The organism is Helicobacter sp. MIT 03-1614 (assembly GCF_000762925.2).
Lineage (GTDB): Bacteria > Campylobacterota > Campylobacteria > Campylobacterales > Helicobacteraceae > Helicobacter_C > Helicobacter_C hepaticus.
This window is the reverse complement of record NZ_JRMS02000005.1, coordinates 114,784-159,461: the sequence shown is the minus strand read 5'-3', so window position 1 is coordinate 159,461 and position 44,678 is coordinate 114,784. Positions and strand designations below refer to the sequence as shown.

51 protein-coding genes (1 of these 51 running past the window's edge) are annotated in these 44,678 nt (G+C 36.2%); 29 read left to right on the top strand and 22 right to left on the bottom strand.

Translation table 11 applies throughout. From position 1 onward, the window contains the following. The 17 genes from LS66_RS05085 to rpsO all read left to right on the top strand — a co-directional run. On the top strand, nt 1–455 hold a 455-nt coding region (locus LS66_RS05085), incomplete at its 5' end, for an ankyrin repeat domain-containing protein (RefSeq protein WP_371414325.1). 67 nt (nt 456–522) lie between these two features. Further along, nucleotides 523–990, top strand: coding sequence for a hypothetical protein (locus tag LS66_RS05080; protein WP_034366647.1), 468 nt, complete (start codon nt 523–525; stop codon nt 988–990). Further along, a complete protein-coding gene (locus tag LS66_RS05075) occupies nt 987–1,727 on the top strand; it encodes a hypothetical protein (RefSeq protein ID WP_034366649.1) in 741 nt (246 codons plus the stop codon). Before LS66_RS05080 ends, LS66_RS05075 begins: the two co-directional genes overlap by 4 nt. Further along, nucleotides 1,720–1,902: a hypothetical protein gene (locus tag LS66_RS05070; protein ID WP_034366651.1), complete on the top strand. Its 183-nt coding sequence runs from the start codon at nt 1,720–1,722 to the stop codon at nt 1,900–1,902. Before LS66_RS05075 ends, LS66_RS05070 begins: the two co-directional genes overlap by 8 nt. 12 nt (nt 1,903–1,914) lie before the next feature. After that, nucleotides 1,915–2,565 carry a PoNe immunity protein domain-containing protein gene (locus LS66_RS05065; RefSeq protein WP_034366653.1) on the top strand — a complete coding sequence of 217 codons (651 nt, stop codon included), beginning with the start codon at nt 1,915–1,917 and terminating at the stop codon, nt 2,563–2,565. A 52-nt stretch (nt 2,566–2,617) separates the two neighbouring features. Continuing rightward, nucleotides 2,618–3,199: a hypothetical protein gene (locus LS66_RS05060; RefSeq protein WP_034366654.1), complete on the top strand. Its 582-nt coding sequence runs from the start codon at nt 2,618–2,620 to the stop codon at nt 3,197–3,199. A gap of 224 nt (nt 3,200–3,423) precedes the next feature. After that, a complete protein-coding gene (locus tag LS66_RS05055) occupies nt 3,424–4,113 on the top strand; it encodes a hypothetical protein (protein ID WP_034366655.1) in 690 nt (229 codons plus the stop codon). Nucleotides 4,114–4,131: 18 nt separating this feature from the next. After that, a complete protein-coding gene (locus LS66_RS10275; RefSeq protein ID WP_236096978.1) occupies nt 4,132–4,269 on the top strand; it encodes a hypothetical protein in 138 nt (45 codons plus the stop codon). Between the two features lie 40 nt (nt 4,270–4,309). Beyond that, the gene (locus LS66_RS05050) at nt 4,310–4,723 is read left to right on the top strand and encodes a hypothetical protein (protein WP_034366656.1); all 414 of its coding nucleotides are present in this window, start codon (nt 4,310–4,312) and stop codon (nt 4,721–4,723) included. Beyond that, nucleotides 4,720–5,280 carry a hypothetical protein gene (locus LS66_RS05045; protein ID WP_011115392.1) on the top strand — a complete coding sequence of 187 codons (561 nt, stop codon included), beginning with the start codon at nt 4,720–4,722 and terminating at the stop codon, nt 5,278–5,280. Before LS66_RS05050 ends, LS66_RS05045 begins: the two co-directional genes overlap by 4 nt. Nucleotides 5,281–5,372: 92 nt before the next feature. Further along, nucleotides 5,373–5,933 carry a pyruvate flavodoxin oxidoreductase subunit gamma gene (locus LS66_RS05040; protein WP_034366657.1) on the top strand — a complete coding sequence of 187 codons (561 nt, stop codon included), beginning with the start codon at nt 5,373–5,375 and terminating at the stop codon, nt 5,931–5,933. Between the two features lie 19 nt (nt 5,934–5,952). After that, nucleotides 5,953–6,363: a 4Fe-4S dicluster domain-containing protein gene (locus tag LS66_RS05035; RefSeq protein WP_011115390.1), complete on the top strand. Its 411-nt coding sequence runs from the start codon at nt 5,953–5,955 to the stop codon at nt 6,361–6,363. Nucleotides 6,364–6,374: 11 nt separating this feature from the next. Continuing rightward, nucleotides 6,375–7,595 carry a 2-oxoacid:ferredoxin oxidoreductase subunit alpha gene (locus tag LS66_RS05030; protein ID WP_011115389.1) on the top strand — a complete coding sequence of 407 codons (1,221 nt, stop codon included), beginning with the start codon at nt 6,375–6,377 and terminating at the stop codon, nt 7,593–7,595. Nucleotides 7,596–7,605: 10 nt separating this feature from the next. After that, nucleotides 7,606–8,553 carry a thiamine pyrophosphate-dependent enzyme gene (locus LS66_RS05025; protein WP_011115388.1) on the top strand — a complete coding sequence of 316 codons (948 nt, stop codon included), beginning with the start codon at nt 7,606–7,608 and terminating at the stop codon, nt 8,551–8,553. A 123-nt stretch (nt 8,554–8,676) separates the two neighbouring features. Beyond that, nucleotides 8,677–10,548 carry an RNA polymerase sigma factor RpoD gene (gene rpoD / locus LS66_RS05020; protein WP_011115387.1) on the top strand — a complete coding sequence of 624 codons (1,872 nt, stop codon included), beginning with the start codon at nt 8,677–8,679 and terminating at the stop codon, nt 10,546–10,548. 54 nt (nt 10,549–10,602) lie between these two features. Next, a complete protein-coding gene (locus LS66_RS05015; RefSeq protein WP_034366659.1) occupies nt 10,603–11,454 on the top strand; it encodes a hypothetical protein in 852 nt (283 codons plus the stop codon). Nucleotides 11,455–11,526: 72 nt separating this feature from the next. Beyond that, complete coding sequence (rpsO, locus tag LS66_RS05010) at nt 11,527–11,799, top strand: 30S ribosomal protein S15 (protein ID WP_011115383.1); 273 nt, start codon at nt 11,527–11,529, stop codon at nt 11,797–11,799. A gap of 1 nt (nt 11,800) precedes the next feature. Here rpsO and LS66_RS05005 read toward each other — a convergent pair whose 3' ends face one another. The 20 genes from LS66_RS05005 to LS66_RS04910 all read right to left on the bottom strand — a co-directional run bounded on the left by LS66_RS05005 (nt 11,801) and on the right by LS66_RS04910 (nt 32,127). Further along, entirely contained in the window at nt 11,801–12,673 is an 873-nt protein-coding gene (locus LS66_RS05005) for a DUF268 domain-containing protein (protein WP_236096977.1), read from the bottom strand. A gap of 33 nt (nt 12,674–12,706) precedes the next feature. After that, entirely contained in the window at nt 12,707–14,770 is a 2,064-nt protein-coding gene (locus tag LS66_RS05000; RefSeq protein ID WP_034366661.1) for a hypothetical protein, read from the bottom strand. A 102-nt stretch (nt 14,771–14,872) separates the two neighbouring features. Beyond that, entirely contained in the window at nt 14,873–15,127 is a 255-nt protein-coding gene (gene rpsR, locus LS66_RS04995; RefSeq protein WP_011115380.1) for a 30S ribosomal protein S18, read from the bottom strand. Between the two features lie 18 nt (nt 15,128–15,145). After that, nucleotides 15,146–15,658 (bottom strand): single-stranded DNA-binding protein, encoded by a 513-nt coding sequence (locus LS66_RS04990; protein WP_034366664.1) that lies wholly within the window; start codon nt 15,656–15,658, stop codon nt 15,146–15,148. Nucleotides 15,659–15,675: 17 nt separating this feature from the next. Next, complete coding sequence (rpsF, locus tag LS66_RS04985; protein ID WP_034366666.1) at nt 15,676–16,089, bottom strand: 30S ribosomal protein S6; 414 nt, start codon at nt 16,087–16,089, stop codon at nt 15,676–15,678. 94 nt (nt 16,090–16,183) lie between these two features. Beyond that, entirely contained in the window at nt 16,184–17,194 is a 1,011-nt protein-coding gene (holA, locus tag LS66_RS04980; RefSeq protein ID WP_034366668.1) for a DNA polymerase III subunit delta, read from the bottom strand. Nucleotides 17,195–17,388: 194 nt separating this feature from the next. Then, the gene (locus tag LS66_RS04975) at nt 17,389–17,586 is read right to left on the bottom strand and encodes a hypothetical protein (protein WP_034366670.1); all 198 of its coding nucleotides are present in this window, start codon (nt 17,584–17,586) and stop codon (nt 17,389–17,391) included. Nucleotides 17,587–17,685: 99 nt separating this feature from the next. Next, nucleotides 17,686–19,626 carry a ribonuclease R family protein gene (locus tag LS66_RS04970; protein ID WP_034366673.1) on the bottom strand — a complete coding sequence of 647 codons (1,941 nt, stop codon included), beginning with the start codon at nt 19,624–19,626 and terminating at the stop codon, nt 17,686–17,688. 7 nt (nt 19,627–19,633) lie between these two features. Further along, nucleotides 19,634–20,320 (bottom strand): metallophosphoesterase, encoded by a 687-nt coding sequence (locus tag LS66_RS04965; RefSeq protein WP_236096976.1) that lies wholly within the window; start codon nt 20,318–20,320, stop codon nt 19,634–19,636. A 7-nt stretch (nt 20,321–20,327) separates the two neighbouring features. Then, the gene (locus tag LS66_RS04960; protein WP_034366679.1) at nt 20,328–22,382 is read right to left on the bottom strand and encodes a M99 family carboxypeptidase catalytic domain-containing protein; all 2,055 of its coding nucleotides are present in this window, start codon (nt 22,380–22,382) and stop codon (nt 20,328–20,330) included. After that, nucleotides 22,382–23,278, bottom strand: coding sequence for a glycine--tRNA ligase subunit alpha (glyQ, locus tag LS66_RS04955; RefSeq protein WP_034366683.1), 897 nt, complete (start codon nt 23,276–23,278; stop codon nt 22,382–22,384). The genes LS66_RS04960 and glyQ overlap by 1 nt, the downstream gene beginning before the upstream one ends. 8 nt (nt 23,279–23,286) lie before the next feature. Then, on the bottom strand, nt 23,287–24,207 hold the full coding sequence (locus LS66_RS04950; RefSeq protein ID WP_034366686.1) for a DUF89 domain-containing protein: 921 nt from the start codon (nt 24,205–24,207) through the stop codon (nt 23,287–23,289). Beyond that, on the bottom strand, nt 24,204–24,686 hold the full coding sequence (locus LS66_RS04945) for a DUF3972 domain-containing protein (RefSeq protein ID WP_011115371.1): 483 nt from the start codon (nt 24,684–24,686) through the stop codon (nt 24,204–24,206). Before LS66_RS04945 ends, LS66_RS04950 begins: the two co-directional genes overlap by 4 nt. 9 nt (nt 24,687–24,695) lie before the next feature. Continuing rightward, complete coding sequence (gene purE, locus LS66_RS04940) at nt 24,696–25,190, bottom strand: 5-(carboxyamino)imidazole ribonucleotide mutase (RefSeq protein WP_011115370.1); 495 nt, start codon at nt 25,188–25,190, stop codon at nt 24,696–24,698. Between the two features lie 84 nt (nt 25,191–25,274). Continuing rightward, the gene (thrC, locus tag LS66_RS04935; protein WP_034366689.1) at nt 25,275–26,819 is read right to left on the bottom strand and encodes a threonine synthase; all 1,545 of its coding nucleotides are present in this window, start codon (nt 26,817–26,819) and stop codon (nt 25,275–25,277) included. Between the two features lie 112 nt (nt 26,820–26,931). Continuing rightward, a complete protein-coding gene (locus tag LS66_RS04930; protein WP_034366691.1) occupies nt 26,932–27,567 on the bottom strand; it encodes an outer membrane beta-barrel protein in 636 nt (211 codons plus the stop codon). Nucleotides 27,568–27,725: 158 nt separating this feature from the next. Further along, nucleotides 27,726–28,835, bottom strand: a complete 1,110-nt coding sequence (gene dxr, locus LS66_RS04925; RefSeq protein WP_034365978.1) for a 1-deoxy-D-xylulose-5-phosphate reductoisomerase — start codon at nt 28,833–28,835, stop codon at nt 27,726–27,728. A gap of 3 nt (nt 28,836–28,838) precedes the next feature. Next, nucleotides 28,839–29,693, bottom strand: coding sequence for a CDP-archaeol synthase (locus LS66_RS04920; protein WP_011115365.1), 855 nt, complete (start codon nt 29,691–29,693; stop codon nt 28,839–28,841). A 106-nt stretch (nt 29,694–29,799) separates the two neighbouring features. Further along, a complete protein-coding gene (locus tag LS66_RS04915; RefSeq protein ID WP_034365981.1) occupies nt 29,800–31,110 on the bottom strand; it encodes an outer membrane family protein in 1,311 nt (436 codons plus the stop codon). 123 nt (nt 31,111–31,233) lie between these two features. Then, on the bottom strand, nt 31,234–32,127 hold the full coding sequence (locus tag LS66_RS04910; RefSeq protein WP_011115363.1) for an aspartate carbamoyltransferase catalytic subunit: 894 nt from the start codon (nt 32,125–32,127) through the stop codon (nt 31,234–31,236). Between the two features lie 168 nt (nt 32,128–32,295). Between LS66_RS04910 and LS66_RS04905 the strand changes: the two genes are divergently transcribed. Genes LS66_RS04905 through LS66_RS04895 form a run of 3 tightly spaced genes read left to right on the top strand, consistent with a single transcriptional unit; the run spans nt 32,296 to nt 34,374 of the window. Then, nucleotides 32,296–32,811 carry a hypothetical protein gene (locus LS66_RS04905; RefSeq protein WP_034365984.1) on the top strand — a complete coding sequence of 172 codons (516 nt, stop codon included), beginning with the start codon at nt 32,296–32,298 and terminating at the stop codon, nt 32,809–32,811. An 8-nt stretch (nt 32,812–32,819) separates the two neighbouring features. Beyond that, on the top strand, nt 32,820–33,545 hold the full coding sequence (locus LS66_RS04900) for a TlyA family RNA methyltransferase (protein ID WP_034365987.1): 726 nt from the start codon (nt 32,820–32,822) through the stop codon (nt 33,543–33,545). Next, nucleotides 33,514–34,374 carry a bifunctional riboflavin kinase/FAD synthetase gene (locus LS66_RS04895; RefSeq protein WP_034365989.1) on the top strand — a complete coding sequence of 287 codons (861 nt, stop codon included), beginning with the start codon at nt 33,514–33,516 and terminating at the stop codon, nt 34,372–34,374. Before LS66_RS04900 ends, LS66_RS04895 begins: the two co-directional genes overlap by 32 nt. A 1-nt stretch (nt 34,375) precedes the next feature. On the opposite strand, the gene cysS is transcribed toward LS66_RS04895, so the two are convergent. Beyond that, a complete protein-coding gene (gene cysS / locus LS66_RS04890; protein ID WP_201273657.1) occupies nt 34,376–35,839 on the bottom strand; it encodes a cysteine--tRNA ligase in 1,464 nt (487 codons plus the stop codon). Next, on the bottom strand, nt 35,839–37,323 hold the full coding sequence (murJ, locus tag LS66_RS04885; protein WP_034365994.1) for a murein biosynthesis integral membrane protein MurJ: 1,485 nt from the start codon (nt 37,321–37,323) through the stop codon (nt 35,839–35,841). Before murJ ends, cysS begins: the two co-directional genes overlap by 1 nt. Nucleotides 37,324–37,398: 75 nt before the next feature. Between murJ and LS66_RS04880 the strand changes: the two genes are divergently transcribed. The 9 genes in view from LS66_RS04880 to panB are tightly spaced (at most 58 nt apart) and all read left to right on the top strand, a layout consistent with a single transcriptional unit that may run on beyond the window. After that, nucleotides 37,399–39,255: a hypothetical protein gene (locus LS66_RS04880; protein WP_034365996.1), complete on the top strand. Its 1,857-nt coding sequence runs from the start codon at nt 37,399–37,401 to the stop codon at nt 39,253–39,255. A gap of 55 nt (nt 39,256–39,310) precedes the next feature. Beyond that, a complete protein-coding gene (ruvA, locus tag LS66_RS04875) occupies nt 39,311–39,901 on the top strand; it encodes a Holliday junction branch migration protein RuvA (protein WP_034365999.1) in 591 nt (196 codons plus the stop codon). A 27-nt stretch (nt 39,902–39,928) separates the two neighbouring features. After that, entirely contained in the window at nt 39,929–41,527 is a 1,599-nt protein-coding gene (locus LS66_RS04870) for a methyl-accepting chemotaxis protein (RefSeq protein ID WP_034366003.1), read from the top strand. Between the two features lie 33 nt (nt 41,528–41,560). Beyond that, nucleotides 41,561–42,019, top strand: a complete 459-nt coding sequence (locus LS66_RS04865; protein ID WP_138091917.1) for a hypothetical protein — start codon at nt 41,561–41,563, stop codon at nt 42,017–42,019. A gap of 58 nt (nt 42,020–42,077) precedes the next feature. After that, nucleotides 42,078–42,398, top strand: a complete 321-nt coding sequence (locus LS66_RS04860; protein ID WP_034366009.1) for a hypothetical protein — start codon at nt 42,078–42,080, stop codon at nt 42,396–42,398. A 2-nt stretch (nt 42,399–42,400) separates the two neighbouring features. Next, nucleotides 42,401–43,279: a prolipoprotein diacylglyceryl transferase gene (gene lgt / locus LS66_RS04855; RefSeq protein WP_034366012.1), complete on the top strand. Its 879-nt coding sequence runs from the start codon at nt 42,401–42,403 to the stop codon at nt 43,277–43,279. Further along, nucleotides 43,276–43,632 (top strand): multidrug efflux SMR transporter, encoded by a 357-nt coding sequence (locus LS66_RS04850; RefSeq protein WP_034366015.1) that lies wholly within the window; start codon nt 43,276–43,278, stop codon nt 43,630–43,632. The genes lgt and LS66_RS04850 overlap by 4 nt, the downstream gene beginning before the upstream one ends. After that, on the top strand, nt 43,633–43,953 hold the full coding sequence (locus tag LS66_RS04845; protein WP_011115350.1) for a multidrug efflux SMR transporter: 321 nt from the start codon (nt 43,633–43,635) through the stop codon (nt 43,951–43,953). 26 nt (nt 43,954–43,979) lie between these two features. Next, on the top strand, nt 43,980–44,678 hold the 5' portion of the coding sequence (gene panB, locus LS66_RS04840; RefSeq protein ID WP_034366019.1) for a 3-methyl-2-oxobutanoate hydroxymethyltransferase. Its footprint extends 96 nt past the window's final position; only the first 699 of its 795 coding nucleotides appear in the window; its start codon is at nt 43,980–43,982; the stop codon falls past the right edge of the window.

Genomic DNA, 44,678 nt, shown 5'->3' with positions numbered 1-44,678 from the left:
ATGGCTGGACTTGTATGCATTGGTGGGCTAGGCGTAATGATTATAAATCAATTGAAATTGCGGTTACCAAAGCAGGAGCAAATGTAGATGTGTTAGACAGATCTGGAAAAACACCTTTGTTCCATTCGGTAAAAGAATCTTCAGCCTACAAAGCCACCCAGATGTTAATAGAGCTTGGGGCAAATGTGAATTATTATAATGGAGCTTTCACTCCCTTAGATGTAGCACAAGGAGCTAGAAACAAAAAGCTTCTAAAAGACGCAGGGGCTAAGAGTGCTGATAGGGATTTGAGGTATATTGTAGAGGAGGTATTGTTGGCATTTGGGGTAGATTGTGCAAATCGAAAGAGTTTTGACGAAAATTATCATAAATTAACAGACGAACAACGCGCAGAAAAAGATAAACTCATCAATCAAAGAATTGCTGAGATGATGAGCAAGAAAAAGGCTAAGTAATGGCTGAAGAATCTCTTACATTTAATGATGTGAAATTTCATATCAAAGAATTTCAAAAGGAAACACAATGAAAAATGAAAATGCAGATTCTAAAGAATCTTTACAAGCACTTTTGCAAAAGTATAAAAGTGGGAGTAGTGAGGAGCTAGAAGCAGGATTAGCGAGTTTAAACACCGATGAGCAAAAAGCATTCATCAAAGAAGTTTTATGCCTTGAGAATGAAAACTGGGATAATGGCACACTAAAAAGCGATGAAAAATTCAATGTCATTTTTCCGCCACATTTTAAGGCGGTTATGGCTTATGAAAAAGCGCATTTTAATGGTGCAATACTTTCTGATTTCATCGAGGCATTAGAAGAATGGCTAGAGCAAGAGGAAATGGAGCTTTATGACGACCCTGCTGATTTTGAGGGCGGGGATTATTATAGCGGAGATGATAGTGAGTGCGATGAGGACTATACCATAGATGATTGGGTAGCAGACCAAACAGGACATTTAAGGGACTTTATTGATTCTTTGAAAGATTTTAAATGATAAAACATACACCGCCAACCAACTCCATTTCTATTTTTTCTCTAAACAATCTTTTAGCAATGAAATCCCATAAATCCTTAACTTACAATAGATTTAGGGCTTATTTGAGGGTTAAGCTTAAAAACAGACACTTTAGTAAAAAGAGACTTATCTTTGCTATTTTGTTTTACTTTCTCTGCTCTCTCACTATCTTTTTGCTTCCTTTAGATATTTTAACCAAGTATCCTTATTTAAAACACTTCACAGACTTTATGGACTTTATCCCTGCTATTAAACTAATGGAGAGTAAAACTTACGCTCCTGAACTTTGTAAGTTTTATGCTTCGTATATGTTTGTGGTGGGTGCGGGAGTGTTTGCAGTAATTCTTAGAGATTTTTTTGTATATTGTGCAAATGGTATGTTGCGCCCTTATTCACAAAAAGGTGTAGAGACTCTTGGAGGTATGAAGAAAATGATAGGGCAGCCGATAAAATACAGCATTATAATGGTCGGTAACTATGCCTTGATATTGTCTGTTACCTATGGCTTTCTTAATGGCGGAATGATTGGTTATACTAGGAGAGGACATTGGAATACTTATTTTATAGATGATTACTTTGAGATGATTTTCTATATTGATTATTGGCAAAGTCTAATAATAGGCGGTCTATTATTAGGCATTTGTTTTTTTATAGTTTTGACAGACACCATATTTTACAGGCGATTTTTTACCAAAATAAGAACAAACAATGAATGATGAATGGGTTAAGAATAGACTTAATAAGGCTGTGGGTAAGGAACAAGCAGAAGAGATAAAGCAATTTCTTGATAGCAATGATAAAAGGGTCAGAAAAGATTTATTTCATATGGATGAAGGAGGTAATATAACCATTAAAGAGCTAGATAAAGATGCCAAGATAAAAAACGATTAAAGGAGATAAAAAATGGTAAGGGATCCCAAAAGAAGTAAAGAAGAGTTGGACGAGAATATAAAGGAATTTGAGGAAGAAATTAAAAAGACTATGGAGTTGCTCTCATCAAAACAAAATTTAAATAAATATTTAGTGTATTTTTCTTTAGATGGAGATAGATTAGAAAAAGCTTTAGCAAAATATGCGCGTGGAGATGATATAGCGGAGGTCAAAAAAGAGCTAGAAATTGCAGTGCTAGGGCGACAAGAACATCGTTTGGAAACAGGATTTGATATTACTTTGTATGGAGAAAATATTGAGGAGTTTTGTGTAAGGATATTGTTAGATATGGATACTTTTTGTTTGCTAAAGCTTATAGAGGAAGATGAGGCAAAGAGAAGGGATATTTACAATAGAGATTGGTTTTTGCATTTTATAGGCTCGAAGGGTAAAAATCTAAATTTAGAGCGAAAATGTGCTTCTTTTGTCAAAGAACACGAACTGATTAAAGAGTTTGTAGCGAGTAAGGACATTAACTTTTTGCATCAATATATGAAAAAACACACAAGATTAAGAGACCCTATAAATACTTGGAATCTTCAAGGTGCTGCTGTGGTAAAAATAATGAATTTAGATAAAGATGAATTTAAAGACTATAAATACTTTCCCTATGATTTGATATAGAATCTTATCTGTTGCATTAAGGTTTAAAAAATACATTTTAAAAGGAAAAACAATGACAAGAGAACAAGCAGAATTGATTATTAAGGAAGAGGGGTTAATAGAAGCAGAATGGAATAAGTATGGTGAAGCGGGTGGGGAGTATTATTTCATCATTTGGTTTAATCCTAACAATAATAAATATGAAACTATTTACATTGGAGAGCGAGGGGGCGTTGAAGATGAATATGCCTTTGATTATGAAAGAGAAGCAATAGATAAAATGCTACAAATGAATTATTGGCAGAAAAAACATATGTATGGAGACATCAAAGGATATTTAACAAAAGAACTTGCTTTACAAGTCATCAAAGATGAGAATTTAGAAGTCATTTGGTATGATGAGGCTTTGAAGCCTTTGAGTGCTGGAATTAAGCACGATAAACAAAGAGATAAATACATTTCTTTTATCACAAATTCTAAGGCAGAGCTGATAGAGTGGAGGAATATTGAGTTTAATGGTGATGAGGAATTTGAGGGGAAAATATATAATGATGAGTATCTAGCCCTTTACGCCCTTATCAATCGTGCAAGAATGATAAAGCAAGGAAAGATTAGCTTTAGCAGCATATCAAAGAAAGAAATGTTAAGGCATTAGAATCTAGATCCTTTGGCTATTACCTTAAGATATGACAGGGAAAAGGGTTGGATTCTTCACTTTCGTTCAGAGTGACAAGATAGATTATAGATTCTAAATATATAAAAAATCATACAAACATAAAAGATATAAGCCACCCTTTATATTTATGTTCAAATCTTATAATAGAGAAGGTAGTCTTTATCAATAATTTTAGATTTAATAATGGGAGTAAAACACTTTAAATGTCTCAACAAGAATTCTTAGATGAAATTGTTATAAATTTTTGCAAAAAGCTAGACAAATTTTCAGCACAATATGGCTTAAAAACAGAGGAATTTATAACTTTTGGTGTTTTTGATAATTTACTTTTTACTTTTGAACATTATTTAGAACAAGAGGAAGATTGCATAAGTCTTGATGTTTCTTTTAGGGTGAAATCCATAAAAAGTGATGAGATTCTATGTGCTAGCCTAGAGATTGATGAGCCTGATTTGGACTTTAAAATCTTAAATGAATATGGTGTTAGATCTTTTCCTTATTCTTTTAAAAGTATGGAATTTTCCAATATGCAAGAATTGCAAGAATTTGCTTTAGATGATATGCCTAGTGATTCTTATCATAATTTTTTGAGTGCCTACAAGGAGAGCATAGAATCTCTTTTGGAAGCCTTTAAAATCGATACACCTAGCACGATACAAGGACTTTATGATTTTATTTATAAATATGAAAATAATAAAGATGTGTTTTGGAAAGATAGAACCCTAATGCAAATTTTACTTCTTATAGAATTAAATCAAAAAGAACAAGCACTTAAGATTTTAAAAAATGACCCAAGAACTAATGAAGAACGTAAGATTTCTATAGAATATGATAATGGGGAAGTAGAAATATTTGATATTTTGATTTATTCTTTGGAGAATGATATTATATGAATATCTCAAGCCAAAAAGATGTATTTAGACTACGATTGCAATACTTTTTATATGGCAAGGTCTGATGAGCAGATTTTGAATTATCTTAATGATGAGGAATTAAGGCAAGATTTGCAAAGCTTTGTGGAATCCTATGGCGAGGCAAAAGGCGAATAAATCACGGGAATTTTGGGAATCCTCTAAAAGGAGAAAGAAAATGAAGTTTAAGAATATAAAACACGGAATCCCCTTTCAAAGAGAGTTTGAGTTAGAGGGTGAAAATATTGACTTGCGCAATGATTTTTACTTGCATAAAATTAAAAACAGCGCAAAGACTTTGGAGCTGTTTTTCAAATCAAATAAAACAAATATATGCGATGTAAAAATGACTTTTTGGGATTGTGAGTTATTACATTTATGCGCGTATTGTGAGGATTTAGGGAAATGTCAAGCTCATTTTATAGATTTAGTAAGGACGAATTGGGACAATATGACAGGCTATATTGAAAAAGATGATGAAATGCTCCTTAGCCTATATTTTGATGAGGATTTGGAATCCATTACTTTGTATTGCAAGAGCTTTGAAATAGTTTTTGTGCAAGAAAATGCCCAGTCAAAGGAAAAACAATGACAAGAGAACAAGCGGAGCTAATCATCAAAGAGGAGCAGTTAATTTATACAGATTGGTATCCTTCTTATAAGCACGTAGGAGAATTTCATCTTACTATGTGGTTTGATTCTAAAAGTAATAAATTCGAGGTGCTTTACATTGGAGAACGAGGCTGTGTCGAGCGTGAATATGCCTTTGATTATGAAAGAGAAGCAATCGATAAAATGCTGCAAATGAATTATTGGCGTAAATATTATGATAATGAAATAGACTTGAGCGGTGATGATAGAAAAGAACTCGCTTTACAAGTCATCAAAGAGGAACGTTTGCAAGTCATTTGGGACAATGAGGCTTTGAAGCCCTTATGTGCGGGTATTAAGCACGATAAACAAAGAGATAAATATATTTCTTTTATCACAGATTCTAAAGCAGAAGTGATAGAGTGGAGGAGTATTGAGTTTGAGGGAGATAGATATAGTGAAACTTTTGAAGAAGTATTTAGTGATGAGGATACAGCCCTCTATGCGCTTATTAATCGTGCTAGAATGATAAAACAAGGAAAGATAATTTTGTGTTAAGGTATCTTTATCAAGATTGTTTCAAAATGATACTAATTTAAGCAAATTCTCGTTAAAATCACATTTAAATCTATTGAAAGAAAGGAGATACAATGCTTGAGATACGATGGCATTCTCGTGCTGGGCAGGGTGCTGTAACAGGTGCAAAAGGACTTGCTGATGTAATTGCAGGCACAGGCAAGGAAGTGCAAGCTTTTGCGTTTTATGGATCGGCAAAGCGTGGTGCTTCAATGACAGCTTATAATAGGATAGATTCAGAACCCATTCTTAACCACGAGAAATTTATGAATCCAGATTATATTTTGGTTATTGATCCGGGATTGGTTTTTATTACAAATATTTGTTTATATGACAAACCTTCTACAAAATATATCATTACAACGCGTTTGAGCAAAGAAGAGCTGATTGCAAAAAAACCTGAGCTTGCAAGCAAAGAGATTTATACACTTGATTGTATTCAAATCTCTATTGATGCGATTGGTAAATCTGTCCCAAATGCACCTATGCTTGGGGCGTTAATGAAGGTTTCAGGTATGCTTGAAATTGATTTCTTTTTAGAATCTTTTTCTAAAGTGCTTGGTAAAAAGCTTCCTCCTCAAGTTATTGAGGCAAATAAGGTGGCAATTAGACGAGCCTATGAGGAAGTCAAATAATAAAGCAAAGGAGAGATTTATGGATAAATTAAAAGATTGGGACAAATTTGAAATCGGCTCTGTGCTTTTTCCTTTCAAAAAGGGTGTAGATGGCAGAAAGGAGCTTTATAAATATGAAAGGACTTATAGTGGAGATAGTTCTTTTACAGATAGTGTGGCTCATTGGCGTGTAGAGAAGCCTGTGCATAATAGTGAAATTTGTATTAATTGCTTTAATTGTTGGGTATTTTGTCCTGATGCGGCAATCCTTACAAGAGATGAGAAACTTGCAGGAGTAGATTATGTGCATTGTAAAGGTTGTGGAGTGTGTGTAGATGTATGTCCTACAAATCCTAAGTCATTGCTTATGTTTAGCGACCATAAAGCGAATGAAGAAGCACTTAAAGAGTGGCCAGCTAAAGAATCTAAAAAACCACAGAACAATGCGTAGAGGAGGAAATAATGGCTAAAACAATGGAATTACGAACGATTGAGGTGTGGGACGGGAATATGGCAGCCTCTCAAGCACTGCGTCAAGCACAAATTGATGTGGTAGCAGCTTATCCTATTACACCTTCAACTCCGATTGTGCAAAATTATGGAAGTTTTGTGAGTAATGGTTATATTGATGGTGAGTTTGTTATGGTGGAATCTGAACACGCTGCTATGAGTGCGTGTGTAGGTGCAGCTGCAGCTGGAGGGAGAGTAGCAACTGCGACAAGCTCTCAAGGTTTTGCTCTTATGGTAGAGGTGCTTTATCAGGCTTCTGGTATGCGCTTACCTATTGTTTTAAATCTTGTCAATCGTGCGCTTGCTGCGCCGCTTAATGTCAATGGTGACCATTCTGATATGTATCTTAGCCGCGATACAGGTTGGATAAATCTTGCTACCTATAATCCCCAAGAAGCATATGATTTTAATCTTATGGCATTTAAGATTGCAGAAGATAAACGCGTGAGAGTGCCCGTAATTGTGAATCAAGATGGTTTTATTTGCTCTCATACAGCCCAATCAGTGCGTCCATTTACTGATGAAGAGGCATATAAGTTTATTGGCGATTATATCCCACATAATCCTATGCTTGATTTTGCTAATCCTATCACTTATGGAGCGCAGACAGAGGAAGATTGGCATTTTGAGCATAAGGCACAATTACATAAGGGCATTATGGATTCGGCTGCAGTGATAGAGGAAGTATTTGAATCGTTTGCAAAAGTGTCAGGACGCAAATATAATCTTGTTGAGACCTATATGTGTGAAGATGCGGAGGTAGCAATTGTTGCACTTGGCACAAGTGTAGAATCTGCTCGCGTGGCAGCTAAAAAAGTGCGTGAGGAAAAGGGAATTAAAGCAGGAGTGCTTTCAATCCGCACTTTGCGTCCTTTTCCTTTTAAGCAAATAGGAGAAGCACTCAAATCTCTTAAGGCTGTAGCGTGTTTAGATAGAAGTCTTCCTGCTGGTGCGCTTGGTATGCTATTTAACGAATTTTCTGCTGCGGCTTTATCTGCTGGTGCGCACCCTGTGATGTCAAATTATATCTATGGACTTGGCGGACGTGATTTGACACAGGCACATTTGGAAGGTATTTTTAATGAGCTTGATGCAAATGTAAAAGCTGGCAAACTTACACACCCAGTTCAACAAATGTTAGGGCTTCGCGGACCTAAAATGAGCTTTTTTTAAGGAGAATATGATGGTAAAAGAAGTTAAAAATCTTAAAGAGTTTCAAAAATCATCAAAGAAATTTGAAGGTGCGCATTTACTTTGCCCGGGTTGTGCGCACGGAATGATTGTGCGTGAAGTATTAAGTGCGGTTGACGGACCTATTATTTTAGGAAATTCGACAGGTTGCCTTGAGGTTTCAAGCGCAGTATATCCGCATACAAGCTGGGACGTGCCTTGGATACATATTGGTTTCGAAAATGGTTCTACTGCTGTGGCTGGTGCAGAAGCTATGTATAAAGCACTTGTACGTAAAGGCAGATACACAGGCGAAAAACCTAAATTTGTTGCATTTGGTGGTGATGGCGCGACTTATGATATTGGATTCCAATGGATTAGCGGGTGCTTTGAGCGCGGACACGATATGACTTATATTTGTCTTGATAATGAAGTGTATGCAAACACAGGTGGGCAGAGAAGTGGCTCTACACCGCTGGGTTCTAGCACTTCAACAACTCCTGCAGGAAGTGCAAGCTATGGCAAAAAAGAGCGCAAAAAAGATTTACTCTTTATAATGGCAGCACATCACGCTCCTTATGTTGCTCAAGTCGCTCCAAATAAATGGAAAGATATGAACAAAAAAATTAAACGTGCCATTGATACAGAGGGACCGACATTTATTAATGCAATGAGTGCTTGCACAACAGAATGGCGATTTGAATCTAACAAAACCGTTGAAATCAGTGATTTAGCTGTGGATTCTCTTGTGTTTCCATTGTTTGAAATTATTAATGGCGTAGAATTGCACATTACTTATCGCCCACGTAATGTTGTTCCAGTGCGCGATTATTTAGGTGCACAAGGGCGTTTCAAGCATCTTTTTAAACCTGAAAATGAGCATATTATTAAACAATTCCAAAAAGATGTGGAAGCACGTTGGGAATATCTCCAACGTAGAGAAGAAATTAATCCTAAATAAGAACTCTTAGTAGTCTAATAAAGCAATTAGGCTACAGAATAAAGGGTGCAATATTAATAAAGTTTTTATGCAATCTTAGATAAAATTGCCGATTTTGTTATATTCCATTGCAAGGACATCATTATGTCAGAAAAATCCGATAAGGTCAGCAAAAAATCAAAAGAAGTCAATGCTGAATTAGAAAGTCTTTTTAAAGAAGAAGATAGCGATTATATCACTTATGAAAAAATTGCCCAAATTATCCTTAAAGCTCCTACTGCTGCACAAGTTAAGAAAATTAAAGACTTAAGTAAAAAATATAAAAAACAGCTTTTGAGTTCGTCAGAAATTGCAAAAATGCTCAATACTCAAGAGCAGATTAAACGTCAAGCTGATAAGAAAAAAATGCTTAATGAAGAGCTTGAAGATGAATTTGATTTTATGAAAGATAAGGAATTGCTTGAATGGAGCAGAAGTGATAGTCCTGTGCGTATGTATTTGCGTGAAATGGGACAAATTTCGCTTTTGACAAAAGAAGAAGAAATCAGTTTAAGTAAAAAAATAGAATTAGGTGAAAATACTATTCTTGATGCAATTTGCTCTGTGCCTTATTTGATTGATTTTATTTATGATTACAAAGATGCTCTTATCAATCGTGAGCGACGTGTAAAAGAGCTTTTTAAAAGTTTTGATGATGAAGAGGAAGAGAATGAAGAGGAAGAGGAAGAATTTGATATGCTTGATGATGAAGAGGCATCACGCAAATCTAATTCTAAAAAAGACCAAAAACGTATAGAAAAAGTTATGGAAAGCTTTAAAGCACTTGATAAGGCAAAAAAAGAATGGCTCAAAGTGCTTGAAACACCAATAGTAGAGGGAGAAGATGAGTTGGCTCATATTTTGCTCCTCTCGCATAAAAAGCATATTTTGAAAATGAAGCTTTTGGATTTAGGACCAACAAGTAAGCTTATTGGTGAGCTTGTGAAAGCAATGGAAAACACTCTAAAGAGTGGCGATGGCTTTGAACGTGAGTTAAAACGTTTAGAGTATAAATTGCCATTGTTTAATGATATGCTTGTGGAAAATCATCAAAAAATACTTGCTAATATCACAACGATGAGTCGCGATGAGATTGCTGCAATGGTGCCAGAAACAACAATGGTGAGTGTATATGTAGAGCTTAAAAAGCTTTTTCAAACGAAAGAAGCAAGTGAAGGTGGTTTTAATTTAGAGCCTGAAAAGCTTAAAGAAATTCTAGAGCAGATTAAGCGCGGTAAGTCTATCTCCGATAAAGCAAAGGCAAAAATGGCAAAATCTAATCTCCGACTTGTGGTAAGCATTGCCAAACGTTATACAAATCGTGGTTTGCCATTTCTTGATTTAATCCAAGAGGGCAATATTGGGCTAATGAAAGCAGTGGATAAGTTTGAATATAAAAAGGGCTTTAAGTTTTCAACTTATGCTACTTGGTGGATTAGACAAGCAATTTCTCGTGCTATTGCCGACCAAGCACGCACAATTCGCATTCCTATCCATATGATTGAGACGATTAATAGAATCCACAAGATTATGCGCAAACACGTGCAAGAAACAGGCAAAGAGCCAGATATTGATTTTATTGCCAAAGAAGTGGGGTTACCTATTGATAAGGTAAAAAATGTGATTAAAATCACCAAAGAACCCGTAAGTCTTGATGCACCTATTGGGAGCGATGATGATGGCAAGTTTGGGGATTTTGTAGAGGATAAGAGCTCGGTTGGTCCTATGGATTACATCCTCAAAGAGGATTTAAAAGTGCAAATTGATGAGGTGTTAGAGCAGCTTAATGATAGGGAAAAAGCAGTCATTCGTATGCGCTTTGGATTGCTTGATGATGAATCTGACCGCACTTTGGAGGAAATTGGCAAAGAACTTAATGTAACACGAGAGAGGGTGCGACAAATAGAATCTAGTGCAATCAAAAAGCTTAAACACCCAAAGGTAGGAAGAAAGCTTAAAAATTACATTGAGGAGTAAGGTTGGAGAAAGCCAAATTGCTTTTTATTTTATAGATTTGGAGGGGAGAAGCGTTTGCTTTTAGAAAAAGTAAAATTTATATTGTTAGGGATAAGCTTTGTTTCATTACTACTTGGAAATGAGATTCCACAATTATACAATACTTCACTTTTAAGTAATAATGGGACGATGTTTTCTAATACACTCTCGCCTGAAATGGCAGATGGGAGGTATTGGGTGGATTTTGATGGCGAAGTAGGGCTTACCGGTGTGCTTGAAATGGCCTATGAATTTAACCAAGGTGCTTGGAATTGGGTATTTTACCCTGATAGCAACCTTGAGCTTCCTTTTTCGTTTGACCCATATAAACAAGGAGTTTATGATAAGCAACTCAAGAAATGGGATTATAAGAACGCTTCTTTTAATAAAAAGATTGATTTGGGTATCCTTGTAGGGATTGATGAAGTATATAAAATCCTCCCTTATGATTTACAGGCAAAAGAGATAATTTTTGGTGCAGTCGCAGTGAGGGCACAGGTGGTATTGAAGTATTATGGATTTGATGGAACAAAAGATTTTCCTATAAAGGTAGGGCATATAAAAAAATTTAAAGCACTTTCTCCAATATCTAAGCATTATTATGAGATTGGCATCGCACCGCATTTACAACAATTCCCTAAAACAAAGGATAGTTATATTAATTTAAGAGGTGAGCCAAAAAATGATGGCAAAAAGGCAGGAGAGATTATCGCGCAAATCCAAGTGGAAGATTTAAAAAATAAAAATGCTTTTGTTTATTATATATGGGGACGAAGTATTGGTGAATGGCTAAGAGTCTTTTACTTTCCACCTTCAGCTAAAAGTGGTAAGGACGCTATATTAGGTTATATCCATTCTTCACAAATTGAGAGCAAAAAGCAAAAATAGCGTATTTTATGTATTTTTTAGATTTTTAAGATAGAATCCAAACTTTATTTTATACCAATCAAGGAGGTCAAAATGGCTTTAGATATGGCGAAGAAGAAAGAGATTATTGCTAAATTCGCACGAGATAGTAAGGATACAGGCTCAAGTGAGGTGCAAATCGCATTGCTTTCACAAAGAATTGCAGATTTAACAGAGCATTTAAAAGCTAATCCAAAAGACCATTCAAGTCGTTTGGGGCTTTTAAAGCTTGTAGGGCAGAGAAAATCGCTCCTTTCTTATCTTAAAAAGACGCAATATAATCGTTACGCAAAACTTATCGGTGAGCTTAAACTCAAAGACAGATAAGCTATTTTTTTGCAAACTCAAATAAGCCAAAGCAACAACTTCTTTTATGTGCTTTTGGCATAGATTCGAGTGCTTCCTTATTGATGTGTAGATTGTTATTTTCCCATTTCATACATTCTATCACATCAAAATCTTTTATATAGCCCATTTCAATAATTTGCATAGAATCTAGGCTATCAATAATAGTTTGTGGTTTGTAAATGCGGTGGGCATTGAAACAAAGCCTATCCTCATCTGCCACAGGCACACTTAGATAAAGCCGTCCATTGGGTTTTAATACTCTTTGAAAGGCTTTTAATGCTCCCTCCCACGCATCTGGTTCTATGGGGTCTCCATAACGCCCAAGTCCAAAATGTTCTATACTACATAGTGCAGAGAGTGAGTGGATAGAATTATCAGCTATATTTTCTAAACGCGTAGCATTGGCTTGAATATATGTTATGCCCCCCCCCCCGTTGTTTAAAAAGCTCGTATTAAATTGATTATTCATTGGACGTATATCAAGCAAGGTAATTTTTTGATTATAAGCGAGACAATGCGCGATAAAATCCCTCACACTAGAGCCTACATCATAATGCACATCGGGTTTATGAGCTAAAACTTTACGCGCTCCCCAAATATCTTGTATAAAATATTGTGAATCTATAACACCATTAGGTGCATACTTATCCCCTAAGCACAAATAATCCCACTCACTATCAATCACAAATCGTTTATCCATATTAAGACGTGTATAGTCTGCCTTATCTTTGGCAATTTCTTGGTTGCTCATTATTTCGCCTCCACTCGCTCCATTTGTAATAAGCCACATTTGATAAAATGGGCGTAATATTTCTCTTAAAATTTTTTTCCATATGGGCATTTTTTGTTTCATTTTATTCCTTTTGTATGGGTTTAGATTAAGAAATTATATTATTTGTTTAATTGCTTTGTGTTTAAAGCGTCCGCATATAAGCAATAACAATATACAACTCATTCCGCTGAAAATAACTTCTCCAAAAGAATTAAGAGCTTTTGTGTTTGAGATCATCAAGATCCCAAAGCTCAAGCCTGTAGTAAGTGCAGAAAATACAATAGCGTGAGTTGAACGTGGATTATCCCCTTCTTTTATGGCATAGATTCCATAATCCACACTTACAATCACTAAAATGAGCAAAGCGAAAAGGTGCATCATATTTAATACACTATGGCTTGATATGACACAGAGTGCCATACTCAAAGGAAAAAGCACAAAGCTTGCCGCACTTAAAAATGCTTTATGTGTGCTAAATGCAAGGGTTAAGAGCATAAGGCATAGCGCAATGCCAAGCACAATAAGCATAGGCTGGTAGATAGAATCTGCTAAGTTATCCATAATGCTTTGCAAAGGGCGTGCGTCAAGGTGCACATTAGATTGTGCAATTTTTTCTTGCTCTTCTACGCTCCACAGACTTTGCACATTTTCTTGTAATTTTGTAGTGTCTTTAGAATCGCTATGAGCTGCTTGCAGGGATTTTAAAAGTTCTTGTGTCTTAACAATTTGGGGTTTTGACATATGCACGAGATAATAATATTTCTCTAAATGAGATTCTCCTTCACTTTGTCTGAAGTTTATCGCACCTGTGGATTGTATAAGCCCACGCACAAAGAGCATAAGCCCCTCACTTTTATCTGCAAAGAGTAATACATCATTTTCATCTTTGTCTTGAATGTGCGCAAAAAATGCTCTTTCTTTGAGCATAGGTTTATTTTGATAATCAAGTTTAGAGAGGTCAAAATCAAGTTTAAGTTGTGTGCTTATGTAGATAAAACCTATTAGCGCTATGCTTAAAAATACAATACTCGGGATAAAGGGTTTCCTCAATGCCGAAATTACACTAAAAAGTCGTGGTGGCTTAAAACCTATGCGTGGATATATGAATGCGAAGTTAATATATGCTATGCTTAAAGAAATCATTGCATAAAGAGCAAGTTGTGATAAGAGAGGAAAAGGGATAAACAAACACGCACCAAAGCCTACCATTGTTGTAAAATAACCATAAAACACAGGAAGATTAAATGGTGGACGAGGATATGAAGATTGCTTACGAAAAGCCGCACTTTGTGTATAAAGCCCAAAGAAGTGATGATGCATCATATAATCAATGGCAATATTTGAAATGCCCATACCAAAGCTTAATGCCATAATCGTAACTTTTGGATATATGCAAAGGGTAAGCAAAATTGCAAGGGCATTAGAGAGAATGAGTGTGCAAATAGTATAAAAAGTCAAAAGTGGTATGCGAATAATCACAAAATACAGCAATACAAATACAAATGAGGCAAAACCTAAAAGAAAATTTACTTCATTTAAAATTAATTCTAGATTCTCTACACGCATAAAATCAGACGAAAAATAGCGCATATCAGGATAGTCTTGAGCTATGGCTTTAAAGCTTTGTAGCGTGGATTTAATAGCTTCATCTTCAAGGTTTGCAAGCTCTACTAATACCATTAAGCCATAATCTTTTGCTATAAGGGTAGAGGAGGCTGGCGGAGCAGAAGATGCAAAATGATTTGTAAGTTGGTGTAATAAAGGAGCGAAAATCTTTTGCGCCTCAAGCGAAATAAGAGTATATTGCGAATGAGAATCAAATGAGGCGTTGTGTGGAGTGAGGATATAAGAAGTATTTTGTGTCAAAAAGGTATAGAGCTGTTTTTCTAAGGGGATATTTTCTTCAATGACAGAGGAAACATAAGGAAGAGATTGAATAATGCGAACAATATCTTGCATACGCTTTTGTGCATTTTCATCAAAGCCTTTAATCGCCACAGGCACATATTTAGAGCTAGAAAAATATCTGTATACTTCAATTACTTCTTTATCATCATTATGTGGAAAGAGATCAAGCACCTCTTGACTTATACGCTCTGGTTCAAAAGCCCACCAAAACACACCCAAAGTTGTGAAAAAACATAATGTAAAGACAAAAAGAAGTGCATCTCTCCGCATACTTATCCTTTGAGTATAGACTTTTGATTATAGCAGAGTTCTATTATTAATTTTATTTTGCACCAAAAATCAAAGCAAGTTATAGCTAATGCGGAAATGCTGCTAGATTTTAAAAGGATTCTCAACAACTTTTTTTCTATCCACAATGTAGGGGATAAGAGCCATATGCCTTGCGCGTTTGATTGCTACTTCTACACGTTCTTGCCAACGTTTTGTATTGCCTGTAAGACGTCTTGGCATAATCTTGTATCGCTCTGAGAGTGAATGCTTAAGCATTTCTACATCTTTGTAATCAATATATTCAAGCTTTGCTTCAGTATATCGGCAGTATCGTTTTGAGTATTTTTTCTTTTCCATTATTGCTCCTTGTGTTTATTAAAAAGGTATATCTTCATCATCAATGTTGATTTCGGGGATATTTTGAGGATAGTTTCCTGTCCCAACATTCCCATTTCCTTGTGGCTGCGAGTAAGTTTGATTGTAGTTTGGTGAGTTATTGGTATTATGTTGCATTCCTGTATTAGAGGCATTTGCATTGTTATAAGGGTTCTCATCTCCACTAGGTTTAGAATCTAGCATTTGCATACTTTCTGCAGTAATGGTATGCCTACTTCGTTTTGCACCGCTTTGGTCGTTCCACGATTCTAAACTCAAACGTCCTTCAATGAGAATCTTGCTTCCCTTGCGCAAATATTGATTTGCTACCTCTGCACTGCGCCCAAAAAGCTTTACATCTATAAAGCATACTTCTTCACCTTGAGAGCCATCTTGCTTTTTGAATCTCCTATTGCTTGCTAATCCAATGGTAGCTAGAGCGCTCCCACTAGGCAAATATCGGAGTTCCACATCTCGTGTAAGATTTCCTATTATAATCACCTTATTATACATCTAGCTTCTCACTCGTATTAAGCCTCTGTCTGGACTTGCTCTTTAGCCTCTGGGGCAACATCTTCTTTTTTAGCTTTTGTGGGTTTGGGTTCTGGTTTATTATTTGCTTTATTTACAAGGCTTTGCCACGCACTTTGTTCTTTTTTACTCTCATATTTTATGACGATAAAGCGCAAAATCTCTTCATTAATGCGATAATTGCGCTCAAGCTCCAAAATTAAGCTAGGTTGAGCCTTGAAGTAGATGACAAAGTAGTATCCACGTTTATTTTTTTTAATCTCATAGGCAAGATTTCGCATACCCATATCAAGGCAAGTTTCAATCTCACCACCATTTTTGGTAATGACTTCTTTAAAAAAATCAAGTCGTGCTTTGATTTCTTCTTCTACAAGTGTGGGTTTGAGAATAAACATCGTCTCATAAAATTTCATTGTAATCTCCTTTTGGTGTAACCGCCCTTTTGTTTATTGCTATGAAGCCACAAAGCTTTTGTGTTACAAAAGAGCAAGGTGTAAGAGGGAGATTCTATCTTATCATTTCTTGAATTTTAATTAAAGTGCTCATAGATTGTTTGGATTTGCCTTTGCTTACTTCATAGCGCCAAGCAGAGAGTAACTCAAAGATAGCAATATATTGTGTCTCTTTAAAACGAATGCAATAACGTGATAAACGCTCAATAATATGAGCAGGTGGACTAAATCCTAGAATCTCTTTCGCATCGGGTCGTCCTTTGATTTTGATAAAAGCAAAAAACAAAAAGAGTTGATAAAAAAATCTCTGAATCTCCCCAATCATCATTATTTCATTAATTCCCTCTTCATAGATAGTGTTGAGCATTTTGATAATAGGCTTTTTTTCCATTAAAGTATGGCATAGCTCTTCTACACTAAAACTTGCTATGCCATCACAAAGTAAATTCACATCATTTGGTTCTATGGGTCTTCTTTCTGCACCTGTGAAAATAACAAATTTTTCTAATTCATTTAAAGAGAGTGCAATATCATTATTTTGTAATCCTAAAATATAGCCTAGAATCTTATCATCGGCAATAAGCCCTAATTCTTTGCTTCTCTCACGCATAAAGCCCATACATTCATCTATTTTTGGCGGAAAGAATCGCACTTCCACAATGCTATCTTTAGGTATTTTGGGATTTTTAAAATATCCAGCACAAATTTTGCAATCTCTTGCATAATCCCCATCTGATTTATTTGACGCTTGATAGTATTCTATAATAAGCGCATTTTGTGTATTATGTGAAAGTGAAGTAAGAAAAAGCCCTATATCAGCCTTGTTTAGTTTATGATTGATTTTTAGCACTACAAGTGAGCTAGAGCCAAAAAGTGAGCCTTGTGAAAGCAAAGCATTAATGTTATTTGCATTGTATTCATCAAAGTAAAAAGTCGTCTTTTCCTCGCTTTTTAAACAATGAGCGATTTTTCTACTATAATAGCCCACTAAAAAGCTATCACCATACAGAAAACTTATGCGTGGAGCAGATTGTTTTAAGAGTGTATCAAGTTGAGATTTATACATTTATTGCAGAGAATCCTTAATGATGTAAATCCTAAGGATTCTAGCAGGATTTATTTATTAAAACCCTTAATGCCAATTTCAAACATTATGACAAAATTGTCAGAGTTTGGATAAGCTTGTGTGTCTTGAATATAAGCAGGGGCTATATTTGATACTTCCCTCTAGCTCTGCGCCTAAGAGTATAATATCTCTATCTAAGCCTTTTTTAGAGCTAACTGCGCCGTGATACCCATTTCTTCATCACTGAGCAATGCAACATTGACATCTTGCTTACCAAAAAGTAATTGGGCATCAGCTTTGCTTAACTTTTGCATTTCTTGTGTTTGTGCTGCAACAAGGGAAGTTGTCCCCAAACTAAAAACTAAAGCCAGAGAAATCAAAATCTTGCTCATTGTGAGCTTCCTTAAAAATGATTTTGGTGTAAAACACCTCTAAGGTTCTAAACTATATTTTTCATAAAGTAACATTTTAATTTTAGTCAATTTTAAGACTTAATGACTGATAGATTCTATTACTTTTCCTTGCACATAGCCACAAAGCAAATCCACTTTTTCTATTTGCACTTTTACAAGTTTAAATCTCTCAAATGAGTGTGAGAGAGCAATTTTTATTTGCGGGATAGTATCTAGTGCAATAGCATAAGAATCTTCTTCTACTACAAGTGCAGTGCAGATAAGAGGTAGAGTAGATTCTAAGAGTCTTTGTGTAAAGGCAAGCATTTTGCGTTGATAAAAATCCTGCTCAATATGGCTCACTTGCTTTTGTTTGATGTTCATCTCTTGAGCAATACCATTGAGCCCCTCAAGTAAGAAAGACAGGGATTTATCCTTATGAAGAAGTGCTTTTAAGATTCTATGCACGATTAAGTCGCTATATCGGCGAATAGGCGAGGTAAAATGTGTATAACTCTCAAATCCTAAGCCAAAATGCCCGATATTGATGACACTATAAGTTGCTTTAGCAAAAGATTTGATAATCATATCATCAAGCACTTCTGCCATATTGCTTCCTTTGACTTGGTTTTGTATAGCTAATATAAGGCTGTGAAAATCAAGTGTAGAGGGTAGCTCAAAGCCCATATTTTTTATTTCCCATAGTAGTGATTGTATGCGCTCTTCTTTGGGGGGAGGGTGGATTCTAAAAATGCCCTTTTGTGTATTATTGATGAGCATAAGCGCACTTTGCACATTTGCAAGGAGCATAGATTCTTCAATGATGCTATGAGCCAAAGTGTGCTCTACTTTATACCACGAGCTTATATTTTGATACTCATCAAGTTCCAACTTGATTTCATTGCTTTGAAATTCATAGCCATACTGCAAGCGTATAGCCCTATGCTTTTTGATATAAGGCAAATATGCCTTAAGCCATTTTTGAATCTCTTTTGGCAGAGTGCTTTTGTGTCCTTGCAAAAAAGATTCTATGTTTTCATAGCTGACATTTGCGTGAGATTGTATAAAGGCTTCTAAGAGCTCACTTTTTTGCACTTGTGCGTTTTTATCAAGCGTTATTTTCCATACCATTGCTAAACGCACTTTGTTTTCTTTTAACGAGCAGATTCCGCTGCTTAGCTCAAAGGGGAGCATAGGCACAACTTTATGCGGAAAATATATGCTAAAACCTCTTTGTCTTGCTTCCTTATCAAGCACACTTTCACAGCTTACATATTCGCTTACATCGGCAATAGCTACATAAAGCGTTTTTGTTTTGCTTTCAAAATAAATCGCATCATCGTGGTCGCGTGCGTCTTTGGGGTCTATCACACAAAAAGGCAAGTGGCTTAAATCTACACGATGGGGATACATCTCTTTACATACTTCATCGCCAAAAGATTGAGCAAACTCCTTGACATTAGAGCTAAATTCATTGACGCGATTATAGGAGCTTAGGACTATTTTTTCGTCAATTTGTGCATCTCCAAGCACTCCAAGCACTTCAACAATATTGCCAGATAAAAGCTCAACCTTTACCACGCAGTGCGGAGGCAAAGCTTTGAGCGATTTTTGTGAGACTTTAAGTTCTATATAATGTTCTTTTCCACTTTTTGTATCAAGCTCAAGAGCTTTAATTACCCCCTTTTTCATCACAAGAGTAGCAAGGGTATAAGTTTTTGGTGAGTAAAGCAATGTAATAAAACGCGCTTTTTTTGGTGTGTGTTTTGCGAGAATAATATCACCTTTTTTGAGCTTAACATATCGTCCATTTTCAAGGAGAAAATCATTTTCATCTTTTATATTCAAGCTTTTGATGTAGATTTTTCCACTGCGTGAAATATCTACACTGCCTATAATAAAGTGAGGCTTAAGTATGCAATATTCACCTTTATTTTCAAGCACATTTATCTCTTCTAAATGTTTAAGTGCGTGAGCAAAAGATTTGGGAATGCGCCTCCTTATCGTGCCACAGGAAATAAGAGCGTAAAAATATATCATTGCTCCCCTAAATATGGACTTTATGTCGCCATAAGGTAATAATTTCTTTAAGTCGTTTGGGAGCAAAACCTAGCTGTTCGCAGCTGACATTAAAACAAAAGGAATAATTTGTATTGCGTGAATGGATATGTCCGTGAATATTCAGTGAGCAATCCGCGAGGGCAAAAAGCTTATCAAGCGTATCTCTACTTTTAGTGAATCTATCGTGTGCCTTGCGATGAAACACAGGAAAATGCGAAAACATAATGCGCTCTCCTGCACAATCAAGCACTATGGCGTTGAGATAAATATCATCTTTTACCATACTTTTGCCAAATTGTGCATAGAGTTTTTTGAGAATTGCCTCGCTTTGGGGAATTTGTAAGGCTAAACCCTTTTGAACACTCCAACTTTTAAGATTTTTAAGTTTTTCAAAACGTTCCACATCATTATTTCCTATTACAAGTTTTTTCGTGCCATTGAGTCCTTTAAGATAAGGGAATCCACCCGCATAATATAAATCTCCCAAATGCAAAAGCGTATCTTTTTTGCCCACTACTTGATTCCATAAATGTTTATGAAACGCATAAAAATCACTATATCCATAGGCTTTGGCACTTTTGAGCCGACTAGGTTCGCGCTGCAAAACAGCCTTATGTCCAAAATGACTATCGGAAATCACAAATGTGTTTTCAGTAATTTCAAACCCCATCATATAGCCTTTATAAGGGTTTAAGGAGATGTTTTGCTATATAGCCATTAATTTCACGCACCCCTTGTTTCCCCTCAAAAATATAATGAATCTTTGCCCATTCTCCATTTTGCCCCTCAAAAGAAAGAATTTGCATTTTGCGTCCCAAAGGTGCTTTAGCCACAATGGGCGCAGTGATGGAAGGCTCTAAGCGCACAAGCGCAATATTTACTTTTACTTGTGCATTTATAGGAGGTGCTTTCACAGAGGAATCTTGAGTTTTTTGTGATATATCTTTTGGTGTGGATTCTATAGGTTTTGTATTCTCTTGCGGAGCATCTTGAAGTGTCTCTGTTAGCATATATGAGCTAATGTAGCCCTCTTGATTTACACCATTTTTACTATCTTTTGCAATTTTGCTCCATTTACCCACTTGTTCTAAAACTTCTACTTTCGCTCCTTGTGGAAGTTTCGCAATTATAGAATCTTGTGTGCTTGGTTTTAATCGGACATTAACGCCAATAGAGGGTCTAACAAAACGAGTCATGGTTTGTTGTGGTATTTTGATTGTAGGCTTAGTAGATTCTTTTTGTTCATTTTTAGGCATAGATTCTTTAGAAGCAAGGGCTATATTTTTAGGTGGTATAGTGCTTGGTGATGTCTGTTTGGTATGAGTGTGTGCTAGAGCTAAAGCAAGGGGTGAATTAGGTGCAGGTTTATAGGCTATAAGTTTATAAGGTGTGGGATTATCAAGTGGAGGTTTATCAAAAGAAATAGTTATCATACCGCTAAATACATCTTTGCGATAGATTTCAGCGCGATAAATAAGAGATTGTTTATCAAGGCTATATCGTGGCATAAAGTCTTTTTTATGGACTTTGATACCACTTTCATCGGGTAAAGGCGAAGTATCATTAGGCTTGACATAGCCTATAATATTTACGCGATATTCGCTCATAGGTTCAAACTCTATACTTTCTTTTGCATAAACTATTGAACCCAAATGCACAGACTGCATTTTATCATCAATTTTCATATTCACACTGCCCAATGAGCTATCAAAAGCGCTCCATTGGGGTGAGAGTGTGCTAAGTGTGCGTGAGCCATATTTAATCTCTATACCCCCTTGTTGATTTTTCACTAAGCCGAGTATATGACTTGGGCTTTGAATCTTAATATGTTTTGGTTCTACGCCTTGAGGAAGCGGAAAATAAGTAATAAGAGGGCGTAGAGAATCTAAGGGCAAAGTGATGAGTCCTTCAATATGTGCTTGTAAATGTGCAGTAGAGATAAGTTTTTTGATAGAGGCGGGATTAAGTTCAAAATCTCTCTCAAATTCTATACCAAGCTGTCCGAGTAGAGATTCTATGGCGAGGAGGTGATAATATACGCGTATTTGAATATCAAGCTCTTTGCTTGCTTCATTTGTGAGAGCCGGTTTGCCGAGCGAGAGTGAGAAAAAAGTGAGGGCTTTGAGTTGTTGTGTATCATTTTTAGATTTTGTATGAGTATTATGCACAGAGTAGCGATGGAGAGGGTGTAGGATATACTCATTAATATCTGCCACCATTTGAATCACAAAAGATTCTAATTTGCCATATTTTGAGCCTTTAAGCTCTACTTGGTCTATTACCGAGCAATTTCCCCAACGGAGCGGATTAAGGAGGTTACTCACATAGGTAGGACGCCAATATCCACTCCCATCGTGGAGGTGCATTGAAATATCAATCTGTGGATGAGCAAGAAGCTCTTTGATTTTTTGGATACTTTGATAATCAGGGTCGTTTTGAGCAAGCGCAGCAAATTTGCGATTCATATCACCATACAAACCACGCACATTTGCAAACATACTATGAGGATTAACAACAGGCACAACCCACACACTACCCTTTGTGATTTTGTAATGACGCATAAATAAATCAGTAGAGTAATATGCTCCGGGTTCATCGCCGTGAATCCCGCCCATAAGGAGTAAAGTAGGTGCTCTTTTGTCTCCATCATTGAGTTTATAAAGCTCAAAATCACGCACAAGATTCTCCGCGTGAAGTATGCTAAATACAAAAATTAAAATCAGAAAAAGGCGCATCATAATCCTTTGTTTTTTTCTCTTCGCATAGTTCTCTCTTCTTCCATTTCTTTATAGAGTGTAGCACAGCCTTTAGCGAGTTCGCGTATTTGTAAGATATAGTTTTGTCTTTGAGCTACAGAGATAGCTTTACGCGCATCAAGGATATTAAAAAAATGACTTGCTAACATTGTGTAATCATAGGCTACAAGAGGGACTTTTTGTTGCAAACAATGTTTGACTTCTTGAGTGTATTGATTGAAGAGAGAAAAAATCATTTGTGTATCGGCAAGCTCAAAATGGTATTTAGAAAATTCATATTCGCTTTGCAAATGAACATCAGCATAAAGCATAGGTGCAGAGTTTGAGGAATCATTCCAAAGAATATCAAAGATATTTTCTACACCTTGAATATACATTGCTAAACGCTCCACTCCATAAGTGATTTCTACTGCTACAGGGCGACAAGGGATACCTCCTACTTGTTGAAAGTAAGTGAATTGAGTTACTTCCATACCATCAAGCCATACTTCCCAGCCTAATCCCCACGCACCAAGCGTTGGAGATTCCCAATTATCTTCTACAAATCGCACATCGTGTGATTTTAAATCTAATCCTAAAGCCTCAAGGCTACGTAAGTAGAGCTCTTGTATATTATCAGGACTTGGTTTGATAAGCACTTGAAATTGATAGTAACTTCCTAAGCGGTTAGGATTTTCTCCGTATCGTCCATCTGTGGGGCGGCGTGAAGGTGCGACATAAGCTACATTCCACGGCTTAGAATCAAGACTTCTAAGTAGGGTTGCAGGGTGGAATGTCCCAGCTCCTGCAGGAATGTCATAAGGCTGGACAATGAGGCAGCCTTGATTTTTCCAAAATTCTTGTAATTTTAATAAAATATCTGAAAAACTTAACATATTTCTCCTTATTTGACATTATGCTTTAACATCATTGTGCCTTTTTCCACACCACAAAATGCAGCTACAACATCGCATTTGACTTTAAAAAGCATAAAAAGTCGCTCATCTTTATGAGATTGCAAACATTCAAAATTTCCCATACCCTTAGAAAGAATCACATCAGCTTCATCATAGAGTTTTTGCGCACGCTCACAAGCATCTGCATAAACAAAGCCTGGACTCTGCACGCCAGAATCTATAAGTGTGCAATAATGTCCTATACCCTTTGCCAAAGGGTGGCGCATATCTTCTAAGGTAAGGTCGTTAATAATAGGCTTTCCACGCAGTGCGTAATATATTTGAAGTTGTGGATAAATTTCTTTAAGGGAAGATATAAGCACTTCATCAAAGATATTTTCTCCCGCATTATCAGCAAGATAAAGGAGGATTTTAGCACACTCAAGTTTATCTATGAGTGCATCAAGGCAAAAATCACCAAATATCATTTCTTCAAAGCCAAAATCTGCATTCTCAAAACTAAAAGCACTTTGAGAGCCATAATCAATGACATTTCCCAAAATTGCTACTCTTATCGCCCAATCAAGTCGCCTACGCATAGAATCCACGCTCCATTTTCCCGATGAAGTGCGTTCAAGCACAGGAGCAGGATAAGAGACAAGGAGATTCTCACAAATGCTATGAGCGCGCACCATACTCTCTTGTTTAATATGTATAAAAGGGTCGCTTATGCCTAGATTTTGCTCAACGCATTGATAAATCTCAATAGCAATTTGAGGCGGAGCAAGAGTGCGGCTTTGTGCGGCTTTTTGAGCCAATTTATCTTTGATTTGTTGTGTAATACTAGAAGCATTGTGTGGTTTTAATACAAGGCAGAGATTTTCAACCTGTTTTTGCAGACAATCAAAACACTTATCTTGTGCTATCATTTTGACTCTGTCATATTTGAGACTTTACCCCACATAAGGCGATATTTGCGCTTCATAAATTCAATTTCCTCCCGTGAGCGCTCTAGTTCTGCACGTAGCGTTTCCATCGTCTTTTTGTCATCATCATAGACTTCTTGCATAGAAATAAGCGCATCTTTAAGGAAAGAATTTTCATTTTTAAATGCACTAATAGTTTCATCTTTTGAAGCGATGACTTTATCGTGTAAGCCTAGAATGGTTGAAATTGTTTTTTCTACAAATACAGGGTCAAGTTCCTTGCCATTCATATCCGCAGAGACAAGCCCAGATTCTACTTTTTTGACAAGTGCAGAAGTGCCCGAAGTCGCATCTACTAAGATTTTTCCATTTTCTTCTTTACTTTTGATAGCTCCTTCTTTAATGAGTTCCATAATTTTGGTTTCATCTAAGCCAGAGAGTTTGGTAAATTCCTCAAGCACAAGCCAAGTTGTATTTTCCATTGTGTCCCCTTAAATTCTCACTTCAATCTCTGCTGAATCTAGTTCTACCTTTTTTGCTTTCATCACTCTATCTTCTATTAATTTGCCCGCAAGTTCATCATTTTTAAGGCTTAAAATTTGCATTGCTAAATATGCTGCATTAATCGCCCCGGCTTTACCAATACTTGTCGTTGCCACAGGCATTGAGCTTGGCATTTGCACTGTTGAGAGAAGAGCATCAAGTCCATCTAATGCACCTCCATTAAGTGGCACACCAATAACGGGCTTACAAGTTTGAGAGGCGATAGCCCCGGCTAAGTGTGCTGCCATACCTGCTGCTCCAATGAAAACCTGCGCACCACGAGATTGTGCATCTTTAATGTATGATTTTGTGCGCTCTGGTGAGCGATGAGCCGAACTGATTATTACCTCATAGGCTACATCAAATTTCTTTAGCACTTCTATGCACTCGCTCATCACATTCCAATCACTTTTACTTCCCATAATGACGCTTACAAAATCCATTTTTGCTCCTATATCTTTTCATTTAGCATTTTATACACATTTAAAAGCGATTTATAGCGCATTTTACCATATTTTGTATTAATTTTAAGAATGCTTGAGAGAACATCTCACCCATCGCATTATACACATCTCTAGCTGTGGAATAGGGATAATGTCTTGCTGCACTTCTTTTTTGTTAAAAAGTTGGAGAATCTGCTCGGGTGCTTTGATAGGATTATTGGCACAAGAGAGTGAGCAAATCTCATCAATGGCTTGTTTATCGCTTATTTCATAAGCTTCTTGTGTGTTTTTAATGATGTCTGCTTCTTTGAGTGCTTCTCTCACACTTGGGGCGAATTTACTCCATTCTGCTGTGGCAAGAAATACACTTTTGCCAATTACACTACTTTTTTGCAAATTTTTTGCTACAAAATAAGCAATCGCACTATGCGGGTCAAGTAGTAATCCTTCTTTGAATCCTTGCGCAATGCTCTGCATACACATTTTATCATCACATTCAAATGCACTAAAATCTTGCTGAAGTAAGCTTAACTCTTCAGCAGTGAGGCTATAAAAATCTCTTTTATCAAGGCTATCCATTAATTGCTTTGTGCGTTGTGCGCCAAAGAGTGCATAAAGCACTCTCTCTACATTTGAACTTTTTAAAATATCCATAGCAGGGGATTTGGTTTTAATTAAGTTTCGCTTAGAAATATCATATACACCCGTGTTTATAAAATCACTTAAGATGTTATTTGCATTAGAAGCGCTCACAAGACGCTCAAGGGGTAAACCCATTTTTTTTGCAAAAAACGCTCCTAAAATATTGCCAAAGTTGCCACTTGGCACGACAACAGAGATCTTCTCCCCAAGTGTAATATGTCCATCTTTAAGTAATTTTACATACGCCCAAAAATAATAAATGATTTGAAATGCAATGCGTCCAATATTCACAGAATTTGCAGCAGAGAGCGCAAATCCTTGCTCTTTGAGTTTTTTTATAAAATCTACATTTGCAATAAGTTTTTTTAATGCACTTTGCGCTCCATCAAAATCTCCCTCAATACCAATAACTTTTACATTTGGTGCGGTATGAGTTGTCATTTGTAATCGCTGCACATCGCTAGTGCCTCCATAAGGATAAATGCACACAACCCTGATATGAGGTTGATTTGCAAAGCTCTGCAAGGTTGCAGGTCCAGTATCACCGCTTGTGGCAGTGAGAATAAGATAGGGTCTTGTATCTTGCGTAGCAAGATGTGCAAACAAACGTCCAAAGGGTTGAAGTGCCATATCTTTAAAAGCACGTGTAGGACCAGAGAAGAGATTAAGCATAAAGAGATTCTCATTTACTGCTTTAAGTGGAGCAGGATTATAAGAATCATCAAAATTTTTATAGCTTAAAAGTGCTTCTTCAAGCACACTTCTATGGATTCCAAGTTTTAAGCGATTAAAAATATCTACGCACAGCTTGGTATAAGTAAGGTTTGTAAAATTTTCAATGTCCTCTAGGCTGATATGAGGGAGTTTGGTAAAGGTATAAAGCCCATTATGTTGTGCATTCGGGTGTAATAAAGCGTGTTGAAAGCTTACGCCAAAGGCTGTATCATCTCGCGTGGAATATAAGAGATTCTCATCATATGTATTCATTTATGTTCCTTATGCCTTAAAATGGACACATTGTAGCATATTTTGATTTTTTTAGGGTAATAAAGTTTAAGATTGCTTCCCCGCTTCTTTGATAGAAAGCAGGGAAAAACATTTAGAAAGTGTAGTTATAGCCAATTTGCACGATGTAAGTGCGAAGTGTAGCTGTTCCTTGTGCCATAGGATTAGTAGATTTGTAATCATAAGCTACTAATGGAATTTTTGCTCCAAGGAGGATTTGACTTGCATCATTAAAGTTATAGGTAAGTCCTACATTTACAGGCACAGCAAGCCCGCCTTTAGCACCTTGACTTATATTTTGACCCATTACTTTCCAAGTAGGATCATATTGTTGATAACCTACACCAATACCGATATATGCACCAAAAGCAGGAGTGAAATTGAAGTAATAATCCACATTTGCAGTGATAAGATGTTGATTAATATCGGCATCAACTTTACCAAATGGTACAGGATTATCCTTAGAACCTTTGCTTTGATTGTAATTATAACTGATATAGTATTTTAAACCATAGTTTTCGCTCAAGACTTGTTTATAGCCTACATCTAGTCCTACTGCCCAGCCTATACCACTTGTAGGGAAATTATCCTTTACTCCTGTAAAACCGCTATATGAAGGTGTCGTAATAGGCACTCCTGCATTTACCCCTACAAAAAGCCCACTTGTTTGTGCTTGAGCTACACCAAATAGGCTTGCTGCTAAAGCACTTGAGATAAGAATCTTTTTCATTTTAATCCTTTTGTCTATAAAGTTTTAGTATCATTTGATACTAGAGACATACAACTATAGCATTACATAAGTGCAAAAACAAAATTTAAAACGCGTTTTTTTTTTTTTTTGTAGTGTATATGCAACAAAAAGTTGCATATACAACAAATTTGTTTGATTTATTCTTTAATTTTTCTCTCTAACCATTGTGATGAGACTGCACGCACTTGGTTATCAAAGGATTGTATGGATTCTAAATCACACAAAGAGGCAAACTCAAAGCTATCAAAATATTCCATCATCGCCAAAATAAGCGCACTTATATGTCCAAAAGGTATTTTTTGTGCTAAGAACGCTTCTATGGCTATTTCATTGCTTGCATTTAGCACAATGCCTTTTTGTGGTGTATGTAAAAGCGTGTCTTTAAGATTCCATAGCGGATAACGAAGCGTATCAATGTTTTTAAGAGCAAGGCAGAGGGATTGTATATCCAAAGGCTGGATAAAAGGCATTTGTGCTGCCTTATCTTTATCAAGTGCATAGGCAATAGGGAGCTTCATATCAGGCGTGCTTATATGTGCTGTAATGCTCCCATCTGCAAATTCAATAAGTGCGTGCATACTTGAGCTTGGCTCAATAAAGGCATCAATAGATTCTATATCGAAGAGCCAACGCGCTTCAAGTATTTCAAAAAGTTTATTTGCCATACTTGCAGAATCTATGGTGATTTTATGTCCCATTTGCCAATTTGGGTGTTTAAGTGCTTCTTGTGGAGTAGCAAGGGCAATTTTATCTAGTGGATAATCCCTAAAAGCTCCACCGCTTGCAGTAATATAAAGTTTAGTTATTGGGCGATTGTTTTGTAAATACCATAAGCCAAAATGTTCGCTATCAATGGGAGTAATATCTGCATTTTGCAAGAGCCAGCCAGCATTTACTAGGGATTCTTTATTTGCAAGAGCGAGTTTTTTGTTACATTGCAAGGCTTTAAAGCTAGGTTTTAATCCAGCAAATCCTACAAGGGCATTCAGCAGTAGATGAGAATGAGAGGATTCTATCATTTCTAGTATGCCCTCACTCCCAAAAAACAGCTTATAGTTGCCATTTATGAGTTTATGGGCGTCATTTTTATCAGCAATACAAACATTTTTTGGCGCATAGTGTGCGATTTGTTGATTTAAAAGCGTGATATTTTTCCCAGCACACAGAGATTCTATGGGTATATCAAAATGTGAGGCAACTTCAAGGGCGTTTGTGCCAATGCTCCCTGTGCTACCAAGTAAAATCATTAATTAGAGCATAATTGCCAAGTCTTTGTAACCGGGCAAAAAGAAAAGTAAAAAGTGCATTACTATTGCACCAAAAAGCACAGCATCAAGCCTATCAAGCACACCACCGTGTCCAGGCAACACAGAGCCACTATCTTTCACACCTGCTTCGCGTTTGAGATAACTCTCAAATAAATCGCCAAAGACAGAAGAAATTGCGACTACAAAAGTAATACCAAGTGAGTATAAGAAGTTTCCACAAGTGCCAATTCCCACAATAGAGCCACAAATTACCCCACAAATTACCCCACAAATAACACCCTCAATGGTTTTTTTGGGGCTCGTAGGACAAAAAGGCGTTTTACCAAAAGCTTTTCCTCCAAGATATGCTCCTGTGTCAGTGAGGGCTACAATGACAATAAGCCATACAATCACCCATACTCCAGCTCCTCCGGCGTCTTTATAGAGTGCGTAAATGCTTAAAAACGGCAACACAGGATAAATAAATGGAAGCAGGGTTTTAGGCGAGATTTTTTTGCTATAAGCAAGATAGGAAGCGTAAATCACAAGAGTAAAAAGTGCAGATTCTATTATGCGTTCATTAAAGTACGCAAGCACCCAAATAAAAGCTGTAGCAATATAATAATGTAATGCAGGCGGGAGAGCATAGAGTTTAAGGGATTCTTGCACACCAATGAGGCAAATAATAGCAAGCACGATACAAGTAAGTAAGGTTGAATCAATGCTTAAAATTAAAATAAGTGCAACTATAAGCACACCAGCAGTGATAAAACGTGCCTTATCAGCAAGAAACTTCGCTTTTATCTGCTCTTTTGTGTTTTGTTGAGATGTTATAGATTCTTTCTCATTGGTATCCATTTTTACTCCTTAGGATTGTTATAATGATATAATTAATGATAAATTTATAGAATCTTAATGTTAGGTAAGATTCTATGAGCCAGCATTATACCACAATCCATAAGTTTTAGAATATATGGCGTATATAGAAAAATGCGTGAGAGCGGTCATCTTTGCGGTTTTGAGTAAGCATAGTGCCACCATTATTTTGAGACTGATAAGAGCCTCCAAGAGGACTATATCCTTTCTTAGTTGTATCACTAAACCATTCTAGTTTTCCACCTACAGCGATGTCTTCGCGGATTTGATAATTAAGAATAAATGCCACACTTTGTTCTGCACTTCGCGGGCTGTTTGTTCCACGTCCTAATATTTTCCAATCAAAGCTGCCATAGTTTGCCCCGATATACCCAAAACCTGTAATGGCATTTCTGCCGATGATGTCATTTAAGGATTGTCCTATATCATATGCGCTTCCTGTCCAAATATCAATAGAGATAGGATTTCCCCAGCGTCCAATGAGTTCATTTGCATTGCCAAAGTTTTGATAATATCCTGCACCAAAGTTAAATAGATTGACTTCAAATCGTTGCTCAAGATAAAGTGTATAAGAGTGTTTATCTATCTCTCCCCACCTTTTAGCATTGATTCTTTGGCTTATATCCGCTATAGGTGCGAGAAAACGAAGTTTGGTAATACTTCTAAAGCCTTGAGATTCTTTGTTTGGATTGGTATCAAAGGTAATACTTGCGCCCGGAGCAGTTACTATTCCGGGTGTATAATAAGAGAATCCAGAGAGTGTAAGCCCACCAAAAGTAAGATTAAGCCCCAAAGCATAGGTATTACGCGTAGCCCCTCCCCCATAAATTCCGTGAACACGATAGAAATCATTAAACCATTGGTCATACGCAAAGGCACGGCGATTTGATAAAAATCCCCAGAGTTTCACACTTCCAGCTTGTAAATAACCCTCTGCTCCTTGATTATAGCCACTAAACCACTCACCTACCTTGCCAGATTGATAACGTCCGGCTTTAAAATAGACATTATCACTATAGCTATACTCTAAAAAGGCATTTTGCACCATATAATTTTGCACTTTTGCCTTATCCCACGCAGTCCCAAAATAAGAAGTAATAACAGGAGAGCCTACACCATCTAATATAGGGTCATTTCGTGTAGAATCAAAAGCTAATCCACCCAAAGCCCCGCCAAACCCTGCTTTAAATCCAGCTCCTAAATCTGCATTGAGATTAAGCTGTGCAAATAATGTCGTAAAACTCTCTGTGGGAGCTTGATTGTTGGGTATATCAAGTTTTTGATTATTAAAGCCCCATTTTGTAAAACTTTCCGCCGAACCACTTACTTTGTAATCAAAAGCATTCACGCTTGAAGCAAATAAGCCTCCTAAGGCTGCAACTACTAAAGTTTTTTTCATTTTTTATCCTTAATTTGAGGTTTGAAATATTTGCAGATATTTCAAATAAATTTACGTATTTTTTAGAATACAATATGTATTCTAACATTTTATGCTTAATTGAGACTTAATATCAAATAAACTTTATGTGCAGATACAAAATTCAAGCACTGCCATACGCACACATACGCCGTTAGTTACCTGCTCTAAAACTTTGCAACGTGGGTCTTTAAGCACTTCATCATCAATATCAATGTTACGATGAACAGGTCCAGGATGTAAAACAATAACATCTCTATCGCTTAGAATCTCGGGCGTGAGGCAGTATTGTGAAGCATAGTCTTTGAGTGAGCCATAGATTTGTTTATCGTGTCTTTCTGTTTGAGTGCGCAAACTCATAAATACATCAACTTCTTTGGCAATTTCTCGCAAAGAGTAGCAAGTGCGTAAATGTGTGGATGGAAGAAAATGAGGTGGGGCAACGAGAATCACTTCCATACCAAAACGCGAGAGCAGCTCAATATTGCTATTTGCCACACGGGAATTTACAATATCACCAATAATTGCAATTTTTTTACCTTTGAGATTGTTTAAATCATTATCAAAATGTTCTTTAAGTGTGAGTAAATCAAGCAGGGCTTGTGTAGGGTGTGCGTGCGCACCATCTCCTGCATTGATGATAGGGCAGCTCACTTGGAATTTAAGATAATATCCAGCTCCTGCATTTTTATGACGAATGATAATTGCGCTTGGATTCATTGCATTGAGATTGGCTGCAGTATCAGACATACTCTCTCCCTTTGTAGTGGAGCTTTTACTCACATCAAGTCGCACAACATCAGCACTTAAGCGTTTAGCAGCGATTTCAAAGCTTGAGAGTGTGCGCGTGGAGTTTTCAAAAAAAATGGTAATAATAGTTTTGTTTTTAAGATTCTCTCTATGGTGCATATCTTTGTAGGTTTGGGCTTGTTGTAAAATTGTTTCTATTTGTGAATTATCAAGGTCGCTTGTGCGTAAGAGATGTTTGGGCGGGCGCATAAATCTCCTTTTGGGGATAAATTTGGGTATTGTAGCAAACTTTGTGATAAAATTCCCATAATTTTAGAATCTAATAAGTATCATTTACAAAATTAAAAATAAACAAAGGAAAAAAGGGAAAATGTGGTTATATTGAGGCTTTGTATGTGTGTTATCACAGGAATATGTATGAATGTGTGGATTGCAGGTTGTAGTGATTTTTATCGTAAAGATTTTATACACATTACTTCAGCATATGAGGATTCTAAAGAAAAAAGAGCCTTTAAAGAACGCGAAATACAAGCTATGAGAAAATCTCAAATTTTAATACATAATCACACGCGAGTTGTGATGATTGTGCGATATATGAATGAAGTTGATGATACTTTTGGAGGAAGTGATAATAAAGAAGTATTTTTTGTAGAGTTGTACGATAAGGTTGGACAAGTGAAATTAAAAGATTTACAATTTTCTTTAAAAAATATTTATAAAAGTATAAAACCTAGCAATGTGAGCAAACTAAGCACTGCGGATATGGAGTTTCTAAAGCCTGATGTTATTTATAATGATATGTATAAAGTGGTTTTTGAATCTATAGGTGCGCGTGGCAAAGATATGTTACAATTTAATGTAGAAATTGCAGGTGTAGGAAATATGAGCGTTGATTTTAGCTATGCAAAAGCAAAAAGCAATCTTACAAAATAATCAAAATAATGCAGCGACTTGATATTTACCTTAAAACACTTTTATCTTCTCGCACTAAAGCTCAAGAGGCGATAGAATCTGGCTGTGTGCGGGTAAATGGCAAAGTGGTATATAAAAGCTCTTTACCTTTAAAAAGCAGCGATGAGGTAGATATAGACACACAAGGCTTATTGCTTGGACGTGCAGGATACAAATTAAGAGGCTTTTTTGAAGAGCTTGTGTGCAAGGGGTTATGGGAGGAAAGATATTTAGTAGGCAAAAGAGCGCTTGATATTGGTTCAAGCACAGGAGGATTTGCCCAAGTGCTTTTAAATTTTGGTGTGTCTGAAATAGTATGTGTTGATGTAGGGAAAAATCAGCTTCATCAGAATGTGCGAGATGATGAGCGTGTAAGAGTTTTTGAAGAATGTGATGTGCGAGAATTTGAGCCTTGTGAGTATTTTGATATGGTAGTGTGCGATGTGAGCTTTATTTCATTATATAAGCTTATGGAAAGTTTTGAGCGACTTGTAAGCGCAGAGTGTATATGGCTCTTTAAACCACAATTTGAGGTAGGACGCGCAGCAAAACGCGATAAAAAAGGCGTATTAAAAGACAAAACACTCGCACATATTGCTCTTGCAGATTTTTGTGCTTATGTGCAAACAAGAGGTTTTAGAATCTTGCACACATCTCAAAGTATATTAAGCGGAAAGGAAGGAAATGAAGAATTTTTTGTCTATGTGCAGCGATAAAGAAGTGCAATCATTAGCACTAGGAAAATTTGATGGTATGCATTTAGCACACAAAGAGCTTTTTAAGCATTTGGATAAAAAAGGTGCTTTGCTTTGCATTGAAGGAAAATTTGATGATATGTGCCTTACACCCTCTAAAGAACAATATAGTCCCTGCGCTCTTATTTATGTAGCTTTTGAAGAGATTTCACATTGGAGTGGCGAAAAATTTATAACTATATTAAAAGAGAAATTTCCCTCCCTTAAACGTCTTGTGGTGGGCTATGACTTTCATTTTGGAAAAAATAGGGCTTTTAGCGCGAGTGATTTATGCCATTTATTTGCAGGTGAGGTTGTTATTATGCCAGAATATCGTATAAATGGTGTAGGTGTGCATTCAAGTTTAATTAAAGAATTTATTCGCTATGGTGATATGGATATGGCAGTAGCTATGCTTGGACGTTATTATCATTTACAAGGCACTATTATTAAAGGACAGAATCTAGGCTCAAAGAGACTTTATCCGACAATAAATATTCAAACGCGAGGCTATGTAATACCACAAGAGGGCGTCTATGCAAGTTTTACTAAAGTAAATAAAAAAATAATGCCAAGTGTATGTTTTGTGGGACATCGTTTAAGCACAGATAGGCATTTTAGTATTGAAAGCCATATCCTTGATAAGGAGATTGTGTGCGAAAGCAATATGGCAAGTATATGTTTTGTGCGTAAAATACGAGACAATCAGAGTTTTAGTGATTTAAATTTACTTAAAGAGCGCATTACCCAAGATATTATTACATCTAAAGTAATTTTGAGTGCTGCACAGATGATATATGTAGATATGTAGCTTAGATTTTTTCCCAAGTGCTGCCTTGAGGAGTGTCCATAATTTCAATACCTTGCAATTTTAGCTCATTGCGTAACTTATCAGCAAGTGCATAGTTTTTTTGTGCTTTTGCTTCTTGACGTTTAGCAATTTTAGATTCTATCTCTTGCTTAGTTTTTTCATCAAGTCCAAGCTGAAAATAACTTTGTGTGGATTTACCTCCAAGCCCGAGTAAAAATTCAATACACGCGAGATTTGCTTTAATAGCTTGCTTATAGGCTTTATCTTTAGGATTTTTGTCTAAATATTCATTGCTTGTAGAGAGCATATCCTCAATAATGCTCAAAGCTTTTGAGATATTATAATCATCGCTTAAAGCCTCAACAAGTGAGGATAAAAATGTTTTATGCGCTTCTTTGGCGGTTTCTTTGATATTGTGAGTAAATTGCTTTATTTCTTCTCTTGTAATTTGAGGAGATTGTATGTGAGATTCTATAACACGTTTTTTAAGGCGATAGAGTTTATCAAGCCGTTTTTTGCTTTGTAACAAATCCTCTTCATTAAAATTGAGCGCCAAGCGATAATGCACACCCAGCAAATAATTACGTAAAATCTCGCCGTCATAGACTTTTAGCGCATCTTTGATAAAAAAGCTATTGCCAAGAGATTTGCTCATTTTTTCACCATTGATATTCACAAAACCATTGTGTAGCCAATATTTAGCAATTTCTCTTCCTGTAGCACAACGCGTTTGTGAGGCTTCATTTTCGTGATGAGGGAAGAGCAAATCTGATCCTCCTGCGTGAATATCAATACCATATTCTTCATTTTGGTATGCTAAGTGTTTTTCAATCATTGCAGAACATTCAATATGCCAGCCGGGACGCCCTTTGCCAAATGGACTATCATATGCAATATCATTATCTCCCTTATAACCTTTCCAAAGGGCAAAATCATTATGTTCAAGCTTATCTTGTGCATTTTGAATACGACTTTGGGTATGGCTTTGTTCAAGGCGTTGAGAGAGAGCACCATAGTTTTTATCTTTGTGGATACGAAGATAAATATCACTATTTTCACCCTCATAAGCGTAACCTTTATGAAGCAAGGTTTGTATCATCTCGCACATTTGGGGTAGATTATCGGTTGCTTTTGGCTCAATATCTGCACGCAATACGCCAAGAGAATCCATATCTTTAAGATATGAATGGATATAGCGCGAACCTATCTCTTGCACACTTGCATTGTTTTGAAGAGATTTTTTAATAATTTTATCATCAATGTCTGTAAAGTTTTTAACAAATACTACTTCAAATCCCAAAAATAAAAATAATCGTCGCCATAAATCAAAAACAATAGAGCTACGAGCGTGCCCTAAATGAGCATCATCATACACAGTTGGACCGCACACATATAATCGAATCTGATTATCTCGTATAGGAGTAAAAGGGATCTTTTGTTTTTTAGCACTATCAAAAAGAGTAATCATAAAATGTTCCTTACAAAGAGATGAAAAGCATCAACGAGTGCTTTGACATAGGGTTTGAGATACCACAAAAGTAGAGATTCCAAACCCACAATGCCTACAAGAAGTAACCACGCTTTTTTGTTATTTATTATAGCTAAGAATTGTTTGAAGCCAAAGATTCTAATTGTGAGGACAAAAAGCACAAATCCGCTCAAACTGCCCGATAATGCTAATCCCATTGCCCCCAATGGGTGCATAAGCACAAGAGAGAATATTACCCCACAGCCTAAAGAGATAGCTGAAATCTTTGCGGCTTTGCCTTGCATTTGATGAGAATAAAGCCAAAGGGAGAAAATTTTACTTAACCCAAAAGGCACTAAACCAATCATATACGCGCTAAAAACTTGTGCTACGATAAGAGTGTCATCTGCACTGAATTTTCCCCATTGATAAAGAAGGCTGATAATCTCTTCGCTTAGCATAATACCACCAAGCACACATACACAAAGGACAATAAGCAAAAACCAAAATGATTTTTTTAAGGCATTAAGTGCGACATCGGCTTGTTTGTTTTTAATTGCTTTTGCTACAAGGGGAAAGAGTGCGGTTGATATGGCTATGGCAAAGATTGCAAGGGGAAACTGAAAGATTCTGTTAGCATAATAGAGTGCGCTAATACTCCCGCTGATAAGAAATGAGGCGAGGAGCGTATCTGTAAAAGTAGCAAGTTGGGCTGTAGAGCTCCCGAGCATAGCAGGAAAGAATTGTTTAAAGAAAGTTTTTATTTCAATTTTGGCATAGCGGATTTTGCATTTGAGTTTAGAATTTGGCTCTTTAATGCGTATCCATTGCCACAACTCTATCACACCTACCCATAAGAGTTTAAAAAATCCCAAGCGATAGAGTGGATAAAAATGGAGTATAATTTGCGCTACTCCACCGCATAGCACACCATAACTTAGCATATAGACAATTTGTATAGAATCTTTATTTTGTGCTAAAAGCAAAGCGCTAATCATTGCAATATTTAAAAGTGCGGTATTGTAAGCATTAACCCAAAAGCAGTTTTTATATTGCAATAAAGAGGAAAGAAAAGTAACAATAAAAACAAGTTCTAAATACCAAAAATTAATCACCACAATGGGTTTGGCAAGCTCAATAGTTGCATCATCAAAACCATACGCAAGAAGTTTTGTAAAGAATCCGCTAAAAAATACCACCAAAAGCGAGAGAAATAAAATAAAAACTGCAAAAATAATAAAAGTAATTAAGGCAAACATACCTTTTTTGCGACTATGAATGAAGTTAGGCAAAAAACTTTGTGTAAAGGCTCCTTCACCAAATACACGGCGAAAGAGGTTAGGGAGCTTAAAAGCAGCAAAGAAAATATCGCTATACACGCTTGCACCTAGAAATTTTGCTGTGCATAAATCACGAATTAATCCTGCTATCCTAGAGAGTAAAATTCCGCTACTATTTGTTAAAAATGCTTTTTTAATCAAATTTTGCCTTTTAATAAAGAAATAAAGTGTAGAATTATAGCTACAATAAACAAACTTTAAGCTATGGAGGTTTTTATGCAGTTTTTTGAACCTATCTCAATTAAGGGCTGTGTTGATGTAGGTATGGAACTTAAAAAAATAACTGAACTTTATGCCTTTGAAGAGCATATGGTAAGCTTTGATATATTGCGCATTAGCACTTTTTATAGAGGCGAAAAAAAGAAGGATTTTAGCCTACTTGAAGGACAGGAGAGAGCAAGGATTCTAAGTGATGATGCAGAATATAATAAAAATGATTTTGAAATTAAACAGGTTTATGATATTTTGTTGCGTGGATTAAAAAAAGGGGATTTAGCACCTTTTGTTGGGCTTAAAATGGATAGTGAATGTTATGAATTAGTTTTGGAGCTTAAAGAAGGGCTAGAAGTGCGTAATGATGATACATTTTTTGAAGAGCTTTATACAGAGATTACGCGTAAAAAGATATGTCAACATATTATTGTGAGGTTATTTGATGAGGATATTAAACAAGAAATTAATGCGCTCAAAGAGCTATTTTCTCATCTTAATATTCAAGGGAAAATACAATCTTCTCAAAGCATTGCCCTTGCTAAGGCAAGTGGATTCATACCAGAAATGGGGGCAAAATTCATATTTACGCTTAAAGATGAATGGAATAAAACACATACTCAAAGTATAGATTTTGCTTCTTATGCTGCAAAGAGTGGAGATTTGGTGGGTTTAAGCCTTAAACCACAGGTAGGTGTAAGCGGACGTAACCTTAAGGGTGAATATATACACGCCAAAAAACATGCAGAGGGTGCAGATATTGGTAATGAAGAAGCAAAGCTTAAATTTAAAGATAATGAGTTTCGCAAAGAAGAAAAAGAGGGGAGCATTGAGTATTATGCATTACAAGATGGCTATGTAGGAATGAGTGAGGGTGAGTTACGTGTAATTACAGATTTTAATTTTGCAGAAGTGAGCTCACGTAAAAATGGTTCATTGCTTGGAGGCGACAAAAAAGGTTTTGTAGTAGAAGTAACTTGTGGCGACCCCAATCAAGATGCGATAGGTGCGGGTATTACGCTTGAGGCAAGTGAAATAAAAATTTTTGGAAGTGTGGCAGAAAATACTAAAATAGTAGGGAAGAAGATTGAAATCAATGGGCAAACACATCAAAGCTCCACGATAAAAGCTGATGAAGTAAATATTGATTTGCATAAAGGTGAAGTTATGGGCGATAAAGTTCGTGTAGAGCGTCTTGAATTAGGTAATATAGATGGCGAGGAGGTATTTATTGAGCAAGCAAATGGAGGCACTATTAAAGCAAGAAATATTACAATTGCTACCTTGCATTCCCACACAAAGATCTTTGTATCAGAGCATTTACATATTAAAAATATGAGCGGAGGAGAAAATCGTTTTACACTCTCTTCGCGTGCCTCTCTTAAGGCACAAGAAGAAGTGCAATCTATTACCGAACAAATTACACACAATATCCAAGAGATGAATACCCTCCTTGCTGTGCTTAATAAAGATTTGGTGCGTGTGCGTAAAACAAAACCTGTAGTAGAAAAAATAAAAGCTATTATGGAGGAAAACAAAAAAAATAAAAAACCCAATGAGCGCAATATCATTGATAGTATGGCACAATACGTTATTTTACTTCAACGCACGAAATATCTTAAAGAAAGGTTAGTAGCCCTTAAGCAACAAAGTAGAGATTTGGATAAGCGTCTTGAATCTCTTGATAAACAAACTCAAGATGCAAAAATCACAAGTGATGTAGCGTGGCAAAAGGAAAATGAAGTTGTTTATGAGAGTTTTTTCCCAGAGAGTAAGGATATTATGATTTTAAGCGATGGAGAGGAGGTAAATATTGGTATTAATAAAGGACAGCTAAAGCTTGTGAGAGAAGTGCGTTCCTAAATGTTGAATAAAATAAAGATTCTTTAATGAGTTTATTATAAAAAAGGAGAAATTGGTGATTGTTGGATTAAGAGGAACGATAATAAGATTAGAACCTATGTATGCTGAAATTGATGTAGGAGGTGTGATTTATGGAATGCAAATGTCTCTCAATGCTACTTCTATGCTCCAAACAAAAATAGATTCACAACCAGATGCTCCTGTGAAAATTATTTGCGCACAAATAATTCGTGAAGATGCACATTTGCTTTTTGGATTCTGTGAGGAAATTGAAAAACAGACTTTTGAGCGTCTTATTAAAATAAGTGGTGTAGGTCCAAAGGTTGCAATAGCAATTCTTTCTACCTACACACCAACACATTTTGCAAAAATTATTGCTGATAAAGATATTGAAGCTTTAAAAAAAGTGCCGGGTATTGGTGCAAAAGGTGCAGCAAAAATTATGGTTGATATAGCAGGATTTTTTGCGCAGCTTCTTCAATCCCAAGAGGAAAGTATTGCTCCTTCTAATAATCTCAAATATGAAGCATCTTTGGCACTTCAATCACTTGGCTTTAAGAGAAATGAAATACAAAAAGTGTTAGAACATATTGAAGCATTAAGTGTGTCTGAAATTGTTAAGGAAGCTTTAAAGAGACTTGCGTAATTATATAAAATCCTAGGGGGTGAAAAAATGTTACAATCCTTTCGTTCTAAAGTACTTTTCACATTGTTTGTTTTTATCATTATTGGTTTTAGTGTTTTATATCAAATTGTCTCTACTGGATACGAAGATATGGTAGTAAAAGAGGGCAAAAGAAATGCTCAAATGCTCGGAGATTCTATTTTTCAAACCGTGCGTATGAGTATGAATATTGGTGTAAGAGAAATGATTGATGCAGGATTAGATAATGCACGTAAAATAGCAGGTGTGCGCTCACTTGAGATACATAAATCTCAAAGTGTAATTGATTTGTTTAATATGCCCGACAAGGTAAGTCAAAAAAAAGACATTCAACATATCTTTGAAAGCAAACAATCCCAAATTGCTGAAGTTTATGAAAATGGTGAGCATAATGTGCTTCTCCAAAAGCCACTTATTGCTGATGAGGGCTGTATGGTATGTCATCAAGATGGGACACTTAAAGAAGGCGATGTGCTTGGAGTGCTTGAGTTAAGAATCTCTACAGAGAGTTTTTATGAACAAATTGAACAAAGTGAAAATTATCTTTTGCTTACAATGTTTGTCGCAGGTATATTGGCTTTATTAGGGCTTTATATCTTTTTTGAAAAGGAGCTTGTAAAGCCTCTTAATCGTTTGCGTGATATGGCAAAAGACTTGACTGAAGATGGCGGTGGAGACCTTACAAAACGTATTGCTATTAAAAGTAATGATGAAGTGGGAATAACTTCAAATTATGTGAATAGGTTTATTAAAATTATTCAAGAGACTATTGCTGTAAGCAAACACGTTAGTGAAGAAAATACACAAACTTGTAAAGGTTTATTAGAGATGTCAAATGTATTATCAAAAAATTCTGACGCACAATTTGAGCTAGTTGATAGAGTGAACTTACTTGCTCAAGATGTGAGTAAGAAGCTTGATGTTGCCGAAAAAACAACAAGTTCAACTATAAGTGATATTGCTCAAACTGAAAGCATTTTAGATGATTTTGTTAAAAACCTTCAAGACACGATTGGGCTTATAACCAATTCTGCTCAAACACAGCAAAATATTCTTCAACACGTTGAAGAGCTAACACAACACGCAGATCAAATTAAATCAGTTCTTTCTATTATTGCTGATATAGCAGATCAAACAAACTTACTTGCTCTTAATGCAGCAATAGAAGCTGCACGTGCAGGAGAACACGGAAGAGGATTTGCTGTTGTTGCAGATGAGGTGCGAAAACTCGCAGAAAAAACACAAAAATCACTCAATGAAATTGCAGCAAGTGTAAATCTTGTAACCCAAAGTGTCCAAGATGTCGGGCAAACAATTAGAGATACTACAAAGGATATGATGTATATTACAGAGAAAACATCACCTTTGATTGATGATGCGCACCATACACAACAAAATCTTGTTCTTACAAAGCAAAACTCTATTCATCTTAAAGATATTAGCACTTCAATCGCTCAAAGCACTAAAGAATTAGCTCAAATGATGCAAGATATAGTGCGCTCTTCAGAATCTACACAAAGTGTAGGGCATACTATACAAAAAGATGTTAATGATATGTCGCAAAAAGCCCAAGAGCTTGATAATGCTATTACGAAATTTAAAACATAAATTTGAGAGCTATGTGTGAGCCTATATAAAGATATGAGGCATCATAAAGCAGTGTTTCAAGCTGATTTTGCAGGAATTGATAAAAGTATTGTATGGGTAGAATCTCAGCTTGTTAAAACACTTAGATTTAAACCTTTCAAAGAAATAATCATTGACAAAATAGGGCTTGTAATGTTTGAAAGCGTGAGCAATATTATTGAACATAGCATTACTTGTATGCCTAAAATGAATATATATAATAAAAAAATAAATTATATACAATCTTTGCGTCAGCAACAGCGATTTTCCTGTTTTCTTGAAGTAGGGGTAGAGCAAGTAAGAATAAAGATTCTTTATCCTTTTAATCCTCATTATAAGTGCCATTTGAGAGAGAAAAATATTTTAGGCGGAAGGGGGGAACACATTATAAAAGCGATGGGCGCTAAAGTTCGTAGGCGTGTGAATTATGCAAAAAAAGCTGCTATGCTTACACTTTATATACCTTATGTTTAATCCCTTGCAATAAAGCTTTGTTATAATTAAATGTTATTAAAAAAGCAAGAGGTAAAATATGGGACTTAATATAGAAACCATTAATGATTTGCAAATGGTGCGCAGCACTGGGAAACTTAAAACTTATGACGCATTTTTGACTTTCAAGGCGGAGCTTGAAAACCTTTTGCCGCAGATTCTATCAAGTGCAGATAATACACTTAGAATCTACTTTGTCCAAGCCTATCCAATCAATTCCTATGTATTAGGTTTTTTGTTCAAGCTCAAAAGTGTAGATGGAGTAAAAATTGAGATTGTTGTTGATGATTTGCGATTATTTATGTTTTTTGAAGAGATTGATATGATTGATGAATTTAAGATTAAAATTATGGAGGAATAATTTTGGAGACTTATAGTGTATGGAATAGAATCTACGATTATATTAATCCTATTGCATTTAAAATCTTTGATATAAGTGTGCATTGGTATGGCATTATGTATGTGAGCGCAATGCTTATCGCACTTTTGATTGCAAAAGCATTTATTACATATCGCAATGAGCGTTTTCCTATCACCCAAGAATTATTGGATAGTTTTTTTATTTGGGTGGAAATTGGTGTTATTTTAGGCGGACGCATTGGTTATGTGTTGATTTACTCGCCTAATCGTTGGGAATATCTTATGCAGCCGTGGCAAATGTTTAATCCTTACACCAATGGAGTATTTGTAGGTATCAGTGGTTTTAGTTATCACGGGGCAATGGCGGGGTTTGTGCTCGCGGCTATTATATTTTGCTATGTTAAAAAGCAATCTTTTTGGATATTTATGGATTTATCTGCTATTTCAATTCCATTAGGGTATGTTTTTGGACGCATAGGAAATTTTTTTAATCACGAGCTTTTTGGACGGGTAATTGAAAGTGATAGCTCCTTGCGAGATATTGGAATTCTTGTAAATGGAGAATTGCGTTATCCAAGTCAGCTTTTTGAAGCTTTTGCCGAGGGCATTATAGTATTTATTCTTCTTATTTGTTTATTGCGTTATGCAAAAAAGCCGGGCACTCTTCTTGTCGCGTATGGTGTATTTTATGCGCTAGCAAGATTTGTATGTGAGTATTTTCGTGAAGCGGATTCGCAAATGGGATATTTTGTATTTGGCTTATCAATGGGGCAGATTCTAAGTCTTGTAATGCTAGTTATAAGCATATTTTTAGGATTATTTGTTTTTGCGCAAAAACCTATTTCTTCTCAAAAAATAAAACACCAAAGGAAGAAAAAGTGAGTCTAAAAAAAAGTTATTTATTTTTGATGTTCGCTATTTTGACTGAAGTGCTTGCAGTGAATTTAATGAAAGCAAGTGAGGGAGAGATTTGGGGGCTTATGTGTATGTATGTGTTGCTTGTGCTTTCTTATTATTTTATGGCTCTCTCATTAAAGCGTATTTCTGTGGGTGTAGCATATGCGATATGGGAAGTGCTAGGTGCGATTTGTGTGGTGTGCATTAGTGTATTTTATTTTGGCGAAGAGATTTTATTTATACAAAAGATTGGCATTGTATTGTCCATTAGCGGCATTGCTTTAATCAATTATGCCGAAATTAAGCATGAATCAAAGATAGATTCTATGGAGGGCTAGATGACTTTAGCATTTATATATGTAATAATTTCGGCGATTTTAGATGTAATTGCAAATTTGTTTCTTAAAAAATCTAATGTTTTTACACATAAGGGCTACACCATAGGCTGTATTCTTATGGTGTGGGCAGCTTTTAGCGTGTTGGTTTTAGCACTTGAGAGTATGCCACTAAGTGTAGCGTATTCTACTTGGGGAGCGATAGGAATTATTGGCACGATATTTGGGGGTTACGTGTTTTTTAAAGAAAAATTAGATTTTTTAGGATATATAGGTGTTGCTATGGTAGTATGCGGCGTGATATTATTGCATTGGGAATCTTAAACATCACAAAATGCAAAGGAGGAGAAATGTTGGATAAAAAAATGAGTATAGCTACACTCAAGGCAAAAAAAGGGATTGAAAAAATTACAGCAATTACTGCGTATGATGCGCTTATGGCACGCATTTTTGATGGTGAAGTTGATGTGATTTTGGTAGGTGATAGCTTGAAAATGAGTTTTGGTGGAGAGAATGAAACATTAGGTGCAAGTATGCAAGAGATGATTTATCATACAAAGGCAGTGTGCAAAGGCGCTAAGCATTCTTTCATCATTGCAGATATGCCTTTTGGTAGCTATGCTACACCAAATATGGCATTAAAAAATGCGCTTAGATTCTATAAAAACACTGCAGCAGATGCACTTAAGCTTGAAGTAGGCATTGATAAATTACCTGTGGTGAAAGCACTATGTGAAGAAGGGATTGCTGTAATGGCACATATTGGCTTGAAACCCCAATTTATGCGCTTTGATGGAGGATTTAAAATAAAGGGCAAAGATGAGGTTGAATCTCAAGAATTGATAGAAGCCGCTGTTGCATTCCAAGAAGCTGGGGTTTTTGGGATTTTGATAGAGGGAGTGAAATCGGAATCTGGTGCACGTATTACACAAGCTTTAGAGATTCCAACGATTGGCATTGGTGCAGGTGTGGAGTGTGATGGGCAGATTCTTGTATGGAGCGATGCTTTTGGCTTTTTTGATGAGTTTAAGCCAAAATTTGTGCGCCGC

Bases quoted from the DNA above. Each gene is read 5' to 3' on its own strand.
- LS66_RS05080 (WP_034366647.1), top strand. From the start codon at position 523: ATGAAAAATGAAAATGCAGATTCTAAAGAATCTTTACAAGCACTTTTG.
- LS66_RS05075 (WP_034366649.1), top strand. From the start codon at position 987: ATGATAAAACATACACCGCCAACCAACTCCATTTCTATTTTTTCTCTA.
- LS66_RS05070 (WP_034366651.1), top strand. From the start codon at position 1,720: ATGAATGATGAATGGGTTAAGAATAGACTTAATAAGGCTGTGGGTAAG.
- LS66_RS05065 (WP_034366653.1), top strand. From the start codon at position 1,915: ATGGTAAGGGATCCCAAAAGAAGTAAAGAAGAGTTGGACGAGAATATA.
- LS66_RS05060 (WP_034366654.1), top strand. From the start codon at position 2,618: ATGACAAGAGAACAAGCAGAATTGATTATTAAGGAAGAGGGGTTAATA.
- LS66_RS05055 (WP_034366655.1), top strand. From the start codon at position 3,424: ATGTCTCAACAAGAATTCTTAGATGAAATTGTTATAAATTTTTGCAAA.
- LS66_RS10275 (WP_236096978.1), top strand. From the start codon at position 4,132: ATGTATTTAGACTACGATTGCAATACTTTTTATATGGCAAGGTCTGAT.
- LS66_RS05050 (WP_034366656.1), top strand. From the start codon at position 4,310: ATGAAGTTTAAGAATATAAAACACGGAATCCCCTTTCAAAGAGAGTTT.
- LS66_RS05045 (WP_011115392.1), top strand. From the start codon at position 4,720: ATGACAAGAGAACAAGCGGAGCTAATCATCAAAGAGGAGCAGTTAATT.
- LS66_RS05040 (WP_034366657.1), top strand. From the start codon at position 5,373: ATGCTTGAGATACGATGGCATTCTCGTGCTGGGCAGGGTGCTGTAACA.
- LS66_RS05035 (WP_011115390.1), top strand. From the start codon at position 5,953: ATGGATAAATTAAAAGATTGGGACAAATTTGAAATCGGCTCTGTGCTT.
- LS66_RS05030 (WP_011115389.1), top strand. From the start codon at position 6,375: ATGGCTAAAACAATGGAATTACGAACGATTGAGGTGTGGGACGGGAAT.
- LS66_RS05025 (WP_011115388.1), top strand. From the start codon at position 7,606: ATGGTAAAAGAAGTTAAAAATCTTAAAGAGTTTCAAAAATCATCAAAG.
- rpoD (WP_011115387.1), top strand. From the start codon at position 8,677: ATGTCAGAAAAATCCGATAAGGTCAGCAAAAAATCAAAAGAAGTCAAT.
- rpsO (WP_011115383.1), top strand. From the start codon at position 11,527: ATGGCTTTAGATATGGCGAAGAAGAAAGAGATTATTGCTAAATTCGCA.
- LS66_RS05005 (WP_236096977.1), bottom strand. From the start codon at position 12,673: ATGAAACAAAAAATGCCCATATGGAAAAAAATTTTAAGAGAAATATTA.
- LS66_RS05000 (WP_034366661.1), bottom strand. From the start codon at position 14,770: ATGCGGAGAGATGCACTTCTTTTTGTCTTTACATTATGTTTTTTCACA.
- rpsR (WP_011115380.1), bottom strand. From the start codon at position 15,127: ATGGAAAAGAAAAAATACTCAAAACGATACTGCCGATATACTGAAGCA.
- LS66_RS04990 (WP_034366664.1), bottom strand. From the start codon at position 15,658: ATGTATAATAAGGTGATTATAATAGGAAATCTTACACGAGATGTGGAA.
- rpsF (WP_034366666.1), bottom strand. From the start codon at position 16,089: ATGAAATTTTATGAGACGATGTTTATTCTCAAACCCACACTTGTAGAA.
- holA (WP_034366668.1), bottom strand. From the start codon at position 17,194: ATGTATAAATCTCAACTTGATACACTCTTAAAACAATCTGCTCCACGC.
- LS66_RS04975 (WP_034366670.1), bottom strand. From the start codon at position 17,586: ATGAGCAAGATTTTGATTTCTCTGGCTTTAGTTTTTAGTTTGGGGACA.
- LS66_RS04970 (WP_034366673.1), bottom strand. From the start codon at position 19,626: ATGATATATTTTTACGCTCTTATTTCCTGTGGCACGATAAGGAGGCGC.
- LS66_RS04965 (WP_236096976.1), bottom strand. From the start codon at position 20,320: ATGATGGGGTTTGAAATTACTGAAAACACATTTGTGATTTCCGATAGT.
- LS66_RS04960 (WP_034366679.1), bottom strand. From the start codon at position 22,382: ATGCGCCTTTTTCTGATTTTAATTTTTGTATTTAGCATACTTCACGCG.
- glyQ (WP_034366683.1), bottom strand. From the start codon at position 23,278: ATGTTAAGTTTTTCAGATATTTTATTAAAATTACAAGAATTTTGGAAA.
- LS66_RS04950 (WP_034366686.1), bottom strand. From the start codon at position 24,207: ATGATAGCACAAGATAAGTGTTTTGATTGTCTGCAAAAACAGGTTGAA.
- LS66_RS04945 (WP_011115371.1), bottom strand. From the start codon at position 24,686: ATGGAAAATACAACTTGGCTTGTGCTTGAGGAATTTACCAAACTCTCT.
- purE (WP_011115370.1), bottom strand. From the start codon at position 25,190: ATGGATTTTGTAAGCGTCATTATGGGAAGTAAAAGTGATTGGAATGTG.
- thrC (WP_034366689.1), bottom strand. From the start codon at position 26,819: ATGAATACATATGATGAGAATCTCTTATATTCCACGCGAGATGATACA.
- LS66_RS04930 (WP_034366691.1), bottom strand. From the start codon at position 27,567: ATGAAAAAGATTCTTATCTCAAGTGCTTTAGCAGCAAGCCTATTTGGT.
- dxr (WP_034365978.1), bottom strand. From the start codon at position 28,835: ATGATTTTACTTGGTAGCACAGGGAGCATTGGCACAAACGCCCTTGAA.
- LS66_RS04920 (WP_011115365.1), bottom strand. From the start codon at position 29,693: ATGGATACCAATGAGAAAGAATCTATAACATCTCAACAAAACACAAAA.
- LS66_RS04915 (WP_034365981.1), bottom strand. From the start codon at position 31,110: ATGAAAAAAACTTTAGTAGTTGCAGCCTTAGGAGGCTTATTTGCTTCA.
- LS66_RS04910 (WP_011115363.1), bottom strand. From the start codon at position 32,127: ATGCGCCCGCCCAAACATCTCTTACGCACAAGCGACCTTGATAATTCA.
- LS66_RS04905 (WP_034365984.1), top strand. From the start codon at position 32,296: ATGAATGTGTGGATTGCAGGTTGTAGTGATTTTTATCGTAAAGATTTT.
- LS66_RS04900 (WP_034365987.1), top strand. From the start codon at position 32,820: ATGCAGCGACTTGATATTTACCTTAAAACACTTTTATCTTCTCGCACT.
- LS66_RS04895 (WP_034365989.1), top strand. From the start codon at position 33,514: ATGAAGAATTTTTTGTCTATGTGCAGCGATAAAGAAGTGCAATCATTA.
- LS66_RS04880 (WP_034365996.1), top strand. From the start codon at position 37,399: ATGCAGTTTTTTGAACCTATCTCAATTAAGGGCTGTGTTGATGTAGGT.
- LS66_RS04870 (WP_034366003.1), top strand. From the start codon at position 39,929: ATGTTACAATCCTTTCGTTCTAAAGTACTTTTCACATTGTTTGTTTTT.
- LS66_RS04865 (WP_138091917.1), top strand. From the start codon at position 41,561: ATGAGGCATCATAAAGCAGTGTTTCAAGCTGATTTTGCAGGAATTGAT.
- LS66_RS04860 (WP_034366009.1), top strand. From the start codon at position 42,078: ATGGGACTTAATATAGAAACCATTAATGATTTGCAAATGGTGCGCAGC.
- LS66_RS04845 (WP_011115350.1), top strand. From the start codon at position 43,633: ATGACTTTAGCATTTATATATGTAATAATTTCGGCGATTTTAGATGTA.